This is a genomic window from Ravibacter arvi, assembly GCF_039540405.1.
Taxonomy (GTDB): Bacteria; Bacteroidota; Bacteroidia; order Cytophagales; family Spirosomataceae; genus Ravibacter; species Ravibacter arvi.
The window spans coordinates 1-57,671 of the sequence record NZ_BAABEY010000024.1 but is presented as its reverse complement, the minus strand read 5'-3'; the positions used below and the strand labels follow the sequence as shown (position 1 = coordinate 57,671).

At 50.0% G+C, this 57,671-nt stretch carries 43 protein-coding genes and 1 pseudogene (1 of these 44 running past the window's edge); 29 read left to right on the top strand and 15 right to left on the bottom strand.

The annotated features are described in order from the left end of the window. The 5 genes and pseudogenes from ABD852_RS12425 to ABD852_RS12410 form a co-directional block, all read right to left on the bottom strand. A protein-coding gene (locus ABD852_RS12425; RefSeq protein WP_345029291.1) for a DUF4468 domain-containing protein crosses the window boundary here: on the bottom strand, positions 1 to 398 show its 5' portion. The gene continues 193 nt to the left of window position 1, outside the view; 398 of the gene's 591 nt are visible here — the first part of the coding sequence; it begins with the start codon at positions 396 to 398; its stop codon lies beyond the left edge, outside the window. Positions 399 to 446: 48 nt separating this feature from the next. Beyond that, entirely contained in the window at positions 447 to 761 is a 315-nt protein-coding gene (locus tag ABD852_RS12420) for a hypothetical protein (RefSeq protein WP_345029288.1), read from the bottom strand. A 722-nt stretch (positions 762 to 1,483) separates the two neighbouring features. Then, a pseudogene (locus tag ABD852_RS23075) lies at positions 1,484 to 1,564 on the bottom strand (hypothetical protein); the annotation flags it as partial. Between the two features lie 413 nt (positions 1,565 to 1,977). Further along, positions 1,978 to 2,712 (bottom strand): HNH endonuclease, encoded by a 735-nt coding sequence (locus tag ABD852_RS12415; protein WP_345029284.1) that lies wholly within the window; start codon positions 2,710 to 2,712, stop codon positions 1,978 to 1,980. Between the two features lie 2 nt (positions 2,713 to 2,714). Beyond that, positions 2,715 to 3,878, bottom strand: coding sequence for an AAA family ATPase (locus ABD852_RS12410; protein ID WP_345029280.1), 1,164 nt, complete (start codon positions 3,876 to 3,878; stop codon positions 2,715 to 2,717). A 1,205-nt stretch (positions 3,879 to 5,083) separates the two neighbouring features. Between ABD852_RS12410 and ABD852_RS12405 the strand changes: the two genes are divergently transcribed. The 4 genes from ABD852_RS12405 to ABD852_RS12390 are packed head-to-tail and all read left to right on the top strand — an operon-like array spanning position 5,084 to position 9,119. Then, complete coding sequence (locus ABD852_RS12405; protein ID WP_345029274.1) at positions 5,084 to 6,067, top strand: T9SS type A sorting domain-containing protein; 984 nt, start codon at positions 5,084 to 5,086, stop codon at positions 6,065 to 6,067. A 60-nt stretch (positions 6,068 to 6,127) separates the two neighbouring features. Continuing rightward, entirely contained in the window at positions 6,128 to 6,859 is a 732-nt protein-coding gene (locus ABD852_RS12400) for a BclA C-terminal domain-containing protein (RefSeq protein WP_345029272.1), read from the top strand. 43 nt (positions 6,860 to 6,902) lie between these two features. Then, positions 6,903 to 8,729 carry a hypothetical protein gene (locus ABD852_RS12395; RefSeq protein ID WP_345029269.1) on the top strand — a complete coding sequence of 609 codons (1,827 nt, stop codon included), beginning with the start codon at positions 6,903 to 6,905 and terminating at the stop codon, positions 8,727 to 8,729. Positions 8,730 to 8,747: 18 nt separating this feature from the next. Then, positions 8,748 to 9,119, top strand: coding sequence for a hypothetical protein (locus ABD852_RS12390; RefSeq protein WP_345029266.1), 372 nt, complete (start codon positions 8,748 to 8,750; stop codon positions 9,117 to 9,119). Between the two features lie 88 nt (positions 9,120 to 9,207). Here ABD852_RS12390 and ABD852_RS12385 read toward each other — a convergent pair whose 3' ends face one another. Both ABD852_RS12385 and ABD852_RS12380 read right to left on the bottom strand, forming a co-directional pair. After that, positions 9,208 to 10,452: an MFS transporter gene (locus tag ABD852_RS12385; RefSeq protein WP_345029263.1), complete on the bottom strand. Its 1,245-nt coding sequence runs from the start codon at positions 10,450 to 10,452 to the stop codon at positions 9,208 to 9,210. 422 nt (positions 10,453 to 10,874) lie between these two features. Beyond that, a complete protein-coding gene (locus tag ABD852_RS12380; RefSeq protein ID WP_345029262.1) occupies positions 10,875 to 11,702 on the bottom strand; it encodes a mechanosensitive ion channel family protein in 828 nt (275 codons plus the stop codon). A gap of 288 nt (positions 11,703 to 11,990) precedes the next feature. Here ABD852_RS12380 and ABD852_RS12375 point away from each other — a divergent pair, with 288 nt between their 5' ends. The 6 genes from ABD852_RS12375 to ABD852_RS12350 all read left to right on the top strand — a co-directional run bounded on the left by ABD852_RS12375 (position 11,991) and on the right by ABD852_RS12350 (position 22,065). After that, entirely contained in the window at positions 11,991 to 12,572 is a 582-nt protein-coding gene (locus ABD852_RS12375) for an RNA polymerase sigma-70 factor (protein ID WP_345029260.1), read from the top strand. A 287-nt stretch (positions 12,573 to 12,859) separates the two neighbouring features. After that, positions 12,860 to 13,891, top strand: a complete 1,032-nt coding sequence (locus ABD852_RS12370; protein ID WP_345029258.1) for a FecR family protein — start codon at positions 12,860 to 12,862, stop codon at positions 13,889 to 13,891. Between the two features lie 303 nt (positions 13,892 to 14,194). Beyond that, positions 14,195 to 17,632 carry a SusC/RagA family TonB-linked outer membrane protein gene (locus tag ABD852_RS12365; protein WP_345029254.1) on the top strand — a complete coding sequence of 1,146 codons (3,438 nt, stop codon included), beginning with the start codon at positions 14,195 to 14,197 and terminating at the stop codon, positions 17,630 to 17,632. A gap of 42 nt (positions 17,633 to 17,674) precedes the next feature. Beyond that, positions 17,675 to 19,153: a RagB/SusD family nutrient uptake outer membrane protein gene (locus ABD852_RS12360; protein WP_345029250.1), complete on the top strand. Its 1,479-nt coding sequence runs from the start codon at positions 17,675 to 17,677 to the stop codon at positions 19,151 to 19,153. A gap of 37 nt (positions 19,154 to 19,190) precedes the next feature. Further along, entirely contained in the window at positions 19,191 to 20,672 is a 1,482-nt protein-coding gene (locus tag ABD852_RS12355; RefSeq protein WP_345029247.1) for a sulfatase family protein, read from the top strand. Between the two features lie 13 nt (positions 20,673 to 20,685). Continuing rightward, entirely contained in the window at positions 20,686 to 22,065 is a 1,380-nt protein-coding gene (locus tag ABD852_RS12350; RefSeq protein ID WP_345029243.1) for a sulfatase family protein, read from the top strand. Between the two features lie 99 nt (positions 22,066 to 22,164). Here the strand turns inward: ABD852_RS12350 and ABD852_RS12345 are convergent, their stop codons facing one another. The 3 genes from ABD852_RS12345 to ABD852_RS12335 form a co-directional block, all read right to left on the bottom strand. Continuing rightward, positions 22,165 to 23,748, bottom strand: coding sequence for a RagB/SusD family nutrient uptake outer membrane protein (locus tag ABD852_RS12345; protein WP_345029240.1), 1,584 nt, complete (start codon positions 23,746 to 23,748; stop codon positions 22,165 to 22,167). 10 nt (positions 23,749 to 23,758) lie between these two features. Further along, positions 23,759 to 26,977: a SusC/RagA family TonB-linked outer membrane protein gene (locus ABD852_RS12340; protein ID WP_345029236.1), complete on the bottom strand. Its 3,219-nt coding sequence runs from the start codon at positions 26,975 to 26,977 to the stop codon at positions 23,759 to 23,761. 318 nt (positions 26,978 to 27,295) lie between these two features. Next, positions 27,296 to 28,375, bottom strand: a complete 1,080-nt coding sequence (locus ABD852_RS12335) for a FecR family protein (RefSeq protein ID WP_345029235.1) — start codon at positions 28,373 to 28,375, stop codon at positions 27,296 to 27,298. Positions 28,376 to 28,632: 257 nt separating this feature from the next. On the opposite strand from ABD852_RS12335, the gene ABD852_RS12330 reads away from it, so the two are divergent. The 3 genes from ABD852_RS12330 (at position 28,633) to ABD852_RS12320 (ending at position 30,657) form a co-directional block, all read left to right on the top strand. Beyond that, positions 28,633 to 29,259 carry a YceI family protein gene (locus ABD852_RS12330; protein WP_345029232.1) on the top strand — a complete coding sequence of 209 codons (627 nt, stop codon included), beginning with the start codon at positions 28,633 to 28,635 and terminating at the stop codon, positions 29,257 to 29,259. A gap of 252 nt (positions 29,260 to 29,511) precedes the next feature. Next, the gene (locus tag ABD852_RS12325; protein ID WP_345029228.1) at positions 29,512 to 30,111 is read left to right on the top strand and encodes a Crp/Fnr family transcriptional regulator; all 600 of its coding nucleotides are present in this window, start codon (positions 29,512 to 29,514) and stop codon (positions 30,109 to 30,111) included. A 108-nt stretch (positions 30,112 to 30,219) separates the two neighbouring features. Further along, positions 30,220 to 30,657, top strand: a complete 438-nt coding sequence (locus ABD852_RS12320) for a DUF4345 domain-containing protein (protein ID WP_345029226.1) — start codon at positions 30,220 to 30,222, stop codon at positions 30,655 to 30,657. A gap of 6 nt (positions 30,658 to 30,663) precedes the next feature. Here the strand turns inward: ABD852_RS12320 and ABD852_RS12315 are convergent, their stop codons facing one another. Both ABD852_RS12315 and ABD852_RS12310 read right to left on the bottom strand, forming a co-directional pair. Continuing rightward, a complete protein-coding gene (locus tag ABD852_RS12315; RefSeq protein ID WP_345029224.1) occupies positions 30,664 to 31,233 on the bottom strand; it encodes a DinB family protein in 570 nt (189 codons plus the stop codon). A 61-nt stretch (positions 31,234 to 31,294) separates the two neighbouring features. Beyond that, positions 31,295 to 31,843 (bottom strand): RNA polymerase sigma factor, encoded by a 549-nt coding sequence (locus ABD852_RS12310; RefSeq protein ID WP_345029221.1) that lies wholly within the window; start codon positions 31,841 to 31,843, stop codon positions 31,295 to 31,297. Positions 31,844 to 32,110: 267 nt separating this feature from the next. Between ABD852_RS12310 and ABD852_RS12305 the strand changes: the two genes are divergently transcribed. The 11 genes from ABD852_RS12305 to ABD852_RS12255 all read left to right on the top strand — a co-directional run bounded on the left by ABD852_RS12305 (position 32,111) and on the right by ABD852_RS12255 (position 49,048). Then, entirely contained in the window at positions 32,111 to 32,794 is a 684-nt protein-coding gene (locus tag ABD852_RS12305; RefSeq protein WP_345029217.1) for a response regulator transcription factor, read from the top strand. After that, positions 32,791 to 34,170 carry a HAMP domain-containing sensor histidine kinase gene (locus ABD852_RS12300; RefSeq protein ID WP_345029215.1) on the top strand — a complete coding sequence of 460 codons (1,380 nt, stop codon included), beginning with the start codon at positions 32,791 to 32,793 and terminating at the stop codon, positions 34,168 to 34,170. Before ABD852_RS12305 ends, ABD852_RS12300 begins: the two co-directional genes overlap by 4 nt. Positions 34,171 to 34,333: 163 nt before the next feature. After that, entirely contained in the window at positions 34,334 to 35,590 is a 1,257-nt protein-coding gene (locus ABD852_RS12295) for a TolC family protein (protein WP_345029211.1), read from the top strand. Next, on the top strand, positions 35,590 to 36,594 hold the full coding sequence (locus ABD852_RS12290; protein WP_345029208.1) for an efflux RND transporter periplasmic adaptor subunit: 1,005 nt from the start codon (positions 35,590 to 35,592) through the stop codon (positions 36,592 to 36,594). Before ABD852_RS12295 ends, ABD852_RS12290 begins: the two co-directional genes overlap by 1 nt. A 5-nt stretch (positions 36,595 to 36,599) precedes the next feature. Then, positions 36,600 to 36,899: a DUF190 domain-containing protein gene (locus tag ABD852_RS12285; RefSeq protein ID WP_345029202.1), complete on the top strand. Its 300-nt coding sequence runs from the start codon at positions 36,600 to 36,602 to the stop codon at positions 36,897 to 36,899. A 3-nt stretch (positions 36,900 to 36,902) separates the two neighbouring features. After that, entirely contained in the window at positions 36,903 to 40,019 is a 3,117-nt protein-coding gene (locus tag ABD852_RS12280) for an efflux RND transporter permease subunit (protein ID WP_345029199.1), read from the top strand. Positions 40,020 to 40,310: 291 nt separating this feature from the next. After that, the gene (locus ABD852_RS12275) at positions 40,311 to 42,578 is read left to right on the top strand and encodes a hypothetical protein (RefSeq protein WP_345029196.1); all 2,268 of its coding nucleotides are present in this window, start codon (positions 40,311 to 40,313) and stop codon (positions 42,576 to 42,578) included. Between the two features lie 35 nt (positions 42,579 to 42,613). Further along, positions 42,614 to 45,424, top strand: coding sequence for a hypothetical protein (locus ABD852_RS12270; RefSeq protein WP_345029192.1), 2,811 nt, complete (start codon positions 42,614 to 42,616; stop codon positions 45,422 to 45,424). Positions 45,425 to 45,435: 11 nt separating this feature from the next. Then, positions 45,436 to 47,121: a caspase family protein gene (locus ABD852_RS12265; protein WP_345029190.1), complete on the top strand. Its 1,686-nt coding sequence runs from the start codon at positions 45,436 to 45,438 to the stop codon at positions 47,119 to 47,121. A gap of 166 nt (positions 47,122 to 47,287) precedes the next feature. Beyond that, the gene (locus tag ABD852_RS12260) at positions 47,288 to 48,433 is read left to right on the top strand and encodes a hypothetical protein (RefSeq protein WP_345029187.1); all 1,146 of its coding nucleotides are present in this window, start codon (positions 47,288 to 47,290) and stop codon (positions 48,431 to 48,433) included. Between the two features lie 84 nt (positions 48,434 to 48,517). After that, positions 48,518 to 49,048, top strand: coding sequence for a hypothetical protein (locus tag ABD852_RS12255; protein ID WP_345029186.1), 531 nt, complete (start codon positions 48,518 to 48,520; stop codon positions 49,046 to 49,048). A 38-nt stretch (positions 49,049 to 49,086) separates the two neighbouring features. Here ABD852_RS12255 and ABD852_RS12250 read toward each other — a convergent pair whose 3' ends face one another. Continuing rightward, positions 49,087 to 50,292 carry an NAD(P)/FAD-dependent oxidoreductase gene (locus ABD852_RS12250; protein WP_345029183.1) on the bottom strand — a complete coding sequence of 402 codons (1,206 nt, stop codon included), beginning with the start codon at positions 50,290 to 50,292 and terminating at the stop codon, positions 49,087 to 49,089. Between the two features lie 97 nt (positions 50,293 to 50,389). Here ABD852_RS12250 and ABD852_RS12245 point away from each other — a divergent pair, with 97 nt between their 5' ends. Beyond that, on the top strand, positions 50,390 to 50,818 hold the full coding sequence (locus ABD852_RS12245) for a hypothetical protein (protein WP_345029179.1): 429 nt from the start codon (positions 50,390 to 50,392) through the stop codon (positions 50,816 to 50,818). Positions 50,819 to 50,847: 29 nt separating this feature from the next. On the opposite strand, the gene rpiA is transcribed toward ABD852_RS12245, so the two are convergent. Continuing rightward, entirely contained in the window at positions 50,848 to 51,552 is a 705-nt protein-coding gene (gene rpiA, locus ABD852_RS12240) for a ribose-5-phosphate isomerase RpiA (RefSeq protein WP_345029177.1), read from the bottom strand. 9 nt (positions 51,553 to 51,561) lie between these two features. Then, positions 51,562 to 52,635, bottom strand: coding sequence for a peptide chain release factor 2 (prfB, locus tag ABD852_RS12235; RefSeq protein WP_345029174.1), 1,074 nt, complete (start codon positions 52,633 to 52,635; stop codon positions 51,562 to 51,564). A 172-nt stretch (positions 52,636 to 52,807) separates the two neighbouring features. On the opposite strand from prfB, the gene lpdA reads away from it, so the two are divergent. The 4 genes from lpdA to ABD852_RS12215 all read left to right on the top strand — a co-directional run bounded on the left by lpdA (position 52,808) and on the right by ABD852_RS12215 (position 57,542). Next, the gene (gene lpdA, locus ABD852_RS12230; protein WP_345029171.1) at positions 52,808 to 54,205 is read left to right on the top strand and encodes a dihydrolipoyl dehydrogenase; all 1,398 of its coding nucleotides are present in this window, start codon (positions 52,808 to 52,810) and stop codon (positions 54,203 to 54,205) included. 89 nt (positions 54,206 to 54,294) lie between these two features. Next, entirely contained in the window at positions 54,295 to 55,299 is a 1,005-nt protein-coding gene (locus tag ABD852_RS12225; RefSeq protein ID WP_345029166.1) for a glycosyltransferase family 9 protein, read from the top strand. Between the two features lie 37 nt (positions 55,300 to 55,336). Further along, positions 55,337 to 56,266 carry a glycosyl transferase family 90 gene (locus tag ABD852_RS12220; RefSeq protein ID WP_345029164.1) on the top strand — a complete coding sequence of 310 codons (930 nt, stop codon included), beginning with the start codon at positions 55,337 to 55,339 and terminating at the stop codon, positions 56,264 to 56,266. A gap of 373 nt (positions 56,267 to 56,639) precedes the next feature. Further along, on the top strand, positions 56,640 to 57,542 hold the full coding sequence (locus ABD852_RS12215) for a glycosyltransferase family 2 protein (RefSeq protein ID WP_345029159.1): 903 nt from the start codon (positions 56,640 to 56,642) through the stop codon (positions 57,540 to 57,542). Positions 57,543 to 57,671 lie beyond the last annotated feature (129 nt).

Here is a 57,671-nt window from a genome sequence, read left to right as displayed (position 1 = left end):
TGCACATATTGCCCCGTATGATGGAAATCCGTTATCTCAAATCGATATCTACCATCTTTAAAATAGATGGAAATCGTATAATTAATATAACCACTTTCATGAGTCCCCAAAGCCTTATGATAGACCTGCATCAAAGCCTTTCCGACAATAGCACCTCCCTCCTTGTCTTCCATTTGAATAATGCTAGTTGAAGGCTTATACGCTCTTGAAAACCACTCTTTCGCCCTGGTAAAGAGTTCGTACTTGTCTGCGGAATCAGCCACATAGACTACTTCTGAATACGTTATCTTTTTCGTACTTTTATCTATTGGAAGTACGGGAGCGTCTTTTTGTCCAAATGCATAGTTTCCTAAAGAAATCAAGAGAATACTCAAGAGAAGGATATTTTTATTCACCATATCAGTTTAAGAATTTAATTGTGATTAATTATAGACAGAAAAAACTCTTCATTTAGAACCAAGATTTTTAAGTATGTTTTGATACTCTTCTCTAGTTATTAAGCCAGCTTTATACTTGTCTTCCAATATTTGTAAGTCAGATACAGGTCGAAAACCAAAATCTTGCTTTTGTTGCTGAGCCTCTAACATTTTCTTTTGAAATTCAATCGTACTATTCTTGGTTGAAGCAAGTACAACTAAAATACCCACGAGAGGAGAAAAGAATAGGGACACCAAGAAAGCAGCAAATCCGCCAATTTTACGACTTGCTCCCATAGATGCTGCAACAAAGGATAAAATTATCCAAGCAATAAATACTACCATGTTATAAAGGATTTATATGCTATTAAGAAAGAAAGCAGATTGACTGCTAGAAGGTTTCTATTGAATAAAGCTTCTATACGATTTAATTAAGTGAGACAATACCGGTACCTCTCTGACCTTGGTGAATATCGTCTCTCCAGGTACATTCCCATCTGGCTCACTTTCATACCTGCTATCACCTGATGCGTAAAGAAGTTGACCTTTCAACTCTCCGATAGACTTAACTCCCTAAAATGATATTTCCCGATGAGAGGCATATCGCTAGGCCTACATCAGCGTTCTCTTTGCAGGAGCTAAAAAGGATGGGGAAGACCAAAGCGATCAGTAGGTATACTATCAGACGATCTTTGGAAGGAACAATAAAACGAAGCATGTTGTGGTAATTTGGAGGTTTATAAAAGAAGTCGGCGTAGCCTATCTAATGCAACTCCAGGCTTACCACGGCCTATCCGATACAAAAGACACAACTACGCCTTGTCGGCGCATTGCATCCCAACTGCATCGGACTTCTTGAGTGGTAATTCGGAGTCTCAGTAGGGGCAATACCAAATTCGGTGTGCTACTTTAGCACATGACACAAATATACTAGTTTTTTCTATCCCACCGCAGCAGTATAACGGCAGAGCATAAAAAGTGGCCGCATCTACTTTGGAGGAACTTAGCCATCAAGCTATACCCTTCTGCACTAAAGTAGAAGCAGGTTAAAAAAACAAACATTTAGTTTACCTGCAAAGGGATCTATCCACGTAAACCTTCCTGCCGGTTCCTCCAATACAATAGCAACCTCCACGAGGCCCCGTATAATACGTCCGATAAGATGCAGTTCTCGCACGTTGTGGCGGAGGTGAGGGATCTACAACAGCATTATAGCCCGGAGAGAGATTAGATCGTGAACTATTTCCTTTCGCTCTTTTCTGCTTTTATAGAAGGCTGGTTCCTGCTGGTCTTAAGGGTATTCGCGTGTATGAAGCGATAAATGATATTGTCCCTGATTTGGAACTCGGAATTATGAATGAGAAACCCTTTCTTGAATTTAAGGAAAAATTTCTGTCAAATGAGCTTGAAATTTTGGAGTAACGGTTCCGGGATTTGCGTTGGTTGGCTTTTGAAACCGAAAACTGTCTACCGACAGCAACGTTTACTAATTGTTCAAATGTTTCTATTCACACTATCAGCCCACTGACGCAAAGCCCGTGTTAGCGGCAGTAATTACTTCTTATAAAATATACTTTACTGATTCATTATGTAGACCATCAAGGTGGTCGTCCCAAAGACCATGCGTTGCCATGCGAGTTTTTATTTCTGAATACGTATCATTGGAATGAAGTATTGTTGAACATGTCGCGGTATAAATACTATCACATTGGCATTCCAAAAGAATGTCCTCAACAATATTCTTAAGCTTGTTTCTTCTTTGTATAATTTTATTTGCTTCAAAGCCCTCAAGTCTTTCCATAGCTTTCTCAATTGTTTTTTCAAGTGCTTCACCAACCTCAAATCTTTTCTTTACTGCGCGTTCAGTGTTGTTCAAATCCACAACATCAATCGTTGATTTACCTTTCGTGTCTTTGTCTTTAAATCTGTATAGCCTAAACTTTAAATGGGTTGAGGGGTAATTAATAAATGGGTTGATAATCGGATCTGTAATAACATCATGAGTACTTTTTGATCCATTGCATCTTTTACATGATGGTAAAAGATTATCCCACTCCATTACTTTGTTTGGGTTACTATCTTTATCTTCGAAATGCTCAACTTCCATGTATTTGGATTCCTCCTTTAAGTCGCATTCACAATAAGCGCATTTACCATTACTTAAATCAAGAAGACTTTCCTTTAACCAATCTATATTCCAAACGTTTGTCCTATTGGCTATGAATTCCGCTGTTTGAGAAGCTACAAATGTCGGTGTAAGTTGAATAGGTGTAATATTTCGTTCGATTTTTATCATTGCTATCTAAGACCAGCTAATTGAAATTTCAGTAATTTTCGCAGTGTATTTTCAGGATGAAGTAAATCATCAAGATGACCAAATATTTCATGGGCTTTAGTTGAGTCTTCATTTTCAATAGCCTTGTCGAATTCGGAAATAAATTTGTTAAAAATTTTTGTCCTAATATTATCCATTCCCATTACATCCGTTAAAACTTCTTCAATAGTCCATCCTTGAAAACCAAAAGTGGTATTCGGTAATGCTCTCTGAACAACATTGTTGTTGTCAAAGCCAAGAGCGATAATTTGCTTTGGTTTAGCAGTTTGTATAACATGTGGACTATGAGTTGAGGCAAAAAATTGCGCTTTTGGAAAAACCTCTAATAGAATATCAACAATTTTTTCTTGCCATTCAGGATGTAGATGAAGCTCGATTTCATCAATCAAAATAATTCCATTAAAGTCCTCGGCATTTATTTTTGGGTCTTTAAATCTAAACTCAATTTCTTTAATTATTCCGAACAGTATCGAAATAATTGACTTAAAGCCTGAAGATAAATATTCATAGTAGATTTCACCACTAGGTGTATTTATCATTATTTCATTTGATGATGCATTTACTTTGCTAAAAGAAAAGTCCTTATTAAGCAAAGAAAAACACCGTTTTGATAACTCGAAATTCTTAACTTGTTCTGCTGTTAATGCTCCAGCATGAGGAGAATACAAATAGCGATTTACAAACCAGTTTTTTATGTCGGTAAGATTTATTCCATTAATTGCATCATTCCAAAGAGTATGATTTTCTTTATTTGTGTCTTTGGAAACAGATTGAAGAGATTTATATTGAAAAGTACGTGTCGTCTTTAATGAAATTAGCCCACTTGTTTGACGAAAAAAACCTATAATATTAGTACTTGTTTCAGGAATAAATGTGTCAAACTGAATCTCTTTATTTTCAATCTGTCCATCAATGTCAATCTCAGCAGAAATTTTGCTTATTTCAGATGCAACATTTCTTTTCAAAATATCTGTTTGTCCATTCGAGAAAATGTGAGCTATTGATTCCAACAGAGTTGTCTTGCCAATCCCGTTCGGCCCGCAAAGAATATTCATTCTTTCATTAAAAGAGAGGTCAAGCGATTTAATTCCTCCAACTCCTTCTATTTTAAGTTTGTTAACTCTCATTGTTTAAGTGTCTGTGGTATTATTGCTGCTAACTTATTATTGATTTGTTTTTTTGCAAAACCAGCGGGGGGGGCTGTATGCTTTGTGTAACTGATGGTTGAACTATCTACTAGCTCGCGTTATTGTATTATTCCTGTTTTCTGTGAAGAAATGGAGTCGATCCTAACGGTAGTTATATGCTATGACCTTTTTAACGCAAAGTGTATATCCGAATTTTTCTACTGAAAAAGGCCAATAGTTCGGCCATACTGCCAGAAAAGAAACCGAAATCTCTCGATTTTCGGCCTTTCTGTGGAGGAAACGAGATCCGAACCTACAGTGCTTTGATCCGATTTGGTCTTGCCGTCCCTTTCTGCGTGACGATATTGAAAGCCGCAAAGTGAAACCCACAGTGGACAGACCGCCAAGGATTACTGACAGTTCAAACTAAAGGCAAATGAAAAGCCCGCTGCCCGCTTTCTTCTTGTCCTGAAAGATATTAGATTGCTTTATACGGAAAGAGACACTCCTACCGTTAGCAACGAATCCCTCGTCAGCCTGGCTCTTTTTATTGCTGTTGGCAAACCAGGGGAAATGAAGACCAAAAAACTAGTTTATCAGCGTTTTGAACCAAAACTCGGCAAGCTAGTTTCCCGGCTTATCCTGTCTCGACTAGTTTTCCAAAGTTTCTATCACTTTTGTACCCTATTTGTACCCTAATATCATAACTTACTCATAATCAATATTAATTACTTTCTGTATCGGAAAGTAAGAGATAGTTTATATAACACCAATTGAGCAAATAGGTTCCAGGGATATCTTCCCAATTGCGCTTTGTTTTGAAGGGGGGATATCTGTCTGATAGCGTAAGATCAGGCAAAGTGTTATTTGCAAATTACATAATTGCCCTAATTGTGTAACTCGCAAATAACACTTGTACTTTTCACAAAATACCTTGGCTCCTACACAACATCAGTACATTTTGGAGAGTTTTGCCTGTCTCAATGTCTCTAACGGTCTTCCCATTGTTTTTTTATCCAAAACCCCAATCATTGCACCTTCACAATGTCGATATAAGAATCTACCCTTGTAGCATTTGTTCTCACATTTCGCCCGGGACCGGTAAAAAACTTTATAAAAAACAACGCTCCACACTCGGGGCCGCTTCTTTAAATATTCATACTTTTATAAAAAGTTCACTTTTATTCATTTCTAAACCAATTACTATGATGAAAGGCTATTGGCTCTTTTGCCAGCTTTCGCTGCTATGCTCGATGGCAGCATACGGGCAGTTTACAGCTGGGCCCGGGGGGATTTTCATCGGGGCCGGAACCGCAGTATCTATCGACGGTCTTACGTTGACCCCATCGTCCGATTTTACGGCGGCCTCCAGGACCCTGACCGTCTCACCGACGCCGGTCCCTGGTTCGCCACCAGGCATTGCGCGCGTGTACCAATTCGATCAGCCCGTCAACTTCGCGGGCAATGTAGGCTTCTACTACCAGGCAGGCGAGCTGAACGGCAACGCTGAAGAAACACTGCAGCTTAATTACGGAACAGCGGGTGCTTACACTTCCGCCCCGGGTAGCACCGTCGACGAGACAGCGCACTATATCTCCAACACCCTGCCGGCTGTGACGAGCTTTGACGGCCTGACTGCGGCACAGGAAGGAGCATTGCCCGTAAGGCTGGCAGACTTCGTGGTGAGAAAGACCGAGCATGCGGTCATGCTGAACTGGCAAACCGCTTCCGAAGAGAACAGCGCATTCTTTGAAGTACAGCAAAGCCGGGATGCCACGAAATGGAATGTACTCGGCAAAGTAGCTGCCGCCAACCAAGGCAACAAGGAAATGAACTACACATTCCGGGACAATGCCACCCGCAGCGGCCTGCAGTACTACCGCCTCAAAATGGTAGATATCGATGGTACGTTTGCCTACAGCATAATCCGTAGCCTGCAACTGGGCCATACCGCCTGGGTAAACGCATACCCCAACCCCGCGGTAAACCTGGTGCGTGTAGACATGGCCGACAGCAGGGAAACTGCCAGCCTGAAAGTAGTTAACCTCGCCGGCAAGCCGCTTTTCGAGTCGCCGAGAGAAGAAACATCGCACGAAGTGAATATGGAAAGTTTCCCGGCAGGCATCTACCTGTTTTTGCTAAAGGCCGCTTCAGGCAAAACAGAGGCAGTCAAAATCATCAAACAATAACAGCCAACTTTTCGACTGTTACCAAGCTTAATAAATTCAATAGTAAAAATTACAACGTTCATGAAAATCAGTATCAGCTCCAACCGTACCCGGCCGGCCGGAAAGATGAAAGCGGCACTTGTGACTGCAATGCTCGTCTTGTTTGCATTTGCAGCCCAGGCCCAGGTGGGTATAGGTACATCGACACCTGACGGAAGTTCTCAACTCGATATTACCTCTGCAGAAAAAGGGATATTGATCCCGCGAATGAGCTCGACCGAGCGTGGCAACATTGCCAACCCCGCACAGGGCTTGCTTGTGTATCAGACCGATGCCCCAATCGGATTCTACTATTACTCCATAAATACATGGACCAGGCTAACCAACACGGCCGATATCGCGGCTCCTGCATCTCCTGTTATTCCCAGCGGCTATGCGGCAAATACCAATGGTCCTGCCATTCCCGTAGTATTAAATGGCACTGACATTCCATTTCCGAATGCGCAGAAACTATCGGACGGCTTTACCATGGACGGAACAAACACTGTAATGACTGTTGCCAATGCCGGTCGTTACCAGATTTCCTACAAGATGAACACCACGGCGGCTTTGCTTATTTCGGCAAGAGTACGCGTCAATGGCGCTGATTTGGCAGGATCGCTTGTAAATCCATTAATAAGCGTAAACAATTTCGCCTCAACAGTGATCGCGGATCTGCCTGCAGGTTCAACTATCCAGGTGCAGTTCTTCGGGCTCCTGGGCATAGCAGTCCTCGCAGGCGACGCATTCCTCTCCGTTGTAAAACTTCAATAGGCGAAATGAGTACAAGTTCACCAAACAATGACAATTCCATCTCATGAGAAACCAGTGTAGCTTCAACGTTATTATATCCTCCCGGAAGTGGAAGGGAGCATTATTAACTACGGTTCTGACATTCTTCGCACTCACCACCAATGCGCAGGTAGGTATCGGGACTACCACCCCCGATGCAAGCGCCCAACTGGATATTACCTCTACTGTCAAAGGCGTGCTCGTACCCCGCATGACATCGGCCCAACGGGCAGCGATTGCAAGTCCTGCTGACGGGCTGCTGGTTTACGACACCGATACAAAGGGATTTTGGTACAACAAGACCGGTTCTGGCTGGACACAGCTTAACAATGCGGCCTTCGCATTGCCTTATTCGGGCATCGCAACCAACCCGGCACCTCTGTTCTCGGTTACCAACCAGGGGGCCGGTGCTGCACTGGAAGGCATAGCGACCGGTACGGGCCCGGCCGGGCGGTTTGAGAATACCAGCACAGCCAACACAACAGGCAACGTACTGGACGTCAAAACCAACGGATTGGGAAACATCCCGGACAATACGCAGGGTAATGCCTCCTCCTTCCTGGTGAACCATAACAATAGCGTAGGGGCTGCCGTGCGCGCGGAAGTAGGTACGATTTTCGGCAACTTCGGCGCCGCAGCGGTATATGGCACTTCTTCCGGTACCGGGGGATTTGCGGGCCTGTTTCATTCATCCAACACCTCAGGTAACGGCAAGACCCTTGTGGCCATTTCGGATGGCAACGGCGATGCTGTTACCGCCAACGCGGCCAATGGCGGCAACGCCATCGAAGCAAACATTGATGGCAGCGGTGATGCAGTCCATGCCTGGGTACCCAGCTTCGCCACCGGAAGAGCAGGCCGGTTTGAAATTTTTAACGAAGACAACGAAAATGAGGTGCTTACCGTCACTACAGTTGGAAACGGGATCGGGGGCAATTTCAAAGTAGACCGGGCAACAGGCACATCTGCGGCCGTAAAAGGGGAAGTGAATTCGATGTTTGCCAACTTCGGGACTGCCGGTGTGATGGGTCTATCTTCGGGCACCGCTGGTTATGCCGGATTATTTTACTCCTCCAACCCTGCAGGAAACGGCCCCGGAGTATTGGCTCTGACCGAAGGAAGTGGAAACGCCATCACCGCCGCTGCCGGTGGAAACGGGGATGGAGTGGAAGCTACCGCAGATGGCGGCGGTAATGCAATTTTCGGGTGGATCCCCAATTTCGGCACCGGGAGGGCGGGCCGGTTTGCAAATTTCAACGTGGCAAACGGCAACCCGGTTCTCCAGGTTAACAACTCGGGCACGGGGAGCGCCTTGTTGATTAATCACACAGGCGCCAGCGGTAACGTGGCTGCTTACCAAAGCGGCGGGGCGAATGTAGCACGCATCAACAAAGCAGGCAGAGGCTTTTTCAACGGCGGTACCCAGAACAGCGGGGCAGATATCGCAGAAGCGTTTGATGTTGTAAGTGACCCGTCCGAATACGAGCCGGGCGATGTTTTAAGCATTGCAACCTCTAAAGACCGTACCGTCGAAAAAAGCACCGGCGCCTACAGCTCCATGGTATTAGGTGTATACGCCACCAAACCAGGCGTGCTGCTTACAGAAGAAAACATCGATAGCGACCTGTCCGGAAAAGTACCAATGGGCGTAGTAGGTGTGATACCGACCAAAGTATGTACCGAGGGCGGGGTAATCCGGCGGGGCGATTTACTGGTTACTTCCTCGATACCCGGCGTTGCCATGAAGGCCGATCAACAAAGAGTAGAAGCCGGTCAGATTCTGGGCAAGGCCCTGCAGAACTTCGAAGGCGACGGGGTAGGCAAAATCAACGTATTCGTCAATGTTAAATAGAAAAACCCATCAAAAACCATGAAATACTATTTGATCATTGCCTTACTGGCATTAACAGGCGCAGCGGCAACAGGCCAGTCCAGGTTCAGGACCGATGAAAGTATCATCAGCCAGCTAAAGAACGGAACTGCGCCCGGGCTTGTCTTCAGCACGGAACCAGCTGCCAAAAAGGAGATCACTCCGCGGCCTGTGAGTACCCAAAAAAGCATAGGCCGGCAAATACGCAGCAATACCGTACCCGGCCTGCAATACAAAGAAGAAGCAGGCGGCACAAACGCCGAAAAGGTAATGGATACCCGGAGAGAACCTACCCCCTCATTGGATGGAGTGAAAGCCGCCGACGGTCAAAAGCCAGCCGAAAAACCGACGACCGGCCAAAACGCCCCCTAAAACAAGTTTGTCCCGTTATAAATTTGTTCCAAATTTATAACGGGACAAACTACCTCCGGCCAGGTTCAGGCCGGGATCTTATCTCTCCTTAGCTTTGAAGCTTTTTCTTTGACACGCCGGGAAAGAACAAAACGAAAATGATCAACACCACGATCGACCCGATCGCCGGATAAATCCAAATTCCCTGCCAATCGTGAGCGATGCTGCCTACCGGCTGTTCCAGGGTATGATAGGCTTGGGAAAACCCTGCTAAATGGGTTCCGACAAACGCTCCTACCCCCCAAAGAATAAATGCAATGAGTCCCTGCGCTGCTCCGCGTATTGTCTCGTTTGCTTCCTCGTCTACGTATAGCTGCCCTGCAATGAACAGGAAGTCGTAGCAAACCCCGTGAAGCAGAATCGCTGCGAAAACGAAAACGGTTTGAAAAGAGACTGAATCCACGCTGCCGGCCAGTAAAAAATACCGGATGGCCCAGCACAGAATCCCTATAAATATTGTCTTTTTATACCCCAGGCTTCTCAGGATAAAAGGTAGCAGCAACAGGCAAATAACATCCGAGACCTGGGCAAGGGACATCTTTGCAGCCGAATAAGTCCACTGTAGCTCTGTAACATACAGGTTCATGTTCACAAAGTAGAAATACAGCGGAATACAGATCAGGAACATGCACACGATAAAAATGGCAAAGGACGGCTTCTTGAAAAGGGCAAGCGCGTCGAGTCCGAGGATATTGGCAAGACTAACGTCCTTGCCGGTTTTCTTGGGCGGCGTATGCGGCAGCGTAAGGGAGAACAGGCCGAATAGCACCGAAACGGCGCCAGCGAGGTAGAATTGAACCGCCGATTGTTCGCCCTGGAAAAGAATGCTGAGCGTTAGCCCGCCGACGATCCATCCCACGGAGGACAGCGCTTTGACCATCGGGAAATCACGCTTCTGATCCGTAAGATGATGTAAGGAAAGGGAATTCCCTACTGCCAGTGTAGGGACAAAAGTAGTGCAGTACACAATTAACGTGGGATAAAACGACCCGAAGGTCTTCATGCTCGGGAGAAGAAATAACAATGCACCGCCCAGGATCCCGAGAAGGGCGAGAATTTTTTCGGACGCGAAATACCGGTCGGCAAGCAGGCCCACGAAAAACGGCGAGATCATAGCTCCAATCGCGAAAGCGCCATAGGCCAGGCCTATTTGTGCACCATCGAACTCGAGTGTTTTACTGAGGTACGTCCCCATACTTACGTACCATGAACCCCATATGAAATATTGGAGAAACATAAAGGCAGCAAGCTTAATTCTGATTTGGCTTTGGGTTTGGGTTTGGGTTTGGATCATAACTATTTAAGGTATTAGGTTTAATATCGTATAAAGAAAAAAGAAAGTCTCAAATACTCCCTGTCGTCACCCCGGTAACACCGAAAAATCCTGACCTGTTTGATTATAACGCCCTGTAGATGTTGTACGAAAAAAGGCCTTCGACGAGCTCAGGCACCGTCCGGATGGTGCCTGAGCTCGTCGAAGGCCTTTTATACCCGCTCGAGAATTGGATAGAACCCGTGCATCCGGCCGGCCGGCATAGAAGCCGGCCAAATCAATGCCGGAATTTCGCCCGTTCATCCTCATCAAGCCCATGGGTAAACGTCACCCAGGTGACCACTTTCCCTTTTCCAAAGTCCGACTGTGACGCGTAAATCCAGCAATGAGGACTATAAAGAAAAAAGGAATCACAGACAGCTTTACGGGCTTCTCCATTTGCCTTATTTCACCGCAGGCATCTGGGCCAGCTCAATGCGGTACGGTACGCGTATACCGGCCTCGCCAAGCGCCTTTTTGATCTCGCGGTAGGAATCAAAATAAACATCCCAATAGGTCACATCGGTCGCGTAGGGTCTGACATCCAGAATAAGGCCGCTCTCCCCGAAACTATTGATTTCAATAGTGGGTTCATCCGGCAGGCGTGCGGCAACCTTGTCCAAAGCGCCTCTTATCAGGCCTTTTATTTTCTCAAAATCCTCCTCGTAAGGTACGGCCACATTCAGGTCTACACGCAATTTTCCATTGGCCGTAAGATTGGTCATGATGTCACTGGTAGCCAATCCGTTAGGAATAATTACCTGCTTGTTGTCGGGTGTCCGGATCACGGTATTGAAGATCTGGATTTCCTCCACATTCCCCAGTGTACCTTTCAGCTGCACGAGGTCGCCCACTTTATAGGGCTTAAAAATCAATATCATAATGCCGGAAGCGAAATGGCTGAGCGAACCCTGGAAAGCCAGGCCTATAGCCAAACCGGCGCCGCCCAGAAGCGCAATAAATGAAGCCGTCTTAACGCCGATACTGCCGGCTACACTGATTACCACCAGTATTTTAATCACCGCTATCACAATCGAAGTCAGGAAAGGTACAACGGTGCTGTCCATACCTCTCTTGACCATAATCCGTTTGAGGAAAACCCCCAGCTTGTTGGCTACCCAAAAACCAATAAACAGGGTAAGCAGTGCGATAATGAGGTTGGGAGCAAAATCAATGAGCTTTTGCGTCAAATATTCTGCTTTTGAGAATAAAGTACCTGTATTTTCCAGCATGTTCTTAAGAAGTTAATGATAGTGGCAATGGGACGAATAACGATATTGGTTTGATAATTTCCAAATCAAATTTTCTGTCATTTCTACTGTTAGTTAACTAACTGTGAGCGAAAAACGTCACGCACTCTTCCCGACCGGGAACAGGAGAAACTCACTACCGACTGCCTTTTCGCATAGGATTGGCCGCCCGATTTCTTTAAGGTGGTACGAATCTCAAATCGCTCTTTTCTGCCGAGCGCTGTATTTGGAAATAAAGGTTCCATAAGATACGTTTGCACCATCAAGAAAATGACATTACTGAGCGACGAAATCCTGGTAAAAATGCTGAAAGCCGACGACCATGCAGCTTTCAGGGAGATTTACAAAAGATACTGGAAATCGCTTTTCCTGGCAGCGCAGCGGAAACTGAAATCGGAAGAAACCTGCGAAGAACTGGTGCAGAATATCTTTCTGGCTATCTGGGAAAAAAGGGATACCCTGCTCATCGAGAACCTGCGCGGATATCTTTTCAGCGCTCTGAAATACCAGGTCGTTGATCAACTGCGCAGGGAGCTGCTTGCCGAGAAGTACTCAGGTTTCCTTCAGGCCAAAGAGGAACAATACGAAGAAACTCCCGAAGGAGCGCTTCATTTCCGCGACATCTCAGCCATTTTCGAAAGCATCTTTGCACAGCTCCCGGCGAAAACCTCGCGGGTCTTCCACCTTAGCCGGATAGAACATAAATCCACAAAAGAAATCGCAGCCCTTCTCGATATCCCGGAACGTACAGTAGAATATCATATTACTCAATCGTTGAAAATACTGCGCCGGCAGCTTAGTGACTTTCTACCCCTCTGGATCATTGTTTGTTATAAATTACTGAATGGGTAGTCTCTGCGAGACCTTGGTCATCTGACATTTTACATTTCTAGCCAGAGCTGCTCCCGACAGGAATATGCGCAGCGTCATAGAAAATGTTCTTTTTCAATAAATTACGCTAACACCGCCTCTCTTTATATAACTTTTAAAAGAAAGCATAACACAAACCTGCGGACACTACCTGTTTCTTCGACTTAATAGTAGCGGGAGAGATAAGCAGGAGGATGAAGGTTACGGAGACAGCGAATATCTGTAGACGGTTGCCCGCCAAGGATTCAAAACAGTGAAACGAAGTCAGAATGAGCCATAGTACCTTTACAGATTTGTTGAAAAAGTACCAGCTTGGTACCGCGACCGAAAACGAGCGGAAAGTGGTCGAGCAATGGTACGCCTTAATAGAGGAAGAACCCCGTTTTCTCCAACCCGACGAATGGGAGACGCTGGAAAAACGACTATGGCTGAAACTGGAAGAGAAAACACACTCCCGGCGAGGTTCCGGGCAGATAAAAACCACGAGGAAGTGGAGTCCCCTGGCCAGGTATGCAGTAGCAGCAGCGTTTTTACTTATTGCCACATTAACGGGTTTCCTGCTATTCCGGCAAACACCCGGGCAGGCTATCTCCGGTACCGCCACAACAACCCGGCTGAAATCGGTTCGGAATACTGATAAAAAAGAAATCCGTCTCACGCTGGAAGACAGTAGCATAGTTTTGCTGGCTCCCGGAAGCGAATTGTCCTACCCCGTTCATTTTACGAACAACAGTCGGGAAGTACACCTTTCAGGGGAGGCTTTCTTTATGATTGCCGAAGCAGCGGACCGGCCTTTCTTTGTCAATGCAGGCAAAATAACTACCAAAGTGCTCGGCACCAGTTTCCGGATCAGGTCGCGGCCCAACCGTTCGGAAGTCGAAGTATCCGTGCGGACGGGTAAGGTATCCGTGTATGAAAAAGCTCGGGAAAACGATAAAAAATCAGCTAAAACCAGCAACGGGGTAATTCTTACTCCGAACCATCAGGTGACTTTCCATGAAGACAACGGGCTGTTTATAACCGGCCTGGTCGAAAACCCCGAAATTCCTGAGACAGCCTTGGAGCCATCCAACCTTTTTGACTACCACGACACGGAGTTATCGAAGGTGCTCGACGATCTGAAAAAAGCTTACCACATAGATCTTGAGCTTGAAAAGAAATCCCTGGGAGAATGCCCACTGACGGCAAACCTCAAGCAAAAAGACCTTTATGTTCAGCTTGACCTGATTTGCGCCGCCATCCAGGGCAGTTACAAGGTAAAAGGAGTCACCATCCTGATCGATGGGAAAGGGTGTGAGTGACCGCGGCTTCAGAAGGAGACCACGATATTGTGCGCGATCCGGGAACATACCGGGCCGGCAACGTTACCAACATTTTACAACCCAATAGCTTTTATACTGATGAAATAGACTATCCGAAATCGTAAAAAAGCCGGCTATATTTCCACTATAGCCGGCCCGAAACTCCCCCGTCAACAGAATGGCAACCGCTAAGCTAACCATAACCCGGTGAGAGGGGATTGTTTTGTCCAATTCTCACATTCAACAAAACCTTGTAAACATATGAAAAAAAACAAAAGGGTACCCTGGATCCTATTCCGAATCATGAAAGCTTCAATTCTGCAGATAACGCTCGGGCTGATTTTCTCCGGAATCTCCTATGCTTACGAAGGTATGGCACAGGAATTTCTGAACAGGCCGGTTACACTGAAGGTGACGAAGGAGCGGCTCCATGACGTGTTGGACTCCATCGAAAAACAGGCAGGAGTGGGTTTCGTTTATAGCTCGAAAGCCATCAGGGCGGACAGGAAAGTGAACGTTAATGCCCAAAAGCTCCGGTTATCGGAATTGCTTTACCAGATACTTACCCCATTGGATATCAATTTCCGGATCATGGAGGGACGGATCATTCTCAACCCTGCCCATCAGCGGTTACCCACCGGAAATCCTGAAGCTGAGCCGGCAAAAACACACAGAACAGAAGCCTTTGCCTACCCCGTTATGCGCGAAATAAGGGGAAAGGTGCTTGACGAAAACGGAACGGGCCTACCCGGCGTCAGCGTGCTTCTCAAAGGCACCTCAAGAGGTACTGTTACCGATCTGGACGGTCACTTTGTGCTGAGTGACGCCGACGACAAAGCCGTCCTGGTTTTCTCTTTCGTAGGCTATGTCTCCCGCGAGGTAGAGGCCGCCAACCAGACCGCTATCGAGATCACAATGGAAGTGGATCAAAAAGCGCTGAAAGAAGTGATCGTAGTGGGCTACGGAACCCAGCAGAAAAAAGACCTGACGGGTTCGGTCATATCCATTGACCAGGAAAAAGTAAAAGACCTGCCGGTCGCCACCCTTGACCAGAAAATGATTGGCCAGGTGGCAGGTGTCCAGATCCAGCAGCTTTCAGGATCCCCCGGCGGCGGCACTTCTGTCAGGATACGCGGCGCGGGCTCCCTCGGCGCGGGGAATGAGCCGCTTTACGTGGTTGACGGGATGCCTTATTCATCGGGGCTCAACCAGAACCTCAACCCGCTGATGCTCATCAACCCCAACGATATTGAAAGTATTACCGTCCTGAAGGACGCCTCTTCAACCGCAATTTACGGATCACGTGGCGCTAACGGTGTGGTCATGATTACTACCAAAAAAGGCCAGTACAACAAGACACAGGTAACGGTTTCGGCCATGCGCGGTGTACAAAAGGTACCGAAAAGGGGGCGGCCTGACCTCATGACCCAACGGGAATTTGCGGAACTCCAGCGAAACAAGATAGAAATTGCCGTACGCAGAGCAGAAAACAGGGAAGCTACACTTGACGACTACCCGGAAGCGTACCGGTACCCCGAGCAGCTTTCGGGCAAAGGGACCGACTGGTATGACCTGATCCTGCAGGACGCTCCAATCGAAGACTACAATGTTTCTATCCAGAAAGGAGGAACCGACTCAAAGCTCGATTTCGGGATCGGCTACTTCAAGCAGGGCGGTGTACTGCAATATACGGGCGTTGAACGATACAGCGGCAAGCTCGGAGTAGAAACTGGCATCGGTTCGAAAGTAACCGTCGGCGCCACCCTCCAGCCTACCGTCATCGTTCAGAACCGAAGCAATACCAACAGCAACCGGGAAGACATTATCGGAGTGGCCAACTGGGCCAATCCGCTGCTTTCACCCTACGATGCGGAAGGAAACCTCATCCCCTACCTCGTTTCCCCCCAAAGCAAGTATCACTCGGCGTGGAGCTTCGCCAACCCGCTGTTCGTACTGCGCGAGACCACGCAGCGGGAAAAGCAATTCCAGAACCTGGGAAATGCCCATCTTACCTGGAATATCATTCCCGGACTCGAATGGAAAACCGCGCTCAGTACGCAATGGTCTACCAACAGTTTTTTCCAGTACACGCCCAGCACGGTCGGAGGATCCAATCGCCCGCCGACAAGAGGAACCGGCAGCTCCTCCAACAGCCGTTCCGAGAGCTTCAACTGGCTGATCGAAAATACACTTGCCTACAACCGCACTTTCGGCATTCATCGTTTTGATGCGGTCATCGGTTACACGGCTCAGAAAAATTCTTCCCGCGGGATCAACCTGAATGCTTCTCCATACACCAACGACCTGATACAGACCATCAATGCAGCCCAGGCCATCGGAAGCTGGGACGAAAACACCAATGCCTGGAGCATGATTTCCTACCTCGGACGGATTAATTACGGCCTGAAAGGAAAATACCTTTTCACGGCTACCCTGCGGTCGGATGGATCGTCTCGATTCGGCGCAAACAACCGCTTCGCTACCTTTCCATCAGTGGCAGGGGCCTGGCGAATTTCGGAAGAAGGTTTTATGAAAGCCCTTCCCGGTGTAAACGAATTGAAGCTGCGCGCCAGCTACGGTATCAACGGGAACAACAACATCGGGAATTACTCGCATCTGGCAGCCATCAACTCAGGAGCGTATGTCTTCGCCGGCAACCAGGTAACGGCCTCTTATGCAGGAATCGCAAACCCCAACCTTACCTGGGAAGAATCCAACCAGTTTGACCTTGGCCTCGACGCCGAGCTTTTTGACGGCAGGATCAGCGCCACCGTCGATTTTTACAACCGGCAGAGCCGGAACATGCTGCTCAATGATGTGATTCCAGCCATTACCGGCTTCAACTCCCAGGTGGTCAACAAAGGGGAGGTGAGGAACCGGGGAATTGAAATCACGCTGGCAGGGTCGCCCCTGACGGGTACACTCAGGTGGGATGTCGGCGCCAACCTCGCCTTCAACCGCAACAAAGTACTTTCGATCAACGAAAACAACGACCGCATTCTCTCCGGCAACAACGACAATAACCCCACCCACATTACGGTAGCGGGAAAACCGATCGGCCAGTTCTTTGGCTTCGAGCTGTTAGGTGTTTATACCGACGCCGACATGGACGATCCCAACGTGGTCAAATCCACCCAGGTATACCCGGGCAATCCTAAATACCGTGATATCGACGGCGACAAGATTATTAACGACCTTCTGGATTACACCATTATCGGGAGTCCGCACCCGGACTTCACATTTGGTCTGACCAACAACTTTACCTATAAGCGCTTCAACCTTGGCATCATTATCAACGGCCAGAAAGGCGGCCAGGTCATGAACGGCCTGCGCCAGACTGTAGATAACCTCCAGGGCTTTTTCAATGTCCGGAGAGAGTGGGTCAACCGCTGGAAAAGCAGTGACGACCCCGGCACCGGTATGCTCTACGGCGTGCCCAAGCTTACGCCCAGCTGGGGGCATCGCGTTAATTCGATGTGGGTGGAGGACGCCGGTTTTCTAAGGATCGCCAACGTTACGCTCGGCTATACACTTCCGGGTCATATTACCGAAAAAACAAAATTTATCAGCAGTTGCCGCCTGTATCTGACTGTTCAGAACCTGGCGACATTCACCCGTTACGAGGGCGCCAACCCCGAGGCACAGTCCCGAAACCTCAACAACACGCTCTCGCCCGGTTATGATATGTCTTCCTACCCGTTGTCAAGGACATCGTCAATCGGGTTGAACCTGTCATTCTGAGGTCCACTCGCCATCAACCATCACCATTCAACACCGGAAATAATGAAATTAAAATTCATATTCTTCCTTCCCCTTCTTCTGCTTAATGCATGTTCGGAGCGATTCCTGGAACTCTACCCGGAAAACAGCCTTAGCGAGGGAAACTTTTATAAATCTGACGTAGAGATAACCCTGCTGGTCAACGGCTGCTATGTCCCGATGCGGGACTACGAAAAAAACTGGCATTGGGTATTGGCCGAGCTTCCTTCTGACAACTCCAGCTTTCAGAACAACATCAGGACCGGCGAGGCGGTCAGGGGCGTTATCGATCAATTCATTCAGACATCCAGCAACCAGGCGTACGCCAATTTCTGGAACCTGTCGTATAACGGTATCACCCGCTGCAACAAAGTCATCGCCGAACTCGACAACCCGGCTATTCAATGGGCGGACGATAGGCTGAAAGAGAGAGCCGCAGGTGAAGTGCTTTTTCTACGGGCACTCTATTATTTCAACCTCGTGCGCCAGTTCGGCGGAGTTCCGCTGGTACTTGCACCCATTACTTCGAAAGAAGCGGTTGACTATAAAAGAGTGCAGGAGCAGGATATCTATGACCATATCATCAGCGACCTCCAGACATCGGCAACACATTTTGCCAAGACGGAGGCGATCCATGAAGAGGGCCGTGCCGGCAGGTATGCTGCCCTTGGGCTACTCGGAAAAGTATTCCTGACCCTTGGCCGTAACCAGGAAGCCGAAACCGTCCTTAAACAGGTAATCGACTCCGGGAAACACCGGCTTCGGGAAAACTACGCCGACCTTTTCAATCCCGCCAGCAAAGACTATACCGAAACGATTTTTGCGGTCCAGTATTCCGAAGCCAGCGCCGAACTGGCCCAAACCTTCATTTTCACTTTTGCCCCCCACACATCGGGCGGGGCAGTTACCAACCGGCCGAACATCGCGATCACGGCAGCCGGATGGAACCAGCCAACCCAGGACCTGATCAATGCGTTCGAAAAAGACGACAAAAGAAAGGCTGTTGCCATCGGGTTCTGGACCGGTACTGACTGGGACGGGCTGACAAGGCCCGTACCCTACTGCGCCAAATACAAACCCCCGGTTTCCGCTCCGGATTCCCGGTGCGGAGACAATCTCCCGGTGCTTCGCTACTCCGACGTGCTGCTGATGTATGCCGAGGTCCTCAACGAATTGGGCAGAACGGGAGAAGCCGCGCCATACATCTCGGCCGTAAGGGAAAGAGCCGGGGTCACTGCCGTCACCGGTTCTGACCAGGCCGCACTCCGGCAGCTCATCCAGGACGAACGTCAGCGGGAATTCTGCTTTGAAAATCAACGATGGTATGACCTCAAGCGTACCGGGAAAGCAGTGAGCGTAATGACGGCGCACGGACAGCGTGAAAAGGCTGCAAAACCATTCCTGTACCCGGAAGCCTACAACCAGATAGCGGTGAAGTTACTGGCGCCCATCCCGGCTAACGAAGTGTTGATCAATAAGCTGGAACAGAATCCCGGCTATTAGTTGTAAAATAGTGAGTTGTTAATCACCATCGAGAGTTATGAATTATTTGATTATGCTATTTGTCCTGGCAGCATCGGTTTGGCTGCCGCGACACGACACCGCACGAAGTGAAGTTCCCGTTGATCGCCCTAATGTGATCTTCGTTTTTGCAGACCAGTGGCGGGCCGAAGCTACCGGCTATGCCGGTAATGCCGATGTGATTACGCCCGTAATCGACAAAATGGCCGGGGAAAGCGTTGTATTCCACAATGCCGTAGCTACCATGCCGGTCTGCGCTCCCTACCGGGGTACCCTCCTGACGGGTCAGTACCCGCTTACGCATGGGCTATTTTACAACGATAAGCCCCTGGCCACCGATGCCGTTACTATGGGAAAGATATTCAAACAGAACGGCTACGCAACCGGGTATATCGGCAAATGGCACGTAAATGGTCATGCCAACGGCGAGCATCCCTTTGCCGCCCGCGACAAGCCGGTACCCAGAGAACGCAGGCAGGGATTTGACTATTGGAAGGTCAGGGAAGTGACACATGACTATAATCAATCTTTCTACTTCGACGAGAACGACCGGAAACATGATTGGGAAGGCTACGATGTGTTCCCCCAGACCGACAGTGCGATAGGTTTTATCCGCAACCACAAGCAATCACCATTTTTGCTGGTACTTTCGTGGGGACCACCTCACAATCCCTATCATACCGCACCCGAAAAATACCGGAAGATGTACGACCCGGCGCGCCTTTCAGTAAGGCCCAATGTCCCCCCCGCCATGCAGGATAGCGCCCGACAGATCCTGGCCGGCTACTATGCGCATTGTACCGCCCTCGACGATGCCCTGGGCAGGCTGTTGAAAGCGCTCGACAACGAGGGTATCGCCGACAACACCATTATTGTTTTTACCTCCGATCACGGCGACATGCTCCTTTCGAAAGGCGTGCTCCGCAAGCAACGCCCCTGGGACGAATCGATCCTGGTGCCGATGCTGCTCCGTTACCCGGCCCGTTACGGAAAAAAGCGGATTGACATTCATAAACCGATCGGCACACCCGACCTCCTCCCTACCCTGCTGGGTTTGTCAGGCATCGACATCCCGCGGAGCATCCAGGGGTCAGACGTTAGCCCGGGAATTTCCGATCCGGCGAAATACCCCGTAGATGGCGCGCTGATCATGCTTCCGGTACCTTTCCATGAGTGGCAATTTATGAACGGCGGTCGCGAATACCGGGGAATAAGGACCGAAAGGTACACCTATGTGCGAAGCCTTGCCGGCCCCTGGCTGCTCTACGACAACGAAAAAGATCCCTACCAGGAAAACAACCTGAGTACCGAGCCGCAATACGCGTCGATCCGGGAACAACTTGACCGGCAACTGGGCAAGATCCTCAGAAAGACGAACGATGAATTCCTGCCTGCTGATGATTACATGAAAAAATGGAATTATACTTATGATGGCAAAGACAGCCTTCGCCCGCCGGCTTATTGGGAGAATGTAAAAAGAAGAGCAGTCAAAACGAAGTAATAAAGACAGTCTTATGCAATTACACAAGACCATATTAACAGCCATTCTGGGTGTACTTCTGTTCCCCCTTACCAGCTGGGCACAACCCGGCAGGCAACCTAATATTATCTTCCTGCTCGCCGACGATCACCGCTACGACGCGCTGGGCGCAGCCGGCAATACGATCATCCGTACCCCGCACCTTGACAGGCTGGCACGCGAAGGCGTATACTTCAAAAACGCCTACGTCACTACGGCCATCTGCAGCGTAAGCCGGGCCAGTATCCTCAGCGGGCAGTACCTGTCACGCCACGGCATCGACGACTTCGCCAAGGACTTCAGTCCGGGCGCACTGGCCCATACCTACCCGCTGCTTCTGAAGAAAGCCGGCTACACCATAGGGTTCGCCGGTAAATACGGAGTTGGCGCCAATCCGCCTGAGACGGAGTTCGACTATTGGAAGTGCGTCAACAAAGGGCAGCCGCCTTACTGGTATAAAAGAGCCGACGGATCGCTCATCCACGACACCGACACGGTCGCTAACAGCGTTGCCGACTTTCTTGCCCATTTCGCCGGCAAAGGGCCTTTTTGCCTCTCGGTCAGCTTCAAGGCGCCGCATGAGCTCGACGGCAACCCGCCACTGTACCCGGTACAGAAACGTTTCGAAACACTTTATTCGGATACGCAGATACCGCTGCCCGCCACCTACGGCCCTGAATATTGGGAAAAGCACCCTGCTTTTTTCCGGACCGACGAAAACATCGGCCGCGTAAGGTGGAAGCCGCTCTTTTCTACGCCTGAGCGCTACCAGGAAACCGCAAAAAATTACTACCGGCTGGTAACCGGCGTTGACGAGGTAGCCGGCAAGATCAGGCAGCAGCTCGAAGCCCTGGGTATTGCCGGCAATACGATCATCGTCTACATGGGCGACAACGGCTTTTGCCTCGGTGAGCACGGGCTCCAGGGCAAGTGGTTCGGCTTCGAGGAGTCAATCCGGGTGCCCCTGATCATCTACGATCCCCGCGCGGCCGCACCTCCTCATACCGAGGAGAAGATTGCCCTCAATATTGATATTGCCCCTACGCTCCTGGATCTGGCCGGTCTCCGCGCGCCGGGTGTAATGCAGGGCAAAAGCCTGGCGCCATTCCTTAGCGGGCGCCGGGTCAAATCATGGCGCGACGATTTTTTCTACGAGCACACCTTCCTGGGTACGCCTCGTCTGCCGAAAACCGCCGGGGTGGTAAAGACAGACTGGAAGTACATCATGTATACCGAGCACGGTTACGAGGAATTCTATGATCTGAGGAGGGATCCGCACGAAACCAGGAACCTGGCCGACGATCCGGAATATTCAAAAAAACTGGAAGCGTTTCGAAAGCGTTATCTCGCCTATTCGAAGCAGGTCAAAGATTAGCCGCCAACCGGCGCTGCAAAACCTGTCATTTCATATGCACGGCTCGCAGATGAAATGGCAGGTTTTGCACTAAAATAACGGGATCAGTCCCCTACAGCATCAATTATCCGGGTTCTGAACCAGCAGCGGATTTGCATTCATATCACCCTGCGGAATTTTGAACAGGAAGTTTTTGCCTGGCTTGAAATACAGGTCCATGGTGTACATGTACCAGCCGTTCTCTTTGCCGTAGCGGACTTCATTCTCGATGCCGTCGCCGATCCGGCCGGTCCTGACGCCTTCGTAAAACATGACTCCTTCCCCGATAAATTCCCATCCGCGTTCTCTGTAAACGGCCGCTGCAAATGCTTCTTTCCCGAGTTTGCCCAAGGGTTTCAGCCCGGCGCGGTCACGTACCTGATTGAGGGCCGCTAAGGCCTCGTCACTCGGTCCTTCTCCCGCTTCGCTATCGGCTTCGGCAAAATTGAGCAACACGTCAGCGTAACGCATCGCATAAATATTGGCTGCCGGCAACTCGTAAACCACCGAATTTTGCGTGCGGTCGCCGAATTTGATCATCCCCGGGTACGAAGCGGTCCAGCCACCGGTTCCGGGGCGCCTGCCTTTATCTGCGGCTTTCCACTCGGTTTTGGTGCCGTTAGGCAAAGTAAGTTCGGTCACGAAAGTGGCACTTTTTCTTAGATCGCCGGGTTCGTACGAATTGAAAGCGGTGATAGACGGCGCCGTCATGTTGTTATACGAGTAGGCCCCTGTTACCGCGTTGGCCCCGAGCCCGAAACTTGTGGTGAACTGGTGCAGGAAGTTGGTGGAATAGGCGTCGTGGGAGAATTGCAATTCAAAAACAGATTCCTGCCCGTTCTTGTTTCCGGTGTTGTACCAATACCAGAGGTCCTTAAAATCAGGTTCCAGTTTATATTCCGCCGAAGTGATTACCTGTCTGGAGTAATCCCTGCTTTTCTCGAAATACTCTTTCTTTTCCTGGATACTGCCCCGGTGCAGGTACACTTTTCCCAAAAAAGCCAATGCTGCGCCCTTGGTTGCCCGCCAGACATCGGTCTTTTTATAAGCCGATTTTACAGGCAAATGGGCGGCGGCATATTCCAGGTCGGCAATGATATAGTCATAGGTCTCATCCGCCGACTTCCTCGGAATCTGCAGACCTTCCAATCCCTGGGTAAAGGTTTCAGGAATGGGAACACCACCGTATAAACGCACCAGGTGAAAGTACGACAAGGCCCGCAGGAACCTGGCTTCTCCAAAATACTGTTCCTTCAGTGCCTGGTCCATTACTACCCCTTCGCCCCGTCCCAGCACCACATTGGATGCATTGATGATCCTGTAGGCGCGTGAGTACCGGTTCACAATACTCGGCGAAGAGGGATTGTTGATATCAATCCAGCTATTGACCGTGGCCGGGCTGTAGGAAGCGTTGGTAGGCGCACCGAATTCGGTCAGCAGTTCCATTATCCGGATATGTCCGTCCGGCCACTCATTGATGTCCACTCCGAAATGTGTCCGGTAAAGGCCGTACACGCCGAGTAAAGCCACGTTCAGGTCTTCGGCACCTTTGTAAAAACTGGCGGGTGAAACAAAGGTAAAAACCTCTTCGTCGAGCTTGCTGCATGAGTTAAACCCGAGCAGAAAGGACAGTAAACCTATATAGCGAAAGAAATTCCTTTTCATAATAGCCTGTTTAAAAACTCACGTTTAATCCGAACATCGCAATTTTTGCCAGCGGGTAGTTGTTATTCCCGTTCTCGGGATTGTATCCCCTGAAATTGGCAATGCTCAGGTAGTTTTGAAAATTGGCATAGACCGTCAGGTTCTGGAACCAGCTTTTGGCATCGGGAGTAAACGTGTGCGAGAATTTGATATTTTTCAGGATGAAATAGTCCTTGCCCCCCGCCGACCGGTCGGAATGCGTGGTGCCCTTCGCGCCCGGTTTCGGGAAGGTCCCGTCGGTACGGTCCTCCCGCCACATCCGGTCGTATGCGTATTTGGTGGGGATATAAGACCTGTTGGCAAACTGGTACTCGCCGTAAATCAGGTAGGAATCAGAGATAACCATATCTTTCGCCCCTTGTCCGAAAATATCCAGCGACCAGTTTTTCCACGAAAAGGTCGTATTCAAACCGTAGTAAAAGTTAGGGTAGATGGTCCCGGCGAGCACATTGTCGTACTGGTTGATTACGTTATCCCCATTCTGATCAATGTACATTTCACTGCCGATTTCGGCGGTAGGCTGCGCTTTTTTTGCGATAGCCAGTTGTTCATCCGTATAAATAATACCGCCGGACTGCGGGAACCAGCGCCCGTCTACCGGCTGGCCGATCGCAAGCTTGCTGCCGCCGGCCCATATTTCGGTCAGACCGTTGTACAGCTCAGTAAACTGGTTTTTATTTTTAGTCACGTTACCGCCTACATTCCATTTGAAAGGGCCGTCCAGTACCCGTACATCAGCGCTTACTTCTATTCCTGAATTCTGGATTTCGCCAATGTTCTGCAACATGGCTCCGAAACCGGACGAGGTCGGGATGGGGACCGAATAAAGCAGGTCCCGGGTGTTTCGTCTGTAATAGTCCACTACCAGGTTGAGTCTGTCCCGGAACAGCCCGAGGTCAATGCCCACATCCATTTGCGTTGTTTTCTCCCACCTGAGGTCTTTGTTACCGATTGATTCTACATAGCCGATCACAGAGGCGTCGCCGATGCTGTACCGGATCTGCTCCAGTTTAGACAGTGACGCGTAGTTTCCGATTTCCTGGTTCCCGGTCCGGCCCAGGCTTCCCCTGACCTTTAAGAGGCTGAGCACATTCCCGGTTTTCATGAACGGTTCGTCCGACACCACCCAGCCGACGCCGACCGAAGGGAAAAAGCCCCACTTGTTGTTTTCTCCAAACCGCGACGAGCCGTCCATTCGCCCCGTGACGGTAAGCAGGTAGCGGTCTTTCAGGGAGTAGCTTGCCCTGCCGGTCCACGACGACAGCTTACTGGAATAACGGTTGCTGCCGACCCCGGTGATGTTCCCGGCCAACGAAAGATTGTCGGCCCCGGTCAAATCGCTCGGGAAGCCGGCAGCAGTCACGTTTAAACTTGAATAGTGCGTGTATTGGTAAGAATATACGGCATTGGCGGTCAGTCTGTGATCCTGCCAATGGTTTTTATACGTCAGCATATGTTCGGTAACGATCGTCTGCAGCTCGCTGTAGGCCTGGGCGGCCGTTCCGCCCTGCGCCCGGCTGCTATACTGCCTGGAGCTCGAATAGGTCTGGCTTTGCGCGTTGGTTACATCGGCCGCAATATTGGAGCGCAGCGTAAGATTGGGAAGAATCCCTACTTCGAAAAACAGGTCCGATATAGATCGCGAGGCCGGGTTTTTAATGGACCTTTCGTAACGGTCCGCTACCGGGTTCCAGGCGATGTCCATATACCCGGAATGGAAGGGGTCACCCGCAGCAAAGTAATAGGAGCCCTCGGGATTATGAATCGGGAAAGTCGGCCAGCCCCAGCGAAAAATATTGGCGAGGTTCGATTCCGACCCGTCGTTGCTGAATGTCTTGTTAAACTGGATATTCGCCCCGACTTTGAGCCAATCCCTGAAACTGTGTTCCAGCTTGCCCTGTAACGAAAAACGCTGAAACTTGGAATTGTACATCAACCCTTCCTGGTCGTAATAGGCGCCGGACAAATAGTAGGTCGTTTTGCCGGTCCCGCCGGCGAAAGACAAATGATGCTCCTGGGTAAATGCCTTCTTCCGGACAAGTTCCTGCTCCCAGTCCGTATCGGCGTCAGGCGCCGGGTTTTGCTCGGTATAAACCGGCTGACCGGTCTGGTTCTTATAGGCTGCGTTCACAAAATCAATGAACTCATCCCGGTTGATCAATTTAACAAGCCGGGCCGGGGTCTGGATACCCAGGTGGGTGGAGTAGGAAAACGTATTCTGCTGCGGCGAGCCGTTTTTGGTAGTGATCAGGATGACGCCATTGGCGCCGCGCGACCCATAAATAGCAGTTGCCGAGGCATCTTTCAGTACTTCAATCGAGGCTATATCCGCCGAATTAATGCTGCTCAAATTGGTACTCACCAGTGGAAACCCGTCCAGTACAATCAAGGGCGAGCTGCTGGCGTTGATCGAACCCACGCCGCGGATCCTGATATTCGAAGTTCCCCCCGGCTTGTTATCCGACAAAAGCGCCAGCCCGGCTACCCTTCCCTGGAGACCCTGCACCAGGTCGGGGGTCGCCACCACCTCGTAATCTTCCGGCTTCACACGGGTGATGGAGCCGGTCAGATCTTTTTTGCGTTGCGTACCATACCCCACTACCACCAGCTCTTCCAGGTTTTTATCTTCAGGCTTCATCCATACATCCAGCGTTGACTTCGTGCCCGCCACATGCTCCTGCGTTGCGTAACCGACGAAAGAAAAAACAAGGGTGGTATTTTCATCCGGGACCGACATACTGAAATTGCCGGCAGCATCGGTCATGGTACCATTTGATGACCCCTTGACGAGAATATTTACACCTGGTAAACCGCTCCCTTTTTCATCAGTCACTTTTCCCTTCAGCACCCTGTCTGTCAAAACACTTATTCCTTCTTCTGCACTTTCCGGTGCCTTTCCGGATGCCGTTTCCTTCGACACAATTACATATTTACCGCTAACGCTATACACTAAACGCATGGGATTCAATAACCTTCCGAGCACCTTTCCGAGCGCTTCCTCATTTGCGCTGAAACTAACCTTCGCTGCGGGCAGAATGTCGTGGTCGTAACTGAACTTTACCTTCGCTTTTTTCTCAATCGCCGCCAGCACCTTCTCCAACGCCTGGTTCTCCAGGTGAAGGGTAAGCGGTCTGGACAATGTTTCCTGCGAATAAGTGTTTCCGGCAATACTCATTCCTAACGTGAGCATCACAAAAAACAGTTGAAAACACGAGAACTTTATCATAGCAAGAAGCAGCTTAACCGCTGGTCTACTTTTTTTCATACTTTTACATGGTTTGCTTTTTCGTTCACGACAATGAAAAACTAACCGATTCCCGACGTCGCCGTTCCACAATTGACGAAGGGATCGTTTCCGCTGACGGTGTTACCAGCACCGTCGGCTTTTTTATTAAAAATTCAGGGCATATCGTCCCCGGACGTATGCACTTTTCAAAAGGCGGTTAGCTGAACGCTCCCCGCGATAATTGTTTCTTATTTCTCCATTCTGTCATAGTTAAGTGTTGGTTTAGCGTTTTTCTATTACAATCCGGGCATCAATGATCTGGTAGGACAACCCCATTGTTTTACATATGATATCCAGCTTTTCGGTCAGCGATTCGTCTTCGAGGCTGACTTTCAGCAGCCGGTGCGCAAAGAGGCTCCTGTCGTAAATAATTTCGACGCCATACGCCTTTTCCAGGGTTTCAAATACTTCGGGGAGCGGCGTGCGGTCAAATTCAAATTCTGACCTGTTAACACCGGTCATGAGCACAGGATCGGGTACCAGCATTTTACTGAACTTCTCAAACTCGGTGGAGAACTCGGCCTGCTGGTTGGCCGTTAAAATAAGTCCCGGCAACTGTGGATCGGACCTGTTTCTTTCGAAATCTTTCTTTTCAAAAACAGAAACCTTCCCGGATCTGACGGCAACCACCACTTTTTCTGATCGGTCGTAAGCCTTTACCCGAAACCGGGTCCCGAGCACCTTCACAACGGCTTTATTGGCGAAAATCAGGAAGGGGCGTTCCGGGTTTTTGACCACATCAAACGTAGCTTCGCCATTCAGGTGCACTACTCTTTCCCTGCCCCCGAACCGGGCTGAATAGGTTATTCTACTGTTTTTTTCCACTACTACCGTGCTCCCGTCCGCGAGCACCACCGAGTCCGCTTTTCCCTTGTCCGCTACAAAATCAATCATGTCCATTCCGGCTGAAGTTACCTCCAGGCCGGAAGATGGGCCTGCCGGCCTGCTTTTCCCGGGCGCCCCGACAAAATAGGCAAATGCCGCCACCGCCAGCAAAGCTGCCGCGGCCGCCGACAGCCAGGCCCGTCGCATTATCCTTTTTTTCTCCGCAAGATCCGCGTGCGACTTCACGTTTGCCCATATCGTTTCCGAAAGCTGCGTGTGAATTTCCGGATTTTCGGACTCCTTAAGACGCAGTACAAGATCACGCGCCGCAAGTATTTTGTCCAATTGATGGGGATGCTCCGCCAGGTAATTGTTCCAGAAGTCGGCATGATCGGCGTGCACGTCGTTCACCCACCTTTGAAACGACTCGTCAAAGGCAAAGTCCTCTATTTCAAACCTGTCATAATCCCTGTACATCGGTCTTCAGAGCGGTATTTGTACCAAGTGTCAAAGCGAGCCGTTTTTAATCCATTTTTTTCTGATTTTTTTTAATTAAAACCAAAAATTAACTCATGATCAGCAGCTTGCCTCGCTGTTGCATGGTTTGAAACTGGTCCATGGATTTATTCTCCGGTCGTGCCTGCTCCTGAAATCTTGGTAATTGCCAAGATTTCAGGAGCAGGCACGACCTAGTTTTGTTCTCGGAAAAATTCAAAACCATTCACAAAACAAAAATGAAAGATCTAACAAAAAACCTGCTCTGTATCGCAATTTTCCCTTTGTCTGTATGGGTATCGTCATGCGAGAAAGAAAATGGAAGCGTCGAAATGTTCCGGGTAAACGAGAGTGCCTCGTCAATCGAATGGAAAGGATCAGCGCCCGACCATTTTCACATCGGCTCATTTAAAACGACCGGAGAACTAAAGGCGGGAAAAAACGGCGAAGTAAAATCCGGGGATTTTACCATACCAATTTCTTCCATTGAAAATTTTGATCTCCCGGACCCGGTTAAACAGCAATTGCTGGATCACCTGAAAAGCCCGGACTTTTTTAATATAGCTCTTCATCCGACCGCGAAGTTTCAATTCACTAAAAGTGCACCTTACGACGGGAAGTCCGAAGGAGCTATTGCGGGCGCTAATTTCATGCTTACAGGAAATTTTACGATGCTTGGGCAAACCCATCCCATCTCTTTTCCTGCTAAAATAACCGTAAGCGAAGAGAACCTTACCGCGGAGGCCAACCTGAAAATTGACCGCACAAAATGGGGAATGACGTTTGACAGCGACCCTGAGCAACCGCTATACATCTTTCCGGACGTAGAACTTAAGCTAAAACTGGTAGCCCGGAAAAATAACTGAAACAGCCCCCCGGTTCCGGCGGTCGAAAGATCAGCTTGAGGGAGATGACTCAGCCGAAAGACGTACAAATTTTGAAGGCGAATTCACCGGGGAAGTCTGGCGTATGGGGCAATACGGTCCTCCCAGGAAAAAAATAGAAGGGAAATTCAGAGCCTTCAGGGCTCCCTGAAATTCCGCGACGGGAGTATCCGGAAGCAGACCGGATACTCCTTCATTTCATATGGATGTAAATTTGTGCAAATTTGCATCCATATGAAATCAGACCCTCCAGACGGATACCTGGAAATACTCCGGGAACATGTTGCCAGAATCTCGCCTCTCCCGGATAACGACTGGTCCGATTTCAGCCGGCTATGGACAACTGTCGAAATACCGAAGAAGCGTATACTCACAACGCCCGGTGAGGTTGAACCTTATTTGTATTTTGTGCTGGGCGGCCTTCAACGTATCTACCACCTGGCTGAAGACGGCAGGGAAGCAACGATTATTTTCACCTACCCCTATTCCTTCAGCGGCATCGTAGACTCCGCGATTACGCAGACGCGATCAAACTATTTTTTTGAAACCTTGTCGGACAGCATTTTTTTAAGAACACCTGCAGAGAGGTTTCTCCAGGCAGCGAGGAACAATGCCGGAATAGGTAATTTCGTCCAACTCGCCCTCGCTCACAATGTAAAGGGCCTGCTGCATCGGCTTGTTGAAATCCAAAGCCTGAAATCCGAGGAAAAATTCAAGCGGTTTATGGAGCGAAGCCCGCACATGCTTCATATTGTCCCGCACCGGTACCTGGCCAATTACCTCGGCATCGATCCCACCAACTTCAGTAAGTTTATCAATAGAATTGTAATCTGATAGCTGCCGGTTACACTGCAATTGCTTCCCTCTCGGCTGTTTTAAGAAAAGACTGATAACTTGGTATTTACCAATTTTTGCCGTTACCGGATGAGCTAATTTTGGTATATGGATACAAAAAACAAATTAGCCGGTTTAATAGGGAAAGCTCTGGTAGTGATCTCCCTTTCGGGTTTAGCCTCCGTCTCGCTTATGGCCTGGTGGAGCCCCCGGGAAGTTATGGCACTGGTCGGCGAACAACTGACCAATACCGATTCAATCAGCTCCATACGTGGCATCTACGGCGGAGTCGGAATTTTTATTGTGGCGGTGCTTGGTTTCTTGTGGCGTATCGGGCTGAAGCTCGTGCTGCAATTCCTGGCAATATTTTGGCTCCTGTACGGGGCATCAAGAATAGTCACCTGGATAATTGACGGGCCTCTGGGTACGTTCGGAAGACAATGGCTGATCATTGAGCTCCTCTTAGGCGTCTCCTGCCTAATGGTCTGTGCCAGGATCGGAAAAACGTCTCACGCACAGATAGCAAAACAAAATGCCGGCGGATAATGAAGCTCAATGGTAGCTTTCAGCCCGGGAACGGGAAGATAGTATATTTCTTATCTGCACAATGTGCCTGACGTTGTGATTGACAAGAAAGCGAAACATATCGCCCAGTCGCAACCGAAACAACCTACTGAAAGACAAACGGATACGAATCCTATTCAAATCTTTTGACTCAGCCTGTTCCAGCAGGCGAAGCAGATTCTCCAGCTGGTCCAGAAAAACATCGATGACGTCAGCAGTAAGTCCGGCATAGATCGGATCCATCTCCCGGAATGTCTTCATTTTTTTTGTTTTGTCCCGGGGAAGTATACTCCGGGCAAAATAATTCCCTAGGAGACCACTTTTAAAATCAACGGCTGGTTTTGAGTCGCTTCGGCCCATTCGTACTGAAATTTCGCCAAGGTAGAATTCCCCGTAAAGATTCAGGTGCTGCAGGCATTCCAGGATGTTCCATGCCCCGTCAACCGGTCTTCGGTTCAACTCCTCCTCCGGCATCATTTTCAGGGAAGTGACAAAATCCAGGTGATCCCGGGTTTGTTTTTCCAGCTGACGGAGTAATTCTAAAGACTTGTATTTCATTTTCAAATTCTTAACACAGCCCAAACGCCTGGCTACCGGCGCGGAGAAGGATACCGCGCGATCAGCAGGAGACCGCCCAGATGAGCAGCATTACATCCCGTAGGTTCTTCAAGGCCGTGTAAATAAATTTACAGGCTGATTGGTAATTCACCCCCATCAGAGCGGCCACCTCGTCATTGCTCAATTCCTGGAAATACCGGAGGTGAATTGCTTCGCGTTGCCTTTTTGGCAACCGCTCAATTGCGGCATGCAATCTTTGATTATTTTGAACCTTTGTTTCTTCCTCCAACATCCGGGATTCGAAATGATCATATTCCACCTGGTAGTCGGCATCGCCCAGCGCTTCGGTTTTTGCATACCTTACGGACCGCACGATCTTATAACGCAAAGACTTCAAAAGATAACTTTTAATGGAAGCCACTGCAGACAGTCGCTCTCTGCCGTCCCATAGCTCAATAAAAAGATCTTGTATGCTATCCTGAACGAGATCGCGGTCGTTTGAGATCCTGAAACCGTAGGCGATAAGTATCCGGATGTTTTTTTGGTACATGAACTCCAGGGCGCTTCTATCCCCCCTGGTGAATGCCTCCCAGAGCGCATGATCATCCATTAACGGTATTGTTTCGAAAAGATGGCGCTCACTCATCGTCTAGGTCGGATTCATCCCGGCAAAACTAGACAATTTCATGAGAAATCATAACTTAACACACCGGTTTCATGAGCCGGGATTAATTGCAAATGCACGGATTTTTCGGTTCGCTTGCGGCTTATTGCCGGTTGCACGGTTGAAATTTCTGACATTCCGCAAAGAAATCCGTTCTTTGTAACATGCTATCGGGTGCGGTGTCGCAGTAATAAAATGGAGCGGGACAGTTCAATGAAAAAGATATTAATCGTTGAGGACGACGAGCGGGTTTCCGAACTCATCAAAAGAGGATTGGAGGAGCAGGGATTTGAAGCTATGGTGGCCTACGATGGCGCCTCCGGCAAAAAACTGGTCCTCGGCAAAGAATACGACCTTGTGATCACCGACATTATCCTCCCCAAGCTGGATGGCCTTGATCTATGCAAACAGATACGGCAGGCCAACCCCGACCTTCCCATAATCATGCTCACAGCCCTCGGCACAACCGACGACAAAGTCGAAGGCTTTGACGCAGGTGCAGACGATTACCTGGTCAAGCCTTTTGAAATGCGCGAGCTGCTGGTCCGTATCCGGGCATTGCTCAAACGAAACCAGAAGGGCGGTTCTTCAGGCGGTTTCCTGTTAAAATTTGCCGACCTGGAATTGAACCAGCACACCAAGCTCGTGAAGCGAATGGGCCAGGAAATTAACCTTACCCCGAAGGAATTCCGCCTGCTCGAGTATATGATGCAAAACCCTGAGCGTGTACTTTCCAGGGTAGAAATTGCTGAAAAAATCTGGGATACGCACTTTGATACCGGCACGAATTTTATTGACGTTTATATCAATTACCTGCGCAAAAAAATAGACAAAGGGTTTGAACAAAAACTCATTCATACCAAATCCGGAATGGGCTTTATCCTGAAATCGGAATGAAAATAAGGACTCGTCTCACCATCCTTTTTACGCTCATCACGGCCAGTATACTGCTGGTATTCGCGTCCATTATTATCCTCTCGGCCAAGAAAAGCCGGGAAAGCGAATTCTTCGGCCTCCTGAAAAAAGAAGCCATTACCAAGGCCAATCTTTTTCTGAATGCCAAGGTAGATGCCGGCACGCTTCAGACAATCTACCTGAACAACCGTGCTATTCTCAACGAAGTGGAAGTCGCCATTTACGATACCGGTTTCAATCTCGTTTACCATGACGCCGCCAACATTGACGCGATCAAGGAAACACCGGCAATGATCCGTGAAATCAAGAAGAAAAAGAAGATTGCCTTCTACCTGAACGACTGGCAGGCGATCGGGCTCCTGTTTGAGCATGACGGCAATGATTACATTGTTACCGCTACCGCTTACGACCAATACGGCCATAACAAACTGAACAACCTGCTTCGTAACAGCAGCATACTCTTTATTGTCTCCCTGCTATTTCTTTATATTGCCGGGCGTTTTTTTTCAAAAAGATCGTTTAGCCCGGTAAAAGAGATGACCGAAAGGGCAAACCGGATCTCTGCCACCAATCTTGATCTGAGGCTGAATGTAAACGACACCCGGGACGAAATATCAGAGCTCGGCAATACCTTCAACGAAATGCTGAGCCGCCTCGAAAATTCGTTTGAAGCCCAAAAACAATTTGTTTCCAATATTTCACACGAGATCAGAACGCCCCTGGCCGCAATTATTACCGAACTGGAATTATCAGGCAATAAGGAACGGAGCGTCCCGGAATACAAAGTTATCATCCGGGAAGCGCTGACAGATGCCCGGAAACTGGTAAAGCTCTCCAACAGCCTGCTTGACTTTGCCAAAGCCAGCTACGATCCTTCTGAAATTGCGTTCAAGCAGGTACGTATAGACGAAGTGTTGCTGGACGCCCGTCACCAGGTCCAGGTCGCCAACCCTGACTACAAAATCAATATCCATTTTGAAAATGCCTTTGAGAATGATGAAGAGATCACGGTGAACGGCAACGAATACCTGTTGAAAACGGCCTTTTCCAACCTCTTCGACAACGGATGCAAGTTTTCCGCCGACCACCAGTGCCTGGTCAGGATTACGCTTGAGGACGGGAAGATCACCCTTGCCTTTTCCGACCACGGCACCGGTATTCCGGCTGACGACCTGAAAAATATCTTTATACCGTTTTACCGCGGCGAAAACAAGACGCTCGCAGACGGGTACGGCATCGGTCTCTCACTCACCAGCAAAATCATTTCGCTCCACAACGGCGACCTTTCGGTAACTTCGGAGGTAAACCGGGGCACCACTTTTACAGTTGTTTTTGGAGGGGTGAGGGGTGAGGGGTGAGGTATGAGGTATGAGGTATGAGGTATGAGGGGGGGGAGACGGCTCACCCCTCATACCTCATACCTCACAGCCCCCTCTAATAATATTCTAATTTTTTTCTACTGGCTCTCTAACGGCCTTTCAGAGGGACGACGCCCAATTTTGCTTCATAATTATTGTGATTATGAAAATCCGGCTCGTCCATCTGTTTTCGATTTTTCTGTTGACAGGCTCCTTGCCGATACGGGCGCAACAGCGCCTTACCCTGCAACAGGCACTGCAAAATGCAAAAAGCAACAACTCCTTCCTGAAGGCTGCCTATACGCAAATCGGGGTTGCCGAGAGTGACGTAGTTACCGCCGGTCTCCGACCTAACCCGTCGCTTAACAACCAGTCGCTTCAGCTGCTCCGGCCGTCGTCGCTCCCGGCGAACCCCGACTGGTACAACGGCCGGAACCGGCAGATCTGGTGGCAGCTGACCAAGCCTTTTCAACTGGCAGGGCAACGGGAAGCCAGGCTGGAACTCGCGAACAAAAATGTCAGCGCGGCCCAAAAGACGTTCGAGGAAACCGAGCGCAACCTGTTTGCTGATGTAGCCGCCAAATGGCTGGAATTGTGGCGGGCGCAAAAACAGCTCAACCTGATTGACCTGGCCATTGCCAATGTCGACTCGCTGGCCGAAATCAACCGGCTGCGTTTCAAAAACCAGGTAATTACGCAGACCGAGCTGTTCAGAACCGAGCTACTCGCCAAGCAATATGCGCTGGAGCGTAAAACAGCCGGCCTTGAAGTCGCCAACAAACAAAAAGAACTGGGTTACCTCCTGGGAATACCCGGCAGCATCAGTATCGACACCGCCGACCAGTTTGCACTGACCAATCCTGCCGGGATAGACAGTTTGCTCGCACAGTCGCTGCAAAACAGGAGCGACATCGCCGGCACACGGGCATTGCTCGATGCGTCGGTCAGCAACATCAGGCTTCAGAAAGCCTTGTCCTACCCACAGCCCGAACTGGGCGTCATATGGAACCCGCAAAACAAGGTTCCGTACCTGGGCATATACGCCACTATAGACCTCCCCGTCTTTAACCGCAACCAGGGCGAAATCAAAAAATCGTATGTACTGAAAGAACAGGCAGCCAAACAGGTATCAGACCTGGAGCAGAGAATCAGGACGGAAATTTCGACAGCCTGGGACAGCTACCAGCTTCAGAAGAAAAACGCGGAAAGTTTCCGCGGTGTGTTAAGCCAGTCCCAGACCATCCTGGACAACGTCCGCTATTCTTACCTGAAGGGAGGCACCACCATTATTGACTTCCTGGAGGCGCAGCGCAGCTGGCTGGAAACCCAGCAGCAATACCATGAAGCACTGGGCATGTATCGTCAGAGTTATATCAAACTACTTTTTGCAACCGGAATTATTAATCAACTGGCACAATAATGAATCGACTCATTCTTATCGCATTCGGTCTTCTTTACTTTTCGTCCTGTACGAAAGAGGAAGCCAGAAAAGAAGAAAAAGTTACCCCGCCTGTCGTCAGCGACAGCGGTGACACCATCACCTTCCCCACCCGGCAGAGCACGGCCTCGTTCGGCATCGAGAAAATCGGCAGCGGCAATATCACCGCTGAATTTAAAGCTCCCGGAAAGATTGCGGCGACCATAGTCTCGTCAGGGGAAGGCGCCGCCCAGAACATCGTGCTTTTTGAAAACCCTGAGCTGGCCGGAAACTACACGCAGCTCATTCAGCATCAAATCAATATCAGCCAGATCCAGAACATCAATATCAGGAAACGGCAAATAGAGCTGGACCGCATCAATGACCTTCATGCGCATGGCGCAGCCACGGGTCAGGATCTCCTGAATGCGCAAACGGCCCAGGCCATGGAACAATCCAATCTCGCCAATGAAAAGGCCGCTATGATCGAACATGAATCGAAGCTGGTTTCCGCGGGTTTCAACCCCGATATGCTCAGAAAAGCCAGGGCTGGCTCGGCTTACCTCATCTGCGATATCCCCGAAAGCCAGATCAGCAAGATCCGGGAAGGCAACCAGTGCAACATCAACTTTACCGCCTTCCCGAACGAGGAATTTAAAGGAAAAGTAGACCACATCGCAGACGTGATGGACAACATTACCCGCATGGTGAAGCTTCGCATCAGCCTCAACAACAGCAGCAGCAAACTAAAAGCGGGCATGTTTGCCACGGTCTCTTTCGGATTAAGTGAAGGAAATTTCATCAGTATCCCCAAAACGGCCATGGTAACCGTACAGGGGGAAAACTACGCTTTTCTCAGGAGCACCCCGAATAGCTTTCAGAGAGTCAGGATTCATCCCGGTCAGCAGATCGGCGATAACATGGTCATATTCAGCGGCCTGAAAGATGGCGATGAAATTGTAACACAAGGTGTCATGCAGTTAAAAGGGTTATCATTCGGATACTAAATCTTATGCTACAGGCTCAAATTTATTTCGACAAAGACGAACTGAAAGGGAATCGGTCCCTGCACCAGTTTATCATGGAGCTATTGCTGGAAAACGGCATCGCAGGCGCCACGTCCTTCAGCGGCGATACGGGTTTCGGACGCCACCACAGCCTCAAACAGCCGGGACAGTATTTCTCTTTCGACGGCGTTCCGATGCTGATCACCTTCATCGACAAAGAAAAAAAAGTAAAAGAAGCCCTTACGGATCTACGTACACAGTACCGGGGCGGGTTCATAGTGACCCACCCGGTTGAGCAATGGTAAGCCATGATAAAAAGCATCCTGATTTTCTCTTTAAAGAACCGTTGGGTAGTAGTAGCGGTAGGCATTGTCCTGATGGCGGTCGGGTATTTCTGCTTCACCCAGTTAAAAATTGAAGCCTACCCGGACATTGCCGATACCAACGTGATCGTGGTGGCCCCGTTCCAGGGAAGGGCCGCCGAAGAGGTGGAGCAGCAAGTTACGGTACCGATTGAAAGAGCGCTGCAAAACACCCCTAATGTGCTGGATCGCAGGAGCAGAACCATTTTCGGCCTGTCGGTAGTACAGCTTACTTTCAAGGACGGCACCAACGATTACTTTGCACGCCAGCAGGTACTCGAACGCCTGTCTTCCCTGCAGCTCCCCGCCGGGGTAACGCCCGAGCTCGCGCCGCTTTCGACCGCGGTGGGTGAAATTCTCCGGTATGTAGTAGAAGCCCCCCCTACTTATACCCCTACCCAGGTGCGGGACCTCCAGGACTGGGTGATCAAGCCCTACCTGCTGCAGACCGCCGGCGTAGCCGACATCGTTACCTTTGGCGGTCCGCTGAAGCAATTTCACATCCTGACGTCACCCGAAAAGCTCAGGAAATACGGCCTGTCCATCGCAGACGTCGAAGATGCGGTCACTTCCAACAACCAGAACACCGGCGGGAATATCATTGAGCGGGGTGGTCAGGGCTTTGCCGTACGCGGCCTCGGCGCCATTAAGACCGAAACCGATATAGAAAACATCGTGCTGAAAGCAGAAAACGGGATCCCGGTTTTCATACGCGATGTCGCCAGTGTTGAGATCACCCCGCCCCCGCCCAGCGGCGTGCTGGGTTATACCATACCGGATCAAAACATCAGCGTCAACAATGGTGTGGAAGGAATTTTCCTGCTCCGCCGGTATGAAAACCCGAGCGAGGTGCTCGCCGACCTGAAACACAGGATTGCCGATCTGCAGGCGCACGAACTTCCGGAAGGAGTACAAATCCGTGCTCTTTATGACCGAAGCTTCCTGATTGATCATTCGCTGCACACCGTTGGAAAAACGCTTTTTGAAGGCATCAGCATCGTGGTCATTATCCTGATATTCTTTCTGGGTAGCGTCCGGAGCGCGCTTGTTGTGGCACTGACCATTCCCTTTTCCCTCCTCTTTGCTTTTATCCTGATGCGGCTCACCGGTATTCCGGCCAACCTGCTCTCACTGGGCGCCATCGATTTCGGGATCATTGTGGACGGGGCCTGTGTGATGGTAGAGCACCTCATCCGAAAATACCGGACGGCTACAGCGGAAGAAAAAGAAGCCGGCATCATTCGCATCACGCTGTCATCGGCCCAGGAAGTAGGCCGCGAGATATTCTTCTCGGTGGTCATCATCATCCTGGCTTATATGCCCATCCTGCTGATGACCCGGGTCGAGGGCAAACTCTTTTCGCCGATGGCCTTAACGCTGGCTTTCGCGGTAATCGGGTCCATGCTGGCTGCGCTTACCTTCATTCCGGTGCTGATCTCTTTCGTCTACAGCAAGGCCATTTCCGATCCGGGAAAACCCATGAAAGAGCATAAAAACGTAGTGCTGTCTTTCTTTGAAGAACAATACGAGCGCGCCGTTGCGGGCTTTCTGCGGCATGCAAAAAAAACCGTTCTGGCGGGTTTCGTCCTCCTGCTGGCGCTTATCGCGTTGGGGGCAAAGCTCGGCTCCGAATTTTTACCGGAGCTGGATGAAGGTTCCATATTCCTACGGGGGAATTTCCCTGCGGGCGTCACTATCCAGGAAAATGCCAGGTATGCCCCTAAAATACGGTCGATCATTGCCAGCTATCCGCAAATATCATTTGTCATCACACAGGCCGGCCGTAACGACGATGGCACCGATCCCTTTCCAGCCAACCGGAATGAAATCCTGGTCGGCCTGAAAGATTACCATTTGTGGAGCGACACCATCACCAAGAGAGAGCTCGTCAGGCTCATCAGGACCGACCTGGAGAAGGAGCTTCCGGCGGTACGCTTTTCATCCGGGCAGCCGATTATTGACCAGGTAATGGAAATCGTTACCGGAAGCGCCGCCGACCTCGCCGTTTCCATCGTGGGCGACGATCTCACCCTGATGCGCCACAAAGCCGACACTATCGCCGCAATTGCCAAGGCCATGCCCGGAAGTGAATCGGTCAATATTGAGCAGGAAGGGCCCCAGGAGCAAATCGCCATCCAGATCAACCGCGAACAGGCGGCCCGCTACGGGATCAACATTTCAGACATACAGAATATGATCGAGGCCGCGATCGGCGGGAAATACATTTCAGTATTGTATGACGGAACAAAAAGGTATGACATCGTGGTCCGCTACCTGCCCCAATTCCGTAACAACATTGATGAAATAAAAAACCTGCTGGTGCCTTCTGCCAACGGTTCGCTCATCCCTATGAACCAGCTCGCGAACGTGGACTATATGGAAGGGCAAACCAATATCTACCGTTACAACAACAAGCGTATGATAACCGTGCGTACCAACATCCGCGGCAGGGACCAGGGAGGATTTGTGAAAGAGCTGAAAAGAAAAATCGGGAAGAAGGTACACATCCCGAAAGGGTATGACGTGGTCTACGGAGGCCAGTATGAAAACCTGGAGCGGGCCGGTAAACAGCTTGCACTGACCATTCCCCTGACGATCCTGATGGTTTTCATCTTTCTCTTCATGCTTTACAAAAGCCTGAAACATACGCTCCTCACCATGAGCTGCATTTTATTCGCACTGGCGGGAGGCATAGTGGCATTGCTCCTAAGAGGTTTCTACTTTAATGTTTCGGCGGGCGTAGGCTTCGTCAGCATTTTCGGGATCTCCGTCATGGCCGGTGTGCTATTCGTTTCTGCGCTGAACCGCGCGTCAGCATTCCAGAAAGTTACTATGGAACTGGTACGCCAGACGTCCGGCGAGCAGCTACGTGCCATCCTGTCCATCCTGGTACTGGCCATCCTGGGGCTGATCCCCGCCGCAACCTCGACCGGGATCGGTTCGGATGTACAAAGACCACTGGCTACCGTGATTATCGGCGGGCTAACCAGTACGCTGCTTTTCGCACCGGTTTTGCTCCCGCCCCTTTATTGGCTGATCAGCAGGAAAGAAGCAGAAAATTAGTGCTGAATGCCCGGAAAAGGGCTTCGTATCAAACCAACCCACTAGAAGAGCCGCGGGCTTCCGTTCATTTACGGAAGCCCGCGGCTCATTTATTTCCCCTCAACCAAAATATTTTTCGCCGGAGTGTTTCCCTCCTGAAAATCGTTGCGACTAACCAGCCAAATGCAATTCACCTCTGCCGCCGGAAGCAGACAGCAAAAGCCGCTGACCGGCATACAACCAGAACCAGAACCCATCAGTAAATCACCCGGACTATAACTATTCAAAACCATTCAAAACCCCTGAATCAACATGGCAACAACCGCGCTTGGACCTACCATGGCTGGAGGAATTCAGCCAATTGACGAAAACGGATACAGTTTGATCTACTATCCCGACGTCAATAATGATGCTTTGCAACGCGAAGGCAAACCACCGGTTTTCTATTACCTCCCCAACTACGTACACCTCGCGCGAAAGGACGGGAAGCCGGATAAGCCGCTTATGTTTAACCTGGCGCGATTTGCCGGGGTAACATCGGCAGAAACCACGGTCGGGGTTGTCGGAGAGGGCACGCGCGAAGTCGCCGGCGGGGTTTTGTCGTTCACTACCACCGCTGCCCCGCCAACGGAAGTGCTGATTGCTTCCCAGAAAAAAATCACGTCCATGTTCGAAGGAAAAAATGACTTTTTCTGGGGCATCAGGGCCAACCGTACGCCTATCTTCAGACCTGTTATTGTCATCAGTAACCTTACCCACGTCTCCAACGTTTCGCCCACACCACAGGGCACTTATGTGCTTCCGGCCGGTCCTGCTACCGGTGGTACACCGGCAAATGGCGGATCACCGCAACCGACAGGTCCGAGAGCAGCAGGCGCAGGTACGCCCATTGTATACAAGGAAATGGCGGTTCCCGAATATGCAACGGCACGCGGTTTCAACCAAAAATATTACGGGAAACGCCGGGATGGCGGCACGAGCACCAGCTCCGTAGACCCCTGGTTCTGGGAGATGCAGGGGCAAGGGAACGGTTCGATCGACCCCATGGGTCAGAATGCTTATTCGGCTTTAATCGGCTCCTATCCCGCATCAATCTTGTGGGCATCCTTCCACGGTAACTACTCGCCGATTTTTGTCCAGCAAAACCTGAAAGTAAAATTCTGGGTACCCAGCATTGAAATCACGATACGGGGAAACTGGGACCGGGTATTCGAACATTTTTCCGCTGCCGCTTCCGTCAGGTACCTGTGGTTCTCTGCCGATATCCAGGCGGAATTCAACAATATGCGAATTAACGGCACCATAGAGGTGGATGTAAAAATAGACGCCACCGTGCCGGGAGGCGAAGCCATCGAACGCTACGTAAATGAACGCACGACGCTGGTCTACGAGAAATTCATGGAACAGGCGAAACAGCGCATTTTCGATCCCCCGCAACCGGAAGTACAGGCGGCCCAGGCTTCCGCCGGCGGTATCCTTCCCTGGGGGGCCGGGTTGTCGCTTAAATACCGGCGCGACGAAACACACCTGGATCTTTATTACCATGAAAAGAGGCAGATGTCCTACCTCCAGGACCACACCATCAGCAGCTCGCTCGAGGGTATGGCGGAAGAAATCAGGGAAGACCCCGAAAGAGAGAAGCTGTATTTCCAGACCATTTACATGGACGACTGGCCGAGAAAGCTGGGCCGCATCGTGAAACCCATCGTCAACTGGCCCAAACCGGATCAGAATTGGGTGGGAGAGCCTGTGTCTTTTGTGTCCGCACAAATTGGCTACCCCAATACGGCCGGAGAAAAGATGTGGGTAGGCAAAACCTTCCAGAAATCGGATCCGGCCGATGCCAGCTGGCACCTTACCATGACCCAGAAGCTCCTGGCCGATATGACTACCATACCCGAAGACTGGGCGCCCGACAAAACCTATGTCAAAAGGACCGTCCACTTTCTCGAAGCGCCGGATCCGCTGGAAAACCCTTTCGTTCGGGTACAAATTGACGATAACCAGATCGATGTCGACCCCGAAGGCGGCACGCTGATGGATGACGTTGCCATTGAAGTAAGGGCCGATGATGTGAGCCGCATCAAGGTAGGTCCGGTTGCGCTGAACGTGGAGCTTGAAGACTCGCGCCAGGTGGTGGAGGTCTATATGCGGGCGATCGACGGCAGTGGAAATGTACTGTCGAAAGTAGAAACGGTTCGTTTCTCGTTCAACAACGTCGACCAGGCTACCGGCAGGTTCTGGTCTGTCTACTCGGCTGACAAAACCATCGAATCACGTTACGAGTACCAGGTCCGGGTAATTGTAAAAGGTAGCCTCTTCACCAAGGGAATGGAATGGCTCGGCCCCTGGAGACGGAGCGTCGGCAGCGGCCCGCTAATGATCTCGGTGCCCACTCCGGAAGACGAGGGTGTAACCGTTGTGAGGGAGTATCGGGGCAATGCCGCAGCTCCTGCGCCGGCGCCCGCTAACGGAACGCCACCCGCCGCCAACGGTCAGCCTTTGCCCGGGCCCGTTGTATCCGCCGAGCCGCCCCGTGCTGTCCCGCTGGAAAGCCGGACCTACATGGAAATAAAATAATCACGACTATCCACACCATTGACCACCTTTTCACCATGCGAGTCGCACAGGTAAAATGTCTGATCCACAGCAGCGGTACTGAAATCCCGCTGCTATGCTACCAGAGAGGGAATGAGCCGGGGACAACAGCGCTTGTTGTCCCGGCCATGCCGGTGGTCGCCGGCGCCCCGGGCCGGCACTTTATCAGTTATTTTCTTAGCGATAATTCCGGCAAAACGCCCCCGCTGGTTCAGCTCGACATTCCCCTTCAATTCGGGACCGATGCTATTTCAAGGCACTACGAAACCTTGTACATCACTGATGGACTCCTGTCGCTGCATGAAAAAAAACTCGGCATCAATCTAGGCGGCGTCTCCTATTCCGGTCTCTATCCCGGCGTCCCGTTCAATCTTAATTTTATCGCTCCGCAAGACGGGCAAAGCGGAACTGACGGGCTGCAACTAAAAAACAGGTTTTCCTTTCGCCATCCCGATGCCCCCGAAAGGATCGTCACTTACGAATTCTCAATGCCATTCGCTGACCTGTTCCGGTACTCGGATCTTGATCCTGCTTATCATTCCAAAAGATATTTACTTAACCCACTCACTTTTGCATATGCGGAAATCGCCCCTCCGGCCCCCGCACGAAACACCCCGGAAATAGCGGAAAAGGGCGCTATTTTCCTGGAAAAAGGACAGGAAATAACCAACCCGGCTTTGCAGATGATGCAATGGCAACGCGCCAAAGCTCCTGTAAACGGATCGCTTTCCCTGATCTCGCTTCAACAACAGGCAAACCACCAGCTTGTTTTCAGCCAATTCGCTCAAATCAACCTGCCGGACACCAAACACCGCCCGCTACTGCCTGCCGTTGCCAACGGTATTTTTAAAGATCACCTGGCCCCCGAAAATATGTGGGCGCTGGATGAGCTGCAAATCGCCCTGCCAAAACCAGATATGCAATTCAACGTCTCTCCTTTCCGGTTTCTGTTCCGGGTAAAAGGCACCGATACCCAGGGAAGGCCGGTACTGGAAAGCGAAATCAGGGTTACCATTTCCCGGCTTCGAAATTCCCTTGCGGCCAACTACCCCGACAAGAAGACACAGCGCATCCCGCCGCAAAACATAGCTGTCTCCATGTCCATTCCCTACACCGACAACAATGGTAAGCTGCAGCACTCCGAGATTGCCTGCTCTGCGCTCAACACATCGGAGGACAGAATTGAAGCTGGTTTCCTGCTCAACAATGAATGGTCCAGGGTGGCCTACGCTGCGCTGTCCTCCGCAAATGGTGAAAAAGTAAAAGTATGTGTAAGATATATGTATGAGGCATACACCAGGATCTCGGACGGTGCCTGGTCTGTCGTATCGCTCAACAAAATAGACCGGATACAAGTGGTCAAAGAACGTCCGCGCTCTGTCGATTTAAAAGCAAATTTGTTCGTAACCTCACAAAATACACTGCTCAACACCGCCGGACTGGCCGTAAAATATGAAGCAGTAAAACCATCCGGGAATTCCCTGGCGGCAATTCAGCTACCGGTCAGTCCCGCTGCTTTCAACATTGTCCCGCAGAAACTGCCGATCATCCCGCAAAACACCAAATACAAAATTGACACCGTCATGTACCGCACCGAGCTTGAAACCAGCTTCGACTGCGCGGATTGGGGCCAGTTTTACCAGGAGGAAAGAGACGGTCAGAACATTCCGATAGGCTGCCGCGAACCATACAAACTCGGGGAAATCCCTTTGAAGTTATACGCTGAGATCCCGCAGCTCGCAACGCCGGGATACAAAATACTCCGTTCGTTACAGGTACCCAATCGGTTTGTACTGGTTCCGGCACGCTATGTAATCAGCAGGGCTCCTTCCGGTGCTGCCAATCCTTTTTCTGCAACACTTACCGTGTACTCCACTTTCGATGTAAACAATCCTGCGGCCAGCCACGCTGTCATCCAGGCCGCTTTACAACCCGACGTGCCTTATTATGCCTATATTCAGTTAAGGGACGCGCTCCGCGCCTACACGCAGCACGAACCCGAACTACAATGGATCTCATCTGTCGGCGCCGGAACCACCTTCCGCTGGACGCTTCCCGCTTCCATGTATGTGTCGCTGGCCGCCGAGCTGATCGGCAACCTGGTAAACTACACCCTTACCTGTACAATTGCCAACGCGCTTACGCTTATTAACATGCTCCGGGACGGGAGAAGCGGTATTTCCGGTCTCATCGAATTTTCGTTGCCTGACGCGACAAGCTTCACCAGCGCCATACTGATCAACGCCGGTACAGTGGAGGGCCCCTGGATGGAATCGCCCCTGAAAATTGAACAAACGGGCAACCAGGTCACTTTCGAAAACCTCCTGGCTAACCCGCTCGATGTGGCAGGGTACTACGCCAACGAAAACGACAAGCTCACTTTTCATCCGCTGAACCAGACCTTACAGCAAAATCAGAAATGCACATTTCCAATCGAAAGTACCGTTGAAACCGTGCCTCAATATACCGTTCGCCCGGCCGCGAGCGCTATTGCAGAAATAAATACCTACCTGGAAAACATCAACTGCCAGGTACTTTTCATCAACACCGCGGAAAAAGACCTGAGCGCTTATACGGAGATCGAAATCCTGTACGGTCCGCAAGGTGATGCCGGGTATCTCAGCGCCTTCTTTTTACCGGAAGCCGCACCGCTGGAAGTGATGCTGCCCATTCCTCTTACAAGCTACCTGGCCCGCCGTACGATCCGCTACAAGATACGGGCCCAAAAAAACGGCGCTGCCACAGAAATCGACTGGCAGGAAACAGACCTCGCCTACGGGAATATTATTGACTTAGGACCTATCATTCTTCTTCACTTATCATCTTAAACGCTGACTTTATGAACCAGGCTCTTTCATTACACATCGGACTCAACTATGTAGATCCCTCCAAATATGACGGTTGGGACGGTCAATTAAGCGGGTGCATCAACGATGCCAACGCGATGAAACGGATAGCTGAGTCCCAGGGATTTTCTACTCAGACGTTGATCGACAGCCAGGCCACCGCCGCAGCCGTCACCAACGGCATCGCATCTATCGGGCGGCGGCTTCAATCCGGTGACTTCTTTCTCCTCACTTATTCCGGCCACGGCGGCCAGTTGGTCGACGACACCGGAGAAGAGGTAGACGGCCTCAATGAAACCTGGGTACTTTGGGACCGCCAGTTCCTCGACAACGAGATTTACAACCTGCTGGGGCAGTTCAGCCCGGGAGTCCGCGTCTTTGTAAGCTCCGACAGCTGTCACAGCGGCACGGTGCTCCGCGCTTTTCTTCTTTCCATGAAAAGCAAAAAAAATACGCCGGGTGTCAGCTACGCAGCCGAGTTTGAAAAGTTCGTTAAAAGTCCCGCCGGGAGCAAAAATCTCCCCGGCCTGGCGGGCAAACGGGAAACGCCAATTGATTTGCCAAAAAAAAGAGCGATGCCCGAGAATATTTGCATTAACAACTACGAAAAAAACAAAGACGCCTATAACGCGATTCGCTCGCTGGCCGGCAGCAAATCGTCCCGGGCTGACGACATAAAAGCAGGGGTCATCTACATCTCCGGCTGTGCCGATAATCAATTCAGCTACGATGGCGCTACCAACGGTGCATTTACGACCGCCCTGCTCCAGGTCTGGAACAACGGAAGCTTTTCAGGCTCCTATCCAAGCTTTTACACACAGGTGCGAGACCGGGTCAATAATCCTGAACAGGTACCGCAATACATGAAGCTGGGCACAGTAGCTGCGGGCTTCGAAAATGCCAAACCGTATGTAACCGGCGCGGGAAGCGCTTCTAACGGCGCGACAACCGTCAACACCTCCCAGAACCCCTCCATGTCAGCTACAACGCCATATAACCGTACCAACACCACGCCGCCTACTTTCCAGGTCAACAAAGGAGCCAACCCCTACTACTATGTAGAGCTCTCTACGGATCCTTCTTATTTCGTATATGGGAATACGCAGCGAAATAACAGCAACTGGTACGCCACATGGGCGGAACGCCTGAGCGCCCCTACCTGGCAGATGCCGGGTTCTGCCTGGAATCAGCTGAAAAATGCCCAGCGTATTTTCTACAGGGTAGGCAGTACATCAAATGGCGGCAACGGTTGGGACAACCTGCTTGTCAGTTTCTACGACAGCGACGTTAATAACGCGCCTTTCATCGAATTGCAAAATTCAGACGTCAACTCCGGTGGTTCCAATGGCGCCAATGGCAGTGCTAACGGCAGCAACGGCACCACTGACCCGGGTACTAACGGCTCGGTCTCTTACAATAGCCTGAACGGATCAGTAGGCAACGGAGGCGTCAACCGCCAGGAAGACGTAATGCTGATCCAGCAATTGCTGAACGAAATAAACGACGCCGACGGCGGCTCCCTGGCGAGTCCGCTACAGGAAGACGGACGCTACGGAACTATGACGCTGAACGCTATACGGCGATTCCAGACCAAACAGGAATTCGTAGCAACAGGCCTTGTCAAACAGAACAGCTCCTGTCTGCATATGTTGCTTAACAAAGCCAACAGGGAAGCATAATCAGGAAAATTCGAGGTCCCCGGGGTTAGCCGTTTAAATGGCTAACCCCTTTTTTCTTGAGCGTGACCGGCACAGCACGCTCACGCCGCAAATCGTGTTATAAACCACTATATTCGCAGAAATATGAACAGACACTTCCTTGAAATACTACTCTCCGAATTACATTATGGCAAGAAAACCCACTAAAACATTCCTTTCCGTAATCTTGACGTTGTCTACCCTGGTGAATTCAAGCGGGCAAACCGTGCCCGATACTTTGCGATGGCGCGAAGGCATACAGCTCCAGGCAGACGATTTCCACAAAAAATCAGCCAAACTTGAACTGGGAATTTTCCACCAATACAGTTACGGCTTTGACCAGGTGGGCTTCAAGGGGTTTATGCCCCGCGTACAAAATTACGTGGTGTTTAGTCGCAAAAAATCCAGCCTCGGTGAGTACGCTACCCGCGACGAACTACGTTTTTCGCAACTCATGTTTGACCTGGCCGGGCTCCAGGAAAGAAAAGTCAGAGTAGAAATTGCAGAATTAAATCTATTGCCTCTCAATCTGGAGGCGGCGCGGCAAACCATTGAGCAACTCTTCTCTCGCGCCGAAGAAGATATGGATAAAAAGGAAGAAACCCTGGTCAAAGAGCTTTCTGAGGTATCGGAATTTCAGCGCGACGTCGTATTTCAACGTTGGGAAAAGTATGTCCGGGATGAGCTGAAGGCAATGCCAACCATAAAAATCACTCGCACAGAAGGATTTGGATTGGGGGTGTTTTTCGGTGCCGCCACCAGCCTGCTGAATGGAAAAACCAGCGATTATTTTACCAATCCGACGGCGGTCAATTTCGGGTTCGACTTTGATTTCAAAAGGCATCGCGTGATTCTCGACAGCCGGCTGGGTTTTAATCGCACCAAGGCAGAGCTACAAGCGAGAGGAGACTGGGAAACCGGGCTTAAAACCAGTCATGCAAATATTGAATTTGCATACGGCTATCTTTTTCCCGTTAAAGACTGGATACTGATCCCATACGCCGGGCTCGCTATCAACGAATTCACACCAAGAAAGAACGACAAAAACGACAAAAGGAAAGTGGTCGGCTACGCCCCGGTGGTCGGGTTTGAGTTCAACCATCTCTTTTTTCGGCAAGATCTCCACACAGCAAAGCAATCTTTTCTGTACAAAATAAAACTCTCGTATTGTCCCAACAATTTCATCAAAAACTATAGCGGCGGGGTCTTCAGTCTTGGCGCTTCAATCGGCATACAAAGCACGGCGATAAAACGTAAAACCATATTGGTCTATCCGGAAAAAAAACAGGGGTAACATCCGAAAGATACTGGGTAACACCGTATTAGCACAATCAATCGGCCCGGCTTTCGTTTTACATCAAACTTTCCCCGGAACCTGATGAAATGCGTGATAGTCCCTCTCGTCATCTGCCTGCTCGTCTGCGCCTGTACCTCCCCGGAAGAAGCTGCCCCTCCGGAAACAGAAAAAAAGCGGCCCTCAGCCAGCTCGGCCTATTTTAACCAGGCCAATATAAACCTGGACCTGGATCAGGCCAACTGCCTGTTAGAGGGCTGGTATTCAGACCGGTTCTATTCCGAAATTCCGGTAGCATTCCGGGTAATTGAGGACGAAAGCAGCTACCGGTCATTTTTCAACTGCAAGGAGGGGATTGCGCTCAAACCCATAGACTTTACAAAAGAGGTACTGCTGGTAGGTACAAACGCCGGCAGCGGAGCCGGAAACGATGCGCCCGTTCGTATCACCGGGATGCGGCAAGAATTGTTTCCCAAGGGAGATCATTACGTATTGCGCGTGACGGTGAAGGGCCGGAAAAACAACCCGGGCGGCGGTGAATGGTTTGGTTTTGTTTCTCTCGTACCGAGGACTTATCGGAATACAAAACTGGAACTCAATTTTATCTACCAATAAAAGCCCGCGGGATTCAACCCGACCCGCCAATGCATGTCTTATCTGCCAAACGCAAAAAAACGGTCGAGCGGATGTTTCTCTCCGGCCAGGAAGGCGGCCAGCATTTCCATCCCGGCAACTGAAAAGGTAATGCCATTCCCGCCAAAACCCAATACAAAATAAGCATTCGGGAAGTCCGCATGCGGACCTATGTAGGGCAGGCCGTCTTTGGTTTCGCCGAACGTACCGGCCCAGCCGAAGTCAGTTCTGAAAGGATATCCAGGCAATATCCGGGCAATTTCGCGTTCCAGTTTCAGCGTCTTTTTCCCGATCAGCCGGTCACGCCGGGCAGCATCCCTGAAATCCTCGTCCAGGCCGCCGATCAACAACCGGTCGTCGTCTGTAGTCCTCAGGTAAAGGTAGGGCGACGCTGTATTCCAAAACAGCGTATTGTCCAGCTTCCTGTAACTGCTCGAACGGCTTTCGCTCACAACCGCGAAAGTGGACAACAACCTGACAAATGGCTCCTTAATTATCTCCACTACCTCAAAGCCATTGCAATAAATGATGTATTTTGCCCGAATCACGGCGCCCTCGTCGGTTTTTGCCCTTATTCCTGTTCCATTGTGCGATACGCTTGAAAGATTCGTCTTATCGTAGATCTCCAATCCTCTCCGGGCACAGTAAGCGAGCAAATCGTGGGTAAAACGAAAGGCGTCAATGCCTGCTCCCTGCTTGCTCAGGATACCGCCGTAAGCATAGGAGAGCCCATATCTTTCCCGGCATTCTTCCTCTTCCAGCCACCTGACGGGAAAGCCGTTTCCCTCTCGGCAGGAGAATTCCTTTTCCAGTTTGCGACGGTCTTTTTTGTAAGCAGAAAAGTATAACGATTCCTTTTTTTCAAAACCTGCGCCGGACTTGATTTTCTCTGAGAGTTTGCCCAGGGTATCAATGGCATCGTAACAGGCCCGGTAGCTAAGAAGCGCACCCTCTGCACCGATCATGTCCGTCAGGTCCTGAAGTTGGGTATCTATCTCGTACTGAAGCATAGAGGTGGTTGCCGAAGTGCTTCCGTTGGCAATTTCCCTTCTGTCGACCAGCACGGTTTTATAACCCGATTGCAGGCATTGGTAAGCCATCAGGCTACCGGTAATGCCACCGCCCACAACCAGGATTTCGGTATCCAGGTCCTTGTCAAGCGACGGGTAAGTATGGATCAAACCGTTTTTCAGAAGCCAGAACGGCTCATTGGATTTTAACTTCATAAAATTTCAAAAAAAAGCGATCAACAAAACAACCTTTTTTTCGCCTCATGAGTCTTACCAACAAAATATGCTAAAACATCCTAAATATTGTCCGGAAATGAAAAATCTTCTCTTGCTCCTGCTTTTGGCCTTCATGGTTTCCTGTAAAGATGACCGTCCGGACGAACCATTATCGCAAGATGAGGGGAAGTACCGGAATGGCGAGTCATACCGGATCTCGGCCGGGGATCAGGCAATTAACCTCAACATTTTAAAGATAATGGAATCGAGATGCTCGAGCGGAGTGGAATGCATCTGGCACGGCTATGCAGGGGTAAAATTTGAAATCGGTATCGGGACGGAGACGTTTACTGATTCAGTGTTCACTCCCGGCTATCCGCACATGAAATTGTTTAACACCCGGGAATTCACGGTCAATGGGAAAACCACAAGCGTTACCTTGAAGGACGTAACCCCCTACCCTTGTTACCAGTGCAAAAACATCCCGCCAAAACAGGAAGCCATTATAGAGATCAAGCAATGGTGAGCCGGATTTTCCTGCTCACCCCCAAAAGCTCACTTAGCCGGTCCGCCTTCGAAAACCATCACACGCTCTCCTTTTCCCATAAGCACACGGGTTGTTAAGTCAATAAACAACCCGTGGCAAGCTATTCCTTCTATCCGGTTCAGCTGTTCTGCCAGCGCACGCGGATTGTCGATCAATCCCCAATCCACATCCAGGATATAATTCCCCTGATCGGTGTGGTAAACACCATTGTCCTTGCTTCTCAATTTGCCCGTACCGCCCAGACGCGCCAGTTCCTTTTGTACATACCGCGCCGCAAAAGGAATCACCTCCACCGGCAGTGGAAAATGTCCCAGCCTATCTACCCGTTTGGTCGAGTCGGTAATAATAACCTGTTCCCTGGTGAGCGATGCCACAATCTTCTCGCGCAGGAGTGCACCGCCACCGCCTTTAATGAGCATAAGGTCGGGGGTAAATTCGTCGGCGCCGTCTATTGTAAGATCAATTTCGTCAATCGTATTGATATCAATCAAGGGGATGCCCGCCTCCCGCGCCAGTTCCCCGGTCCGGACCGATGTAGCCACCGCCCGGATCCGGCAGCCAGTGCGTACCAGCGTCCCGATGGCGCGGATCGCATAAAAAGCAGAGGATCCTGTACCCAGCCCTATTACTTGTCCGTCATGAACGTACTTCACTGCCGCCAGTGCTGCCAGTTCCTTCTCTTTCTCCAGGCTAGTTTGCGGGGCCCCTGCCATATTCAATCGCTAGGCCTCCATCAGGTAGGCTTTGATAAATTCATTAATACCACCGTTCAAAACTCCCTCGGTATCAGAGGTCTGGTAGTTGGTCCGGTGGTCCTTCACCCGGCGGTCGTCGAGCACATAACTGCGTATCTGTGACCCCCACTCTATTTTTCGTTTGGAAGCCTCTACCTCAGCCCGCGCAGCGTTTCGCTTCTCCAGTTCGATCTGGTACAGCCGGGACTTCAATAGCCGTAACGCAACCTCCTTGTTCATTAACTGCGAGCGCTCCTGCTGGCACGCAATGATAATGCCGGACGGCTTATGGTGGAGCCGGACCGCGGTCTCTACCTTGTTAACGTTCTGTCCGCCTGCGCCTCCGGAGCGGAAGGTATCCCAGGTAATATCGGCGGGATTGATTTCAATTTCAATATCATCGGTCACCAGCGGATAGGCATAAACCGACGCAAACGAGGTATGGCGGCGTGCGTTCGAGTCAAACGGTGAAATACGTACGAGACGGTGCACCCCATTTTCGGACTTCAGGTTACCGTAGGCGTAGTCGCCTGAAATTTCAAGTGTCACTGACTTCACACCGGCCACGTCGCCATCCTGCAAATCTACCTCCCGTACCTTGTAGCCGTTTCTTTCTGCCCACATAATGTACATCCGCATAAGCATAGAGGCCCAGTCCTGCGACTCGGTGCCCCCCGCTCCGGCGTTGATTTCAATGACAGCGGGGAGCTCGTCACCTTCGTCTGACATCATTTTACGAAACTCCAGCTCTTCCAGCTTTTCCTCCAGCTTTCTGCCTTCGGCATCCACCTCATCTTCCTTTGCCTCGCCCATCTCGAAGAACTCCCATATCGTCAGCAGGTCATCACGCAAACCGGTAAGCGTTTCGTAGCCATTGACCCAAAACTTGAGCCCTCTGATATCCTTCATCACGTTCTCCGCCCGTTCTGAATCCGACCAGAATTCCGGTTGCGCAGTTTGCATTTCCAGCTCTGCCAGCCGCTCCTTCCGGGAGGCATAATCGAGGTACTTTCCTAATGCTTCAACTCTATCCTCAAGTTCTTTAACCTGATCTAACGTCATATATCCTTATTTTCTTTAAATTCAATCCGCAAGTTACGAAAATTAACCGCCCAACGTAAAGGCTGCGATGCCTTGTCATTGGCGCAAAACCTTTTACCTTTGCAACGGTTTTTCGCTAACTGCGTGCTGACCAGCAAATCATTTAAAAAACTTACATTAAAATATCCTGCAAATGTCTCAGAATTATGACGTTATAGTGATAGGCAGCGGCCCAGGAGGGTATCCTACCGCCATCAGAGCATCCCAGTTGGGGCTAAAAGTGGCGATTGTAGAAAAAGAAAACCTCGGCGGAATCTGTCTGAACTGGGGCTGTATCCCGACCAAAGCTTTATTGAAGAGCGCTCAGGTATTTGAATACATCAAACATGCTAAAGACTACGGCATCAACGTGGGTGAAAGCGCTGCCGATTTCGGCGCTGTAATCAAACGTAGCCGCGGCGTTGCCGAAGGGATGAACAAAGGCGTTACATTCCTGATGAAAAAGAACAAAATAGACGTCATTTACGGCACCGGTAAAGTCGTGAAAGATCAGTCGGTAGAGGTAACGGACAAAGACGGGAAGAAAACAGTTTACCGTGCGGGGAAAGGCGTGGTTATCGCCACCGGCGCGCGCGCCAGGGAGCTGCCCAATATCAAAATCGACGGAGAAAAAGTAATCGAGTACCGCAAGGCGATGAGCCTCGAAAAGCAGCCCAAAAGCCTGCTCGTAATCGGGTCGGGTGCGATCGGCGTCGAATTTGCCTATGTATATGCCAGCCTCGGCACCAAGGTGACAATTGTTGAATTCCTTCCGAACGTCGTTCCGGTAGAAGATGAAGACGTATCAAAGGAACTGGCGAAGCAATACAAGAAGCTCGGCATCGACATTTACACCAATTCGACAGTTGAAAAAGTTGACACAAAAGGCAAGGGTGCGAAAGTATTCGTAAAAACTCCCGAAGGCGAAAAGACTTTCGAAGTGGATGTTGTGCTTTCAGCCGCCGGTGTCGTGTCCAATATTGAAAACATCGGGCTTGAAGAAGTAGGGATCAAAACTGACAAAGGCAAGATTTCGGTTAACCAATGGTACGAAACCAGCGTTCCGGGCTTCTATGCCATCGGGGACTGTACACCGGGGCCTGCGCTGGCGCACGTGGCTACCGCCGAGGGAATCATCGCCGCTGAAAAAATAGCGGGCCATAAAACAGAAGCCCTCGACTATGGCAACATCCCGGGCTGTACGTATTGCCAGCCTGAGATTGCTTCTGTAGGTCTCACCGAAAAGAAAGCAAAAGAAGCCGGCTACGAGATTAAAGTAGGCAAGTTCCCGTTCGTTGCATCCGGCAAAGCCAAAGCTGCCGGTGCGCCCGACGGTTTCGTAAAGGTAATTTACGATGCCAAATACGGCGAATTCCTTGGCGCCCACATGATCGGCTACAACGTAACCGAGCTTATCGCCGAAGTAGTGGTAGCCCGCAAGCTGGAAACAACGGCACACGAAATTCTTCGTTCGGTACATCCTCACCCGACCATTTCCGAGGCGGTAAAAGGCGCGACCGAAGTAGCTTACGGCGAGGCAATCGATCTGTAAGCAATAAAGCACAAAAGGTCAGGCATGAAAACATATTCTATGCCTGACTTTTGCTTTTAAACTCATCCCGGCAAACACACCTCAAAAAAGTGAAAACCGACTTTACCATCATTATAAGTCGAACTGACGCGCTTGGCGACATGGTCCTGACCCTACCGATGGCCGCTTTCCTGAAAGAATCTTTCCCTCGCTGCAAAGTGTATTTTCTTGCCAGGAAATACACCCAACCGCTGATCTCCCTTTGCAGACATATAGAGGGTTTTATTGACTACGACGTCTTGAACGGCCTTCCGGAAGCCGAACAAATCGCCTGTCTGCAACAATACCAGGCCGATATTTTTGTAAACGTTTTGCCTAAGCGGAGCCTCGCCTCGTTGGCAAAAAAGGCCGGAATCCCGCAACGTATAGGTACATTCAACCGGTGGTACCACTGGCTGTCCTGCAATCAGCTCATCAGGCTCTCCCGGAGCAGGTCTGACTTGCATGAAGCCCAATTGAATTTCCAGCTGCTGCGTACCCTGATCAAAAAAGTTGACCTTCCGGCGGAAATCATCCCTCAGTACTATGCGGTTACTCCGCCTCCTTTTTTCGATTTCGGTTTTATCCCGAAAAGTGATAAATCACTCATAATCCTTCATCCGAAATCAAGCGGGAACGGCAAGGAATGGGGAATCGAAAACTACAATGCCCTGCTCGGTCTCCTCAACCCGGATACCCACCAGGTTGTAATTTGCGGACTCCCGGGTGAGGCTGAACACATCGCACCGATCTTTAAGAACCATCCCTGGGTTGTTGACGCAATAGGCCGGCTCAGCCTGACGGAATACGTAAGCCTCATAAGTCGCGCCGACGCCCTGGTTGCCAGTGGAACCGGACCGCTGCATATTGCGGCTATGATGGGAATAAAGGCAATCGGGCTCTTTCCTCTGCGAAAAGATATAGGTCCCGGCCGATGGCGGCCGCTAGGGAAACAGGCAGTTGTTTTGGTGGCCGCCGAAACCTGCGGTCCTTGTTCTGCAGGCAACAGTTGCGAATGCATCAGTGAGATCAAACCACAACGCGTTGCCAACCTGCTGAATTACGAGTACGTATAGTTAAAAGTAGCCTACCGTTTAAAAACAGCTTGCCGCGATGCGTGTGTACAAAACCAACAGACTGCTTTACTACCTGAAAGGCTATCTGCGTCCGCTTATTCCGGCTGCATCATTTGACAAGAAGATACACGAGCTTTCGGGGAAGCTTTCCCGGGAGGATATGAAATCCGTAGAATTTCGAGTAGATTACTATTGCAAATTTAGCACGCAGACCATGCTGAAGGGTAATCAAACGATACAGGACCTGAAGACTCCGGTCAGCCCGAAATCATACTACTTTGACACATACGAATACGCCCGTTATTTCGATCACAGCCGGTTAATTGATTATACATTCGGCGACGTCAATGTCCAACTGGACCACCCGGCTATTACAAAATCCAGGCCGGTGGTTTCCGGCAACAATAACAATATATTGCTCAAGCTGGACAAGGTCAGGCATTTTGTCCGTGTCGAAGACACAAAACCCTATAAAGCAAAAAAAGATCTCCTGGTTGGGCGCGGAAATATAACGCAGCCGCACCGGGTTAAATTCTACCGGCTCTATTATGATCATCCGTTGTGTGATTTGGGTCAAACCAACCGGGATGGGAACAATCCGCAGTGGATAAAGCCGAAAATGCCATTAGAAGACCATTTGAACTACAAATTTATTCTGAGCCTGGAGGGCAACGACGTAGCGACCAACCTGAAATGGATTATGTCGTCAAATTCAGCGGCGGTAGCGATCAATCCCAAAATAGAGTCGTGGTATATGGAAGGCACGCTGCTTCCAAATGTACACTATATTGCTATAAAAGACGACTACAGTGACCTACCCACTCAACTACAGTACTATATTGACCATCCGAAAGAAGCCAGGGAAATAATTGAAAACGCAAAAGTTTACCGGTCTCAGTTCGACAACCGTGCAAGGGAATCGCTTATCAGCCTTCTCGTGCTTAAAAAGTATCTGAGCAGCTTTTAAAAATCATCAGTTTCATCCGGGAAAAAGCCCCGCTACTTCTCTGCCATATCCGAATAGCAAAAGCGGGAAAACGCTCACTGTATCAAGCCGTTCCGCCAGGGTTCACTTCAAGCGCGGCCGATTCCCCCGGGTTGGCCACAGGAAACTCCGTCGAATCCCGAACGCGCAATGCTTTCTCCACGCGCCTTTACTTTTGGTAAAAAGACATAGTGTCCTTACATTTCGCAACAAAAAATAACGACGACACTTTTTCAGCGAGCACGATCGCCTCAGTTTTACCGCACCCAAAAGTTTGATTTTTCATGATTAACTATCTGAAATACCGGCAATTCTGTGCACTTTAAAAATTCCACCCACAAATTATGGTACTCTCATGACATCTCATGATGATATTCAGGACTTAACTATTACCCCGAAACATAACCCCAAATTCCGATTTTCAATCCTTATACCATCATGGAACAACCTTGACTACCTGAAACTTTGTATCAATAGTATCCGTAAAAATTCAACTTTCACGCATGAAATCCTGGTACATCTCAATGAAGCCACAGACGGCAGCCTTGAATGGATAAAATCTCAACCGGATCTGTTTTGCTCCTACAGCCGGAATAACCTGGGCGTATGCTATCCGTTGAACCATTTGGCTTCGCGGGCCAGCACTAACTATATCGTATATATGAATGACGACATGTATGCGTGCCCGGAATGGGACAGTGTCCTCGCCGAAGAAATAGACAAAATCGGACACAAGTACTTCTTCCTCTCGTCTACCGCCATAGAGGCGGCAGCGCATAAAAGCTGTTCGGTACAAAAAAACTTCGGAAGAAACATAGAGGAATTTAATGAAACCAGCTTGCTAAAAACCTACAGGGCGCTGAACATACCGGACTGGCAAGGGGCTACCTGGCCTCCAAATATTGTCCACAGGGACATTTGGGCCCAGGTAGGTGGCTATAGTATAGAATTTTCCCCGGGCATGTACTCCGATCCGGATTTTTCAATGAAACTATGGCATGCAGGGATAAGGATATTCAAAGGCGTCAATGCCAGTAAAGTATATCATTTTGGCTCCCTATCGGTTAAAAGGGTAAAAAAGAACAGAGGATACTTCCAGTTTATTTCAAAGTGGGGCGTTACCTCAGGCACGGTAACCAATCATTACCTGCATCGCGGCCTGGATTTTAGCGGTCCGCTACAGGCTCCCAGAATCCCGGCCTTAACGAAATTAAAAAACTTCTTTCGAAGGGTGCAAAGCGCCTACCTTCATAGCTGACGTCGCTGCTTCGGCGGTTTCTCGCAGGCATGCCTGCCGCCGCTCATAAAAAAAGGCGCCTTTCGGGCAGTCGTGGTCGGAAGATTTTTTCTTCCGACTTTTTCATTTTTCAGATATTCAATATTATTA

Bases quoted from the DNA above. Each gene is read 5' to 3' on its own strand.
- ABD852_RS12330 (WP_345029232.1), top strand. From the start codon at position 28,633: ATGAAAGATCTAACAAAAAACCTGCTCTGTATCGCAATTTTCCCTTTG.
- ABD852_RS12270 (WP_345029192.1), top strand. From the start codon at position 42,614: ATGCGAGTCGCACAGGTAAAATGTCTGATCCACAGCAGCGGTACTGAA.
- ABD852_RS12305 (WP_345029217.1), top strand. From the start codon at position 32,111: ATGAAAAAGATATTAATCGTTGAGGACGACGAGCGGGTTTCCGAACTC.
- ABD852_RS12250 (WP_345029183.1), bottom strand. From the start codon at position 50,292: ATGAAGTTAAAATCCAATGAGCCGTTCTGGCTTCTGAAAAACGGTTTG.
- ABD852_RS12385 (WP_345029263.1), bottom strand. From the start codon at position 10,452: ATGATCCAAACCCAAACCCAAACCCAAAGCCAAATCAGAATTAAGCTT.
- ABD852_RS12345 (WP_345029240.1), bottom strand. From the start codon at position 23,748: ATGAAAAGGAATTTCTTTCGCTATATAGGTTTACTGTCCTTTCTGCTC.
- ABD852_RS12245 (WP_345029179.1), top strand. From the start codon at position 50,390: ATGAAAAATCTTCTCTTGCTCCTGCTTTTGGCCTTCATGGTTTCCTGT.
- ABD852_RS12300 (WP_345029215.1), top strand. From the start codon at position 32,791: ATGAAAATAAGGACTCGTCTCACCATCCTTTTTACGCTCATCACGGCC.
- ABD852_RS12405 (WP_345029274.1), top strand. From the start codon at position 5,084: ATGATGAAAGGCTATTGGCTCTTTTGCCAGCTTTCGCTGCTATGCTCG.
- ABD852_RS12355 (WP_345029247.1), top strand. From the start codon at position 19,191: ATGAATTATTTGATTATGCTATTTGTCCTGGCAGCATCGGTTTGGCTG.
- ABD852_RS12310 (WP_345029221.1), bottom strand. From the start codon at position 31,843: ATGGATGATCATGCGCTCTGGGAGGCATTCACCAGGGGGGATAGAAGC.
- ABD852_RS12285 (WP_345029202.1), top strand. From the start codon at position 36,600: ATGCTACAGGCTCAAATTTATTTCGACAAAGACGAACTGAAAGGGAAT.
- ABD852_RS12255 (WP_345029186.1), top strand. From the start codon at position 48,518: ATGAAATGCGTGATAGTCCCTCTCGTCATCTGCCTGCTCGTCTGCGCC.
- ABD852_RS12375 (WP_345029260.1), top strand. From the start codon at position 11,991: ATGACATTACTGAGCGACGAAATCCTGGTAAAAATGCTGAAAGCCGAC.
- ABD852_RS12395 (WP_345029269.1), top strand. From the start codon at position 6,903: ATGAGAAACCAGTGTAGCTTCAACGTTATTATATCCTCCCGGAAGTGG.
- ABD852_RS12320 (WP_345029226.1), top strand. From the start codon at position 30,220: ATGGATACAAAAAACAAATTAGCCGGTTTAATAGGGAAAGCTCTGGTA.
- ABD852_RS12365 (WP_345029254.1), top strand. From the start codon at position 14,195: ATGAAAGCTTCAATTCTGCAGATAACGCTCGGGCTGATTTTCTCCGGA.
- prfB (WP_345029174.1), bottom strand. From the start codon at position 52,635: ATGACGTTAGATCAGGTTAAAGAACTTGAGGATAGAGTTGAAGCATTA.
- ABD852_RS12360 (WP_345029250.1), top strand. From the start codon at position 17,675: ATGAAATTAAAATTCATATTCTTCCTTCCCCTTCTTCTGCTTAATGCA.
- ABD852_RS12340 (WP_345029236.1), bottom strand. From the start codon at position 26,977: ATGCTCACGTTAGGAATGAGTATTGCCGGAAACACTTATTCGCAGGAA.
- ABD852_RS12380 (WP_345029262.1), bottom strand. From the start codon at position 11,702: ATGCTGGAAAATACAGGTACTTTATTCTCAAAAGCAGAATATTTGACG.
- ABD852_RS12280 (WP_345029199.1), top strand. From the start codon at position 36,903: ATGATAAAAAGCATCCTGATTTTCTCTTTAAAGAACCGTTGGGTAGTA.
- ABD852_RS12265 (WP_345029190.1), top strand. From the start codon at position 45,436: ATGAACCAGGCTCTTTCATTACACATCGGACTCAACTATGTAGATCCC.
- lpdA (WP_345029171.1), top strand. From the start codon at position 52,808: ATGTCTCAGAATTATGACGTTATAGTGATAGGCAGCGGCCCAGGAGGG.
- ABD852_RS12325 (WP_345029228.1), top strand. From the start codon at position 29,512: ATGAAATCAGACCCTCCAGACGGATACCTGGAAATACTCCGGGAACAT.
- ABD852_RS12315 (WP_345029224.1), bottom strand. From the start codon at position 31,233: ATGAAATACAAGTCTTTAGAATTACTCCGTCAGCTGGAAAAACAAACC.
- ABD852_RS12290 (WP_345029208.1), top strand. From the start codon at position 35,590: ATGAATCGACTCATTCTTATCGCATTCGGTCTTCTTTACTTTTCGTCC.
- ABD852_RS12410 (WP_345029280.1), bottom strand. From the start codon at position 3,878: ATGAGAGTTAACAAACTTAAAATAGAAGGAGTTGGAGGAATTAAATCG.
- ABD852_RS12275 (WP_345029196.1), top strand. From the start codon at position 40,311: ATGGCAACAACCGCGCTTGGACCTACCATGGCTGGAGGAATTCAGCCA.
- ABD852_RS12220 (WP_345029164.1), top strand. From the start codon at position 55,337: ATGCGTGTGTACAAAACCAACAGACTGCTTTACTACCTGAAAGGCTAT.
- ABD852_RS12335 (WP_345029235.1), bottom strand. From the start codon at position 28,375: ATGTACAGGGATTATGACAGGTTTGAAATAGAGGACTTTGCCTTTGAC.
- ABD852_RS12215 (WP_345029159.1), top strand. From the start codon at position 56,640: ATGACATCTCATGATGATATTCAGGACTTAACTATTACCCCGAAACAT.
- rpiA (WP_345029177.1), bottom strand. From the start codon at position 51,552: ATGGCAGGGGCCCCGCAAACTAGCCTGGAGAAAGAGAAGGAACTGGCA.
- ABD852_RS12350 (WP_345029243.1), top strand. From the start codon at position 20,686: ATGCAATTACACAAGACCATATTAACAGCCATTCTGGGTGTACTTCTG.
- ABD852_RS12390 (WP_345029266.1), top strand. From the start codon at position 8,748: ATGAAATACTATTTGATCATTGCCTTACTGGCATTAACAGGCGCAGCG.
- ABD852_RS12415 (WP_345029284.1), bottom strand. From the start codon at position 2,712: ATGATAAAAATCGAACGAAATATTACACCTATTCAACTTACACCGACA.
- ABD852_RS12370 (WP_345029258.1), top strand. From the start codon at position 12,860: ATGAGCCATAGTACCTTTACAGATTTGTTGAAAAAGTACCAGCTTGGT.
- ABD852_RS12260 (WP_345029187.1), top strand. From the start codon at position 47,288: ATGGCAAGAAAACCCACTAAAACATTCCTTTCCGTAATCTTGACGTTG.
- ABD852_RS12400 (WP_345029272.1), top strand. From the start codon at position 6,128: ATGAAAATCAGTATCAGCTCCAACCGTACCCGGCCGGCCGGAAAGATG.
- ABD852_RS12295 (WP_345029211.1), top strand. From the start codon at position 34,334: ATGAAAATCCGGCTCGTCCATCTGTTTTCGATTTTTCTGTTGACAGGC.
- ABD852_RS12420 (WP_345029288.1), bottom strand. From the start codon at position 761: ATGGTAGTATTTATTGCTTGGATAATTTTATCCTTTGTTGCAGCATCT.